General features: G+C 71.1%; 57 protein-coding genes and 1 pseudogene (2 of these 58 running past the window's edge). 27 read left to right on the top strand and 31 right to left on the bottom strand.

All coding sequences use genetic code 11. From position 1 onward, the window contains the following. Positions 1-51 carry the beginning of a TetR/AcrR family transcriptional regulator gene (locus DFJ67_RS25325; protein ID WP_116070298.1) on the bottom strand. The gene continues 507 nt to the left of window position 1, outside the view, so only the first 51 of its 558 coding nucleotides appear in the window; the start codon lies at positions 49-51; its stop codon lies off the left edge, out of view. An 84-nt stretch (positions 52-135) separates the two neighbouring features. Between DFJ67_RS25325 and DFJ67_RS25320 the strand changes: the two genes are divergently transcribed. Continuing rightward, positions 136-1362 carry an alpha/beta fold hydrolase gene (locus tag DFJ67_RS25320; protein WP_170215973.1) on the top strand — a complete coding sequence of 409 codons (1227 nt, stop codon included), beginning with the start codon at positions 136-138 and terminating at the stop codon, positions 1360-1362. Here the strand turns inward: DFJ67_RS25320 and DFJ67_RS25315 are convergent. Beyond that, complete coding sequence (locus tag DFJ67_RS25315; RefSeq protein WP_116070296.1) at positions 1359-1685, bottom strand: winged helix-turn-helix transcriptional regulator; 327 nt, start codon at positions 1683-1685, stop codon at positions 1359-1361. The genes DFJ67_RS25320 and DFJ67_RS25315 overlap by 4 nt on opposite strands. A gap of 107 nt (positions 1686-1792) precedes the next feature. Here DFJ67_RS25315 and DFJ67_RS25310 point away from each other — a divergent pair, with 107 nt between their 5' ends. Next, a complete protein-coding gene (locus DFJ67_RS25310) occupies positions 1793-2599 on the top strand; it encodes an MBL fold metallo-hydrolase (RefSeq protein ID WP_116070295.1) in 807 nt (268 codons plus the stop codon). 30 nt (positions 2600-2629) lie between these two features. Then, positions 2630-3244: a DUF1349 domain-containing protein gene (locus DFJ67_RS25305; RefSeq protein WP_116070294.1), complete on the top strand. Its 615-nt coding sequence runs from the start codon at positions 2630-2632 to the stop codon at positions 3242-3244. Between the two features lie 7 nt (positions 3245-3251). Here DFJ67_RS25305 and DFJ67_RS25300 read toward each other — a convergent pair whose 3' ends face one another. Continuing rightward, complete coding sequence (locus DFJ67_RS25300) at positions 3252-3539, bottom strand: hypothetical protein (RefSeq protein WP_116070293.1); 288 nt, start codon at positions 3537-3539, stop codon at positions 3252-3254. 99 nt (positions 3540-3638) lie between these two features. Here DFJ67_RS25300 and DFJ67_RS25295 point away from each other — a divergent pair, with 99 nt between their 5' ends. The 5 genes from DFJ67_RS25295 (at position 3639) to DFJ67_RS25270 (ending at position 6424) form a co-directional block, all read left to right on the top strand. Next, positions 3639-4019 (top strand): VOC family protein, encoded by a 381-nt coding sequence (locus DFJ67_RS25295; RefSeq protein ID WP_116070292.1) that lies wholly within the window; start codon positions 3639-3641, stop codon positions 4017-4019. Between the two features lie 92 nt (positions 4020-4111). Further along, positions 4112-4834: a hypothetical protein gene (locus tag DFJ67_RS42860; protein WP_170215972.1), complete on the top strand. Its 723-nt coding sequence runs from the start codon at positions 4112-4114 to the stop codon at positions 4832-4834. Between the two features lies 1 nt (position 4835). Beyond that, on the top strand, positions 4836-5159 hold the full coding sequence (locus tag DFJ67_RS25280; RefSeq protein ID WP_116070289.1) for a hypothetical protein: 324 nt from the start codon (positions 4836-4838) through the stop codon (positions 5157-5159). 15 nt (positions 5160-5174) lie between these two features. Next, positions 5175-5987, top strand: coding sequence for a hypothetical protein (locus DFJ67_RS25275; RefSeq protein ID WP_147315595.1), 813 nt, complete (start codon positions 5175-5177; stop codon positions 5985-5987). After that, on the top strand, positions 5984-6424 hold the full coding sequence (locus DFJ67_RS25270; protein ID WP_116070287.1) for a hypothetical protein: 441 nt from the start codon (positions 5984-5986) through the stop codon (positions 6422-6424). Before DFJ67_RS25275 ends, DFJ67_RS25270 begins: the two co-directional genes overlap by 4 nt. Positions 6425-6441: 17 nt before the next feature. Here the strand turns inward: DFJ67_RS25270 and DFJ67_RS25265 are convergent, their stop codons facing one another. Together DFJ67_RS25265 and DFJ67_RS25260 are read right to left on the bottom strand one after the other, a co-directional pair. Continuing rightward, the gene (locus tag DFJ67_RS25265; RefSeq protein ID WP_116070286.1) at positions 6442-6822 is read right to left on the bottom strand and encodes a nitroreductase family deazaflavin-dependent oxidoreductase; all 381 of its coding nucleotides are present in this window, start codon (positions 6820-6822) and stop codon (positions 6442-6444) included. Between the two features lie 63 nt (positions 6823-6885). Beyond that, entirely contained in the window at positions 6886-7386 is a 501-nt protein-coding gene (locus DFJ67_RS25260) for a hypothetical protein (protein ID WP_116070285.1), read from the bottom strand. 60 nt (positions 7387-7446) lie between these two features. Here DFJ67_RS25260 and DFJ67_RS25255 point away from each other — a divergent pair. The 3 genes and pseudogenes from DFJ67_RS25255 to DFJ67_RS25245 all read left to right on the top strand — a co-directional run bounded on the left by DFJ67_RS25255 (position 7447) and on the right by DFJ67_RS25245 (position 8921). Further along, positions 7447-7790 (top strand): annotated as a pseudogene (locus DFJ67_RS25255) (phosphoribosyltransferase family protein). Then, complete coding sequence (gene pyrF, locus DFJ67_RS25250; protein WP_116070284.1) at positions 7787-8479, top strand: orotidine-5'-phosphate decarboxylase; 693 nt, start codon at positions 7787-7789, stop codon at positions 8477-8479. Before DFJ67_RS25255 ends, pyrF begins: the two are co-directional and overlap by 4 nt. 10 nt (positions 8480-8489) lie before the next feature. Beyond that, positions 8490-8921, top strand: coding sequence for an integrase (locus DFJ67_RS25245; RefSeq protein WP_116070283.1), 432 nt, complete (start codon positions 8490-8492; stop codon positions 8919-8921). Here the strand turns inward: DFJ67_RS25245 and DFJ67_RS25240 are convergent. From DFJ67_RS25240 to DFJ67_RS25220, 5 genes are read right to left on the bottom strand one after another with little or no spacing between them, the layout of a single operon-like run. Continuing rightward, entirely contained in the window at positions 8891-9532 is a 642-nt protein-coding gene (locus DFJ67_RS25240; RefSeq protein WP_170215971.1) for a DUF998 domain-containing protein, read from the bottom strand. The two genes, DFJ67_RS25245 and DFJ67_RS25240, sit on opposite strands and share 31 nt — an antisense overlap. Further along, positions 9529-10020 (bottom strand): SRPBCC family protein, encoded by a 492-nt coding sequence (locus tag DFJ67_RS25235; RefSeq protein ID WP_116070281.1) that lies wholly within the window; start codon positions 10018-10020, stop codon positions 9529-9531. Before DFJ67_RS25235 ends, DFJ67_RS25240 begins: the two co-directional genes overlap by 4 nt. Beyond that, positions 10013-10327 carry an ArsR/SmtB family transcription factor gene (locus DFJ67_RS25230; protein WP_203784015.1) on the bottom strand — a complete coding sequence of 105 codons (315 nt, stop codon included), beginning with the start codon at positions 10325-10327 and terminating at the stop codon, positions 10013-10015. The genes DFJ67_RS25235 and DFJ67_RS25230 overlap by 8 nt, the downstream gene beginning before the upstream one ends. 25 nt (positions 10328-10352) lie before the next feature. After that, complete coding sequence (locus DFJ67_RS25225) at positions 10353-11309, bottom strand: DUF1648 domain-containing protein (protein WP_116070280.1); 957 nt, start codon at positions 11307-11309, stop codon at positions 10353-10355. 2 nt (positions 11310-11311) lie between these two features. Further along, positions 11312-11659 carry a GntR family transcriptional regulator gene (locus tag DFJ67_RS25220; protein ID WP_116076636.1) on the bottom strand — a complete coding sequence of 116 codons (348 nt, stop codon included), beginning with the start codon at positions 11657-11659 and terminating at the stop codon, positions 11312-11314. Between the two features lie 134 nt (positions 11660-11793). Here DFJ67_RS25220 and DFJ67_RS25215 point away from each other — a divergent pair, with 134 nt between their 5' ends. After that, positions 11794-12384: a hypothetical protein gene (locus DFJ67_RS25215; RefSeq protein WP_116070279.1), complete on the top strand. Its 591-nt coding sequence runs from the start codon at positions 11794-11796 to the stop codon at positions 12382-12384. Positions 12385-12440: 56 nt separating this feature from the next. On the opposite strand, the gene DFJ67_RS25210 is transcribed toward DFJ67_RS25215, so the two are convergent. The 4 genes from DFJ67_RS25210 to DFJ67_RS25195 form a co-directional block, all read right to left on the bottom strand. Continuing rightward, positions 12441-13265, bottom strand: coding sequence for a PRC and DUF2382 domain-containing protein (locus tag DFJ67_RS25210; protein WP_116070278.1), 825 nt, complete (start codon positions 13263-13265; stop codon positions 12441-12443). A gap of 114 nt (positions 13266-13379) precedes the next feature. Continuing rightward, a complete protein-coding gene (gene poxB, locus DFJ67_RS25205; RefSeq protein ID WP_116070277.1) occupies positions 13380-15116 on the bottom strand; it encodes a ubiquinone-dependent pyruvate dehydrogenase in 1737 nt (578 codons plus the stop codon). Between the two features lie 25 nt (positions 15117-15141). Further along, entirely contained in the window at positions 15142-16023 is an 882-nt protein-coding gene (locus tag DFJ67_RS25200) for an LLM class flavin-dependent oxidoreductase (RefSeq protein ID WP_116070276.1), read from the bottom strand. A gap of 35 nt (positions 16024-16058) precedes the next feature. Then, positions 16059-16952 carry an AraC family transcriptional regulator gene (locus DFJ67_RS25195; RefSeq protein ID WP_116070275.1) on the bottom strand — a complete coding sequence of 298 codons (894 nt, stop codon included), beginning with the start codon at positions 16950-16952 and terminating at the stop codon, positions 16059-16061. Positions 16953-17069: 117 nt separating this feature from the next. On the opposite strand from DFJ67_RS25195, the gene DFJ67_RS25190 reads away from it, so the two are divergent. Next, positions 17070-18152, top strand: a complete 1083-nt coding sequence (locus DFJ67_RS25190; RefSeq protein ID WP_116070274.1) for an aldo/keto reductase — start codon at positions 17070-17072, stop codon at positions 18150-18152. Between the two features lie 68 nt (positions 18153-18220). Here DFJ67_RS25190 and DFJ67_RS25185 read toward each other — a convergent pair whose 3' ends face one another. From DFJ67_RS25185 to DFJ67_RS25175, 3 genes are all read right to left on the bottom strand, one after another. Then, positions 18221-18910: an alpha/beta fold hydrolase gene (locus DFJ67_RS25185; RefSeq protein WP_116070273.1), complete on the bottom strand. Its 690-nt coding sequence runs from the start codon at positions 18908-18910 to the stop codon at positions 18221-18223. Between the two features lie 40 nt (positions 18911-18950). Then, entirely contained in the window at positions 18951-21701 is a 2751-nt protein-coding gene (locus DFJ67_RS25180; RefSeq protein ID WP_203784017.1) for a helix-turn-helix transcriptional regulator, read from the bottom strand. Between the two features lie 129 nt (positions 21702-21830). Beyond that, positions 21831-22235 (bottom strand): nuclear transport factor 2 family protein, encoded by a 405-nt coding sequence (locus DFJ67_RS25175; protein ID WP_116070272.1) that lies wholly within the window; start codon positions 22233-22235, stop codon positions 21831-21833. 102 nt (positions 22236-22337) lie between these two features. Between DFJ67_RS25175 and DFJ67_RS25170 the strand changes: the two genes are divergently transcribed. Further along, positions 22338-23207: a helix-turn-helix transcriptional regulator gene (locus DFJ67_RS25170; protein WP_116070271.1), complete on the top strand. Its 870-nt coding sequence runs from the start codon at positions 22338-22340 to the stop codon at positions 23205-23207. Here the strand turns inward: DFJ67_RS25170 and DFJ67_RS25165 are convergent. After that, on the bottom strand, positions 23115-23717 hold the full coding sequence (locus DFJ67_RS25165) for a TetR/AcrR family transcriptional regulator (protein ID WP_116070270.1): 603 nt from the start codon (positions 23715-23717) through the stop codon (positions 23115-23117). The genes DFJ67_RS25170 and DFJ67_RS25165 overlap by 93 nt on opposite strands. Before the next feature lie 112 nt (positions 23718-23829). Here DFJ67_RS25165 and DFJ67_RS25160 point away from each other — a divergent pair, with 112 nt between their 5' ends. After that, positions 23830-25236 carry an amidase gene (locus DFJ67_RS25160; protein ID WP_116070269.1) on the top strand — a complete coding sequence of 469 codons (1407 nt, stop codon included), beginning with the start codon at positions 23830-23832 and terminating at the stop codon, positions 25234-25236. A gap of 14 nt (positions 25237-25250) precedes the next feature. Beyond that, a complete protein-coding gene (locus DFJ67_RS25155) occupies positions 25251-25640 on the top strand; it encodes a nuclear transport factor 2 family protein (protein ID WP_116070268.1) in 390 nt (129 codons plus the stop codon). Here DFJ67_RS25155 and DFJ67_RS25150 read toward each other — a convergent pair. Continuing rightward, positions 25627-28359, bottom strand: a complete 2733-nt coding sequence (locus tag DFJ67_RS25150) for a helix-turn-helix transcriptional regulator (protein WP_170215970.1) — start codon at positions 28357-28359, stop codon at positions 25627-25629. The genes DFJ67_RS25155 and DFJ67_RS25150 overlap by 14 nt on opposite strands. A gap of 131 nt (positions 28360-28490) precedes the next feature. On the opposite strand from DFJ67_RS25150, the gene DFJ67_RS25145 reads away from it, so the two are divergent. The 3 genes from DFJ67_RS25145 (at position 28491) to DFJ67_RS25135 (ending at position 30737) form a co-directional block, all read left to right on the top strand. After that, the gene (locus DFJ67_RS25145) at positions 28491-29180 is read left to right on the top strand and encodes an alpha/beta hydrolase (RefSeq protein WP_116070266.1); all 690 of its coding nucleotides are present in this window, start codon (positions 28491-28493) and stop codon (positions 29178-29180) included. 97 nt (positions 29181-29277) lie between these two features. After that, entirely contained in the window at positions 29278-29769 is a 492-nt protein-coding gene (locus tag DFJ67_RS25140; RefSeq protein WP_170215969.1) for a sigma-70 family RNA polymerase sigma factor, read from the top strand. Beyond that, positions 29766-30737 carry an NAD-dependent epimerase/dehydratase family protein gene (locus tag DFJ67_RS25135; RefSeq protein ID WP_116070264.1) on the top strand — a complete coding sequence of 324 codons (972 nt, stop codon included), beginning with the start codon at positions 29766-29768 and terminating at the stop codon, positions 30735-30737. Before DFJ67_RS25140 ends, DFJ67_RS25135 begins: the two co-directional genes overlap by 4 nt. Before the next feature lie 4 nt (positions 30738-30741). On the opposite strand, the gene DFJ67_RS25130 is transcribed toward DFJ67_RS25135, so the two are convergent. Then, the gene (locus DFJ67_RS25130; RefSeq protein WP_203784024.1) at positions 30742-31623 is read right to left on the bottom strand and encodes a LysR family transcriptional regulator; all 882 of its coding nucleotides are present in this window, start codon (positions 31621-31623) and stop codon (positions 30742-30744) included. Positions 31624-31861: 238 nt separating this feature from the next. On the opposite strand from DFJ67_RS25130, the gene DFJ67_RS25125 reads away from it, so the two are divergent. Then, positions 31862-33085 (top strand): serine hydrolase domain-containing protein, encoded by a 1224-nt coding sequence (locus tag DFJ67_RS25125; protein ID WP_116070262.1) that lies wholly within the window; start codon positions 31862-31864, stop codon positions 33083-33085. 61 nt (positions 33086-33146) lie between these two features. Further along, positions 33147-33758, top strand: coding sequence for a hypothetical protein (locus DFJ67_RS25120; protein WP_116070261.1), 612 nt, complete (start codon positions 33147-33149; stop codon positions 33756-33758). On the opposite strand, the gene DFJ67_RS25115 is transcribed toward DFJ67_RS25120, so the two are convergent. Continuing rightward, a complete protein-coding gene (locus DFJ67_RS25115; protein WP_116070260.1) occupies positions 33747-35180 on the bottom strand; it encodes an MFS transporter in 1434 nt (477 codons plus the stop codon). The two genes, DFJ67_RS25120 and DFJ67_RS25115, sit on opposite strands and share 12 nt — an antisense overlap. A gap of 39 nt (positions 35181-35219) precedes the next feature. Here DFJ67_RS25115 and DFJ67_RS25110 point away from each other — a divergent pair, with 39 nt between their 5' ends. The 5 genes from DFJ67_RS25110 to DFJ67_RS25095 all read left to right on the top strand — a co-directional run bounded on the left by DFJ67_RS25110 (position 35220) and on the right by DFJ67_RS25095 (position 45854). Next, positions 35220-36269: a LacI family DNA-binding transcriptional regulator gene (locus DFJ67_RS25110; protein ID WP_116070259.1), complete on the top strand. Its 1050-nt coding sequence runs from the start codon at positions 35220-35222 to the stop codon at positions 36267-36269. Positions 36270-36368: 99 nt separating this feature from the next. Beyond that, positions 36369-40928 (top strand): amino acid adenylation domain-containing protein, encoded by a 4560-nt coding sequence (locus DFJ67_RS25105; protein ID WP_116070258.1) that lies wholly within the window; start codon positions 36369-36371, stop codon positions 40926-40928. Positions 40929-41018: 90 nt separating this feature from the next. Continuing rightward, positions 41019-42344, top strand: a complete 1326-nt coding sequence (locus tag DFJ67_RS25100) for a chloride channel protein (protein ID WP_203783193.1) — start codon at positions 41019-41021, stop codon at positions 42342-42344. Positions 42345-42451: 107 nt separating this feature from the next. Beyond that, positions 42452-43045 carry a hypothetical protein gene (locus DFJ67_RS42855; protein ID WP_170215968.1) on the top strand — a complete coding sequence of 198 codons (594 nt, stop codon included), beginning with the start codon at positions 42452-42454 and terminating at the stop codon, positions 43043-43045. A gap of 28 nt (positions 43046-43073) precedes the next feature. Continuing rightward, complete coding sequence (locus DFJ67_RS25095; RefSeq protein WP_170215967.1) at positions 43074-45854, top strand: AfsR/SARP family transcriptional regulator; 2781 nt, start codon at positions 43074-43076, stop codon at positions 45852-45854. Here the strand turns inward: DFJ67_RS25095 and lepB are convergent. From lepB to DFJ67_RS25070, 5 genes are read right to left on the bottom strand one after another with little or no spacing between them, the layout of a single operon-like run. After that, positions 45838-46257, bottom strand: a complete 420-nt coding sequence (gene lepB, locus DFJ67_RS25090) for a signal peptidase I (protein ID WP_116070256.1) — start codon at positions 46255-46257, stop codon at positions 45838-45840. The two genes, DFJ67_RS25095 and lepB, sit on opposite strands and share 17 nt — an antisense overlap. Then, positions 46254-48092 (bottom strand): ABC transporter ATP-binding protein, encoded by a 1839-nt coding sequence (locus tag DFJ67_RS25085; RefSeq protein WP_203783195.1) that lies wholly within the window; start codon positions 48090-48092, stop codon positions 46254-46256. The genes lepB and DFJ67_RS25085 overlap by 4 nt, the downstream gene beginning before the upstream one ends. Continuing rightward, positions 48089-48649 (bottom strand): hypothetical protein, encoded by a 561-nt coding sequence (locus tag DFJ67_RS25080; protein ID WP_147315594.1) that lies wholly within the window; start codon positions 48647-48649, stop codon positions 48089-48091. The genes DFJ67_RS25085 and DFJ67_RS25080 overlap by 4 nt, the downstream gene beginning before the upstream one ends. Further along, entirely contained in the window at positions 48646-49203 is a 558-nt protein-coding gene (locus DFJ67_RS25075; RefSeq protein ID WP_116070254.1) for a MauE/DoxX family redox-associated membrane protein, read from the bottom strand. Before DFJ67_RS25075 ends, DFJ67_RS25080 begins: the two co-directional genes overlap by 4 nt. Positions 49204-49259: 56 nt before the next feature. Further along, entirely contained in the window at positions 49260-49508 is a 249-nt protein-coding gene (locus DFJ67_RS25070) for a hypothetical protein (RefSeq protein ID WP_116070253.1), read from the bottom strand. A gap of 139 nt (positions 49509-49647) precedes the next feature. On the opposite strand from DFJ67_RS25070, the gene DFJ67_RS25065 reads away from it, so the two are divergent. After that, positions 49648-50313, top strand: a complete 666-nt coding sequence (locus DFJ67_RS25065; RefSeq protein WP_147315593.1) for a GntR family transcriptional regulator — start codon at positions 49648-49650, stop codon at positions 50311-50313. A gap of 62 nt (positions 50314-50375) precedes the next feature. On the opposite strand, the gene DFJ67_RS25060 is transcribed toward DFJ67_RS25065, so the two are convergent. The 5 genes in view from DFJ67_RS25060 to DFJ67_RS25040 are tightly spaced (each overlapping or abutting the next) and all read right to left on the bottom strand, a layout consistent with a single transcriptional unit that may run on beyond the window. Next, positions 50376-52136, bottom strand: coding sequence for a gamma-glutamyltransferase family protein (locus tag DFJ67_RS25060; RefSeq protein WP_116070251.1), 1761 nt, complete (start codon positions 52134-52136; stop codon positions 50376-50378). Further along, positions 52133-53113: an ABC transporter ATP-binding protein gene (locus DFJ67_RS25055; protein ID WP_116070250.1), complete on the bottom strand. Its 981-nt coding sequence runs from the start codon at positions 53111-53113 to the stop codon at positions 52133-52135. The genes DFJ67_RS25060 and DFJ67_RS25055 overlap by 4 nt, the downstream gene beginning before the upstream one ends. Continuing rightward, positions 53110-54117, bottom strand: a complete 1008-nt coding sequence (locus tag DFJ67_RS25050; protein ID WP_116070249.1) for an ABC transporter ATP-binding protein — start codon at positions 54115-54117, stop codon at positions 53110-53112. The genes DFJ67_RS25055 and DFJ67_RS25050 overlap by 4 nt, the downstream gene beginning before the upstream one ends. Further along, positions 54114-54995 carry an ABC transporter permease gene (locus DFJ67_RS25045; protein ID WP_116070248.1) on the bottom strand — a complete coding sequence of 294 codons (882 nt, stop codon included), beginning with the start codon at positions 54993-54995 and terminating at the stop codon, positions 54114-54116. Before DFJ67_RS25045 ends, DFJ67_RS25050 begins: the two co-directional genes overlap by 4 nt. After that, positions 54992-55168, bottom strand: the 3' portion of a protein-coding gene (locus DFJ67_RS25040; RefSeq protein WP_116070247.1) for an ABC transporter permease. The gene runs 780 nt beyond the window's last position; the window shows 177 of its 957 coding nt (coding positions 781-957); its start codon lies off the right edge, out of view — the gene reads right to left on this strand; its stop codon occupies positions 54992-54994. The genes DFJ67_RS25045 and DFJ67_RS25040 overlap by 4 nt, the downstream gene beginning before the upstream one ends.

Here is a 55168-nt window from a genome sequence, read left to right as displayed (position 1 = left end):
GTTGCGCACCTGGTCTTTGCGCGGCGCCGGGGCCTGTGAGGCGGCTCTCATGTCGAAATGGTAGCACGACTCCGACTTCGCGTTAACGTGAAACGAGAGTTCCACTCCCACATCGACCTCGGAGAAGGCGGCACCATGCCCACCGAAGACACCATGCGCTCCGCACTGCACACCTACCTCGACGCCCTCAACAACCTCGACGTCGGCGCGGCCCTCGCCCTCTTCGCGAAGGGCAGCACGCTGGAGGACCCCGTCGGCACCGGCGTGGCTGACGCCCACGAGCGGCTGCCCATCATGTTCAAGCAGATTCCCGCGGGGAGCACGTTCAGCCTGGACACCCCGATCCGCACCTCGCACGGCGCCGCGGCCGCCATGGCCTTCAGCCTGCGGACGGTCGTCGACGGCATCCCCGTCCAGGTGCGATCGCTGGATGTCATGGAGTTCGACGACGATGGCCTGATCACCCACATGAACGCCTACACCGGACCGTCCGATCAGGAGTTCTCCCTGCCGGGCACGTTCGACGGCTTCGAACACGGCTACGCGGTGGCCAACGGGGTGCGGCTGCACTACGAGATCGGCGGTTCGGGCGAGCCGCTGGTCCTGCTGGAAGGATTCCCCCGCACCACGCACGCCCTGCACGGGATCATGTCGGAGTTGGCGAAGCACTACCGCGTCATCGCCGTCGACTACCGCGGTCAGGGCGGCTCGGACAAGCCCGCCGACGGCTACGACAAGAAGACCATGGCCAAAGACGTCTACGAACTGGTCCGCGGCCTGGGCTACGACAAGGTCAACATCGCCGGCGGCGACATGGGCGCGATGGTCGCCTACACCTTCGCCGCGAACTACCCCGAGGCCACCGCGAAGCTGGCGGTGTGGGACGGCGGACCGTTCGGCCCGTCGCACGCCACCATGCAGGCGTTCCCGCCGCCCGGTGCGGGAAACACCTGGTGGTATCCGCTCAGCCAGATCGACGACCTGCCGGCGAAGCTGCTGGCCGGGCGGTTCCGGCCGCTGGTCGACTGGGCGGTCGACCACTTCGCCGTCCACCCCGAGAAAATCACCGAGCAGGACCGGGAGATCTATGCCACGGCGTACGGGTCGCCCGAGGCGGTGACGGCGGCGTTCGGCACCTACCGCGCCTACCACCAGGACGTGGCCGACAACGCGACCTACCCGCGGCTGGCCATGCCGGTGCTGGTGCTGGGCAACACCGTCACGCTCCCGTTCCTCAGGTCGGAGCTGGCGGCCACCTTCCCCGACACAACGCGCTACGTGACCATTGAGGACACCGGTCACTACATCGCGGAGGAACAACCGGAGGCCCTTGCCACCGAACTGGCCAGGTTCTTCGGCTAACCGTTCTCCGTTGCCCAGGAACAGATGGCGGCCAGTGGTTCCTGGAGGGTCTTGCCGAGCGCGGTCAGCGCGTACTCGACGTGTTGTGGCGGTTTCTCTTTCAGGACGCGCCGCTGCACCAACCCGTCGCGCTCCATCTCGCGCAACGTCTCGGTCAGCACCTTCTGGGTGATCCCGGCGACGCGCCGACGCAGCTCGGCGTGTCGTTGGGGTCCGGCGAGCAGCGCGTAGATGACCAGCACCCGCCATTTGGAGGCGAGCCGCTCGAGCGCCTGCCGGGTGGTGCAGCCCTCTTCGAGCACGTCGGGTATCACCAGCGCCATGAGTTCCCCCGCTTGTTGGAAGGGCACCACGAAGTGCCTTCTGTCCGGCGAGCGCGGCGCGACCTAGCGTCGAGTCAACATTAGACGCCGAAGGGAACACCGCAACCATGTACCGGATCCACACCTACAGTGCCGCAGAAAGCGGTCTGCTCGTCAACAGCTACCTGGTCGAGACGGCCGACGGTGTCGTGCTGGTCGACGCGAACCTGCTGCTGTCCGACATCCGCGCCCTGGCCGCCCGCATCGCGGCGCTGCACAAGCCCTTGCTGGGCGCGTTCGTCACGCACGCGCACCCCGACCATTTCAACGGCCTGCCGATGCTCACCGGCGACAAGGTGCCGGTGTATGCGGCGACTGACGTGGCCGACACGATCGCGCGGATCGCCGACTCGAAACGCGAGCAATGGCAACCGGTGTACGGAGACGAGTGGCCCGACCACCACCGGGTGCCGGACCAACGACTGTCCACAGGGGATGTCGTGGAACTGGGTGGGCTGCGCTTCACGCTGCACTCGGTCGGGGCGGCGGAGAGCCACGCCGACTCCTACCTCACCCTCGACAACCATGCCTTCATCGGCGACCTGGCCTTCCACGGCACCCATCCATACACGGCGGACGGTCACACCGGCGACTGGCTGACGGCGCTGGACACGCTGACCGGAGCACTCGACGGCGCCACCCTCTATCCGGGTCACGGCGCCCCGGGCGACGTCGGCATGCTCGCGGACCAACGGCGCTACCTCATGATGTATCGGGAAACGGTCGGCCGCATCGCCGCCGGCGCGCCGACGCTGACCGACGAGCAACGCGACCAGTTGACCGGGGTAATGACCCGGTTCCTCCCGGACGCGCCCCTGACCTGGATGATCGGCCTCGGCGCGGACGCGGTCGCCGCGGAACTGGTGCCGGCGTGAACCCCGACCTTCGTTGTACGGTCTTGTGCCATGGCTGATCAATTGAGGATCCCCGGTGTGCCGTTCCCGCTCGTGCCCTCGGCCGCGGAGCTCTGGCAGGTCGACGAGACGACCGGCGCGGTGACGGTGTCGGCGCAGCCGCGCACCGACATCTTCATCGACCCCGCTGGGTCGGCCGACCCCATGCTCAACGCGGCCACGCTGCTCGGCCCGGCGCCGGCGGGTGACTTCCAGTTCAGCGCCCGGGTCACGGTGAGCTTCGCGGCCACGTTCGACGCCGGCGTGCTGCTGGTCTGGCTCGACGAGCGGCGCTGGGCCAAGCTGTGCTTCGAATACTCGCCGGCGGCCGAGCCCATGATCGTGTCGGTCGTCTGCCGCGGTGTCGCCGACGACGCGAACGCCTTCGTGGTGGCCGGCCCGTCGGTGTGGCTGCGGGTGTCGCGGCTCGATCGGGTCTACGCCTACCACGCCTCGGTCGACGGCGAGACCTGGCAGTTGATCCGCGTGTTCAAGCTCGACGACGAGACCGCAGGCGACCGGATCGGCCTCGAGGGCCAGTCACCGACCGGCGAGGGATGCGGCGCGACCTTCGACGAGCTCCGCTTCGCACCCGAACGCCTCGGCGACCTCCGCGACGGCTCCTAGGGACGGATCAGAAGGGTGGCGCGTCTTCGCCCATCAGCGCCAGGATGACGCCGCCCTTGCCGGTCTTGAGGCTCTGCACCACGACCTTGCCGGTGCTGCCGTCGGGCAGTTCGAGCGTGAAGGTCTTCCCGACCGCGTTCTTGGGGCCGTTGCCGGCGTCGTTGGCGACCCGGAAGTCGCCGGCCCACGGTGGGGTTCCGCCCTTGCGCGACGGCTCGGCGAAGAGCGCGGCGGTGCCGGCGGTCCTGGTGCCGTCAGAGGAGAGAAGCGTCGAGGCACTGCGAAAGGTAGCCATATGCAGCGAGGGTATCGCGGACCCGCCGCATTCGGGCCGCTGAAGCCCGTCGCGGCGCGAAACGGCGCCGAACCGCAACCGGCGGGGCATGGTGGAGCCATGGAGGTACTCAGCAGCCGCATCCTGCTCCGCCCGACCGATCGCCAACGCAGCCAGCACTTCTACCGCGACATCCTCGGGCTCGCCGTCTACCGCGAGTTCGGTCCGCCGCAGGAGCCCGGGCTGGTCTTCTTCCTCGGCCAAGGGCTGCTCGAAGTGTCCGGCACCGGCGAACCGGCCGGCTCACTACAGATCTGGTTGCAGGTCCGTGACGTCCGGGCCGAGCACGAGCGGCTGGTGGCGGCGGGGGTCACCGTCATCCGCGAACCCCGGTCAGAGCCATGGGGGCTGATCGAGATGTGGATCGAAGACCCGGATGGCGTACGAATCGTGCTCGTCGAAATCCCCGCCGACCACCCGCTGAGGCGCGACCCCAGGTGAGCTGACCGGAGTTGGCGGGGGCAGCGAGGCCGCACTTACCAGGCTAGGTTGGGTGGGCTGGTGGCAGGCTGCGGCGAACAGGGGTCCCCTGGATGGAAGACGCGCTCGACGGGTTGGCGGAGCTCCAACGGCTTCGCCGTGAGGCTGACGACCTCAATCGTCGCCTCGCGGTTGGGCATCAGCGGGCCGCTGGATCGTCGGCCTGGGACCCGGCGCAGGCCGTCCGGGTGGTCCTCGACCAGTCCGGCCGGATCGAGGCGGTCGAGGTCGCCCCGGAGTGGGCGAGACGCGTTGGTGCGGACCGGTTGGGCACGGCCGTTGTCGCCGCGGCCGACGCGGCCACCCAGCGCTGGTCAGAGGCATGGGCAGGCGGCATCGACGAGGCCGACCAGACCGACACCGCGCCACGCGACGCGCCTGCGCCCCAGCAACCGGCCGGCCGCCTGTCGCCCGACTACGCGCGCGGCCTGTTCTATGTGCTCAAAGACTCCTTCGCCCAACTCGACCAGCTCGCCGCCGAAGCCGAACGCAATGCCCGCGAAGGCCGGACCACCGCCGACGAGCAGGGCCACGTGACCGTGACCGTCGAGGGGCAGCGCCTGAGCGCCGTCCGGCTCGACGAGGCATGGCTGACCTCGACCGGCGCCCAACAGCTGGGCGAGCAGATCACCGCCGCGGTCAAGACCGCGTTCCACGACGATCGTTCGCTGCGGGCATCGTGGCCGTTCAGCGAACTCGACCGGATGACCGCCGACCCGGCCGCCCTGTTCGCCAACCTCGGCCTAGCCGGCCGCGACCCGAGAGGAGAGCGCTGAGATGCCACCACCCGGTTCGGAGAAACTGAAGGTCTCGATCGACGCGCTGCGCCGCGACGCGGGTGTCTGGGACGCCTCCGCCGACATCCTCCGCGACGCCGCGGCGGTCGGTGCCCGGCTCGATCTCGCGGCGCTGCACTTCTCCTACATCGGCGACCAGGTCGGCCTCGTCGACCTCTACCAACAGCTTCAGGACCGGCTCGTCCGGCTCCTCGGCGAGGGCAGCACCGCGTTCGAGGCGCTCGCGTCCGGGCTGCGCACGGCCGCCGACGGCTACGAGCAAGACGAGCTCAACAACGTGCACAGCCTCAACAACATCTACTGAAATGGGGCCCGCCCGGTGACCACCCCCATGCCGCTCGGACCCTTGCCCTTGTCACAGGGCGAGTTCGACGAGCTGATCAGGACCATCGACGAGGGCATCCGCCGGGTCGAAGGACTCGCCAACGGCCTCATCGACCGCGTCAACGACGCGCTGCGGTTCCTCGGACCCTTCGCACAGGGCGCGCTCGACCTGCTCGGCAGGTTCCGCGACCTGATGATGAAATTCTTCTCCGAGGTCGGCAAGTTCTTCACCCGCTGGGGCGTGCCGTGGACCCTCTACGACCACGGGCAGACGTGGACCCGTGAGGTCGGCGGGCCCGTCCACGAGCAGACCAACAAGGTCGAGGCGGGGCAGATGCTCGTCGACGACTATTGGGTCGGCACCGCCGCGACGGCCTACACCGGAATCCTGCCGCTCCAGGCCAAGGCTCTTGCCGCCATCAAGGCGGCCACCGACGACCTCGACGACGCGCTGTGGAAGATCGGCGCCGGGATCATCGCCTTCTGGCTGGCTATCGCCGCGGCCCTCATCCCGTTGATCGTCGAGCTGATCGCCGAAGCGGCCGTCGCGCTGGGGATCGTCACCGCGCCCGCCGCGGCCGGTGCGGCCGCCGCGTCCACCGCCAAGGCGATCGCGCTGGTGACGGCCGCGGTGACCCTGTCCATCGCCTACCTGACCACGCTGTGGACCGAGATGCGCGACCTCGACCAGCGCCTGCACAACAGCGACGGCCTGCCCGGCGGCAAGTGGCCCACGCTGGTCTCCGACATCTCCAACGGCCGCGTCCACGACAGCGGGAAGACCCTCGACTGGAACATCAAGTCGTGAACGCGCCGGAGTTGCCCAACCCGGCCAGGGCCAGGCGCGGCGCCCGGCGCACGGTCGTCGCCGGTATCGCCGCGCTCATCCTGCTCACCGGCTTCACCGCCGGCGGCATCGCCATGCTCGCGGCCGGCGAACTGCCCGGCCTGCCATTCGCCGTGGGTGGCCTCGCCGCGCAACTCGCCGTCCTCGTGCTGGTGGTGACCGTCCTACGGGCCCGCTCCGGCGACACCAACTCCCGACCCCAGCTCGAGTCGGCCGGCGCGGCGTTCAACTTCCTGCGCAGAGCCCTGCTGGTTGTGCTCGTCGCGCTGGTCGCCTACGCCGTGGTCCGTGCGGTGCTGGGCGACTACTGGACCCTGATCACCACCGCGGTCATCGGCGTCGTCCTCCTGCTCCTCCACCGCGGCGCGCGCCGCCTGCAACGCGGCATCAACCGATAGCAGCAGGCTCACGACCGTCAGCGTGTCGCGACGAGCAACACGTAGCCGCGGACGCGCGCCGGCCGCAGCACCGCCCGCGCCCAGGCCGGCACCAGTGGCGCGCCGGTCGGCGCGTCGAGTTGGCGCACCTCGCCCACCGGATGGCGTTGACCGGCGCGGGTCAGCGCCACTCCCCCGGCTCCCCGGGCGTTCCGCAGCCACTGCACGTCGTCGCCGTAGATGAGCGCGACCACCCAGCCCTCGGGTGCCGGAAACGCCATCACCGGCGTCTCGTAGGACCGTCCGGAACGGCGGCCGACATGGTGGATGACGGCGAGCGGCCACACCCGGCGCGCCACCGGCACGATGAACGGGTTGACCGTGCGGCCAACCTTGCGGAACGAACGCGGCACCGGCATGAGAAAAACCTACGCGGACACCGTGAGCTGCGACACAACATCGCCACAAGGCGCAAAGACCGGTCACTCCGAACAGTGCAGGCGCGCTCCGACCTTCGGCTCGGTCACGACGCCGAAGTCGTCGTTGACGATCGTGCCGCCGGCCACGCACCTGTCGATCTTCACGTTCCGCACGTTCGGGTGCTTCAACCAGACGGAGAACACCTCGTCGTGCTCGGGCGTGCTGTCGGGCACGACATGCACGGTGATCGTCCGCGCCGCCAGGTCACCCTCCGCATACTGGATCGAGCCGAACCCGGCGACCACATCGGATGGCCCGTTGGTCTCGGTGCCGCCGATCTCGAACGGCACCACCATCGCCACACCGCAGCCGCTGCTGCGCACCTGGAACACCAACTGGTTGTCGGCCGGCACGTTCCCCTCGGCACCGCTGGCGTCGCTGATATACAGGTGCCGAGGCCCGGTGCAGGCATCGCCCTTGCCCGTCAGGTTCGGCGCGCCCTGCCCAAACCCCGCCACCAGACTCACCGCGATCGCGGCCACCATCGCCTTGCCCATCGCCATCCCCCTCCTCGGTCGTGACCCCCATGTCTAGGCGGCGCCGGTTGTGAAACTGTTGTGGCCGTGCCCACCACGCTCGCCCGCCGCGTCTACGAGATGTGCCACCTGACCGGATCGTTCCGCCTCCGCTCCGGGCAGGTGAGCGACGAATACTTCGACAAATACCTGTTCGAGGGCCAGCCCGACCTGTTGCGCGAGGTGGCCGAGGCGAGGGCCGGCGCGTCGTCGTGGTCGAAGACGTGGTGACCACCGGCGGAGCGTTGCTGGCGTCGTGCCGGCTGTTGCGGGCCAACGGCGCCCGGGTCGACTCGGTGGTCTGCGCCATCGATCGCGAGCAGGGCGGACGGGAAAACCTGGCGGCCGAGGCGCTCGAGCTTTATGCCGCTCTCACCCGGCGTGACCTGTGAACCCGGCCCGCCGCGTCATCGTGGCCCTCGATTTCGATTCCGTCGACGACGCCGAGGCGATCGTCGACCGGCTCGGTGACGCTGGCCAGTCATACAAGGTGGGCCTGGAACTGCTGACCACCGCCGGTCCGGCGTTGGCGGCCAGGCTGGCCGGTGAGGGCAAGGACGTCTTCATGGATCTCAAGCTGTTCGAGATCCCGACCTCGGTCGCCGGTCCGGTCCGTGCCGCGGGCCGGCTGGGCGCGACCATGGTGACCGTGCACGCCATGGGAGGCCCGACAATCATGGAAGCGGCCGTCCGCGCAGCCGCCGACTTCCCGCAATTACGCGTCATCGCCCTGACGGTCGTCACCAGCGTCACCGGAGCCGACCTCGCCGCCGTCGGGGTGACCGCCACGGTCGAGGAGCAGGTGACCCGGCTGGCCCGGCTGGCCCAGCGCGCCGGCTGCCACGGAGTGGTCGCCTCACCCCAGGACGCGGCGGCCCTGCGCGCCGAACTCGGCCCGGACCCGCTGATCGTCACGCCCGGAGTGACCTTGGCGGGCGAGACGACCACGGAGCACGCTCGCCCGGCTCACCCGTCGGCCGCGATCCGCGCGGGCGCGACGCACGTCGTCATCGGCCGGTCCCTGACCCGGGCACCAGACCCGGCCGCCGTCCTCGCCCAGCTCCAACACGAGTTGGGTTAGCCTGGCGCACGTGCGGATCCGGCTGCGGCACCTGCGAATCGGCGCGCAGACTTTCACGTGGCGCGCGGTGATCGGTCACCTGCCGGGCAACGGCGACTGCCACCGATGGATCCGCGTGCGGGTCTGGGGCGCGGGCAAGACCAGCCAGGCACTCCAGGCCGATCTGCTGTCGGTCACCGGCCCCTCGCCGTGGAGCGCCTGCGCGACCGACGGCGGCTATCCCACACCGTCCGACGTCCGCGCGATCGTCGACTATGCCCTGACGGTCGGGTGGCGGCCGGCGGCGCGGGGCGGCACGTTCGTGCTGTCCGAACGCGAGCATGCGGCGCGCTTCTCGCTGCCCGGCTTCATCCTCACGGACCGCAAACACTCACCGGAAGCCGCCGACCCGACCGCCCGAGTCAAGAGTGCCTACGAGGCGCGGGCCCGCAGCCTGAGGTAGAACGACGTGGCCCAGGCCGCACCCACCGCCTGCCCGATCAGCAGCGCACGTAGGTCGCCGGTCGCAGCGGAGACGGCGTTGGTGGCAACGATGACGACCGGCGCCGCCACTGTCCACATGAGCCAGACGTGGTCATGGTCGGCGGCGAACCGCCGGGCGAATGCCACATAGGCGATCAGGCCCGCGATGCCGGCGACCGCGGGCGCCAGCGAATGGACCGTGCCGTGCCAGGTGACCGCGTCGGGCACGCCCGCCGGATAGCCGTTGATGGGGTCGGCGGGGAAGATGCCGGCCAGAATCAGCGCCACACCGCCCACCCCGATCAGGCGCGGGCCCCAGGTGCTCGCCCGGCCAGGAGTGAGCGCCCGCCGCAGACCGACGGCGCCGGCCAGGGTCAGCACGCCGTACCCGATGAAGTTCGTGATCTGCACCCAGCCCAGCTCACCGAGCGCCAGCGAGCTCAGGGGATGCCGGCCAGGATCGAAACCACCCCGGGTGTACGCCTGCGCCAGCACCCCGGCCACGAACAGCGGGCCGCCGACCGCGCCGGCGGCGAGCAGCGAGCGGGTCGTCGCCGGTCGGGTCGCCGGCAACGACACCGCCGCGGTCACGAGTCCATCTCCTTGCCCGTCTCCAGCAGCGTTTTGAGGCCGCTGAGGGTCCACGGCCAACCGCCGCCGGCGCCCATCGCCTCGTAGTCGCCGCGCATCAGAGCCGCCAGGCCCGGGGCGCCAGAAAGGTCGTGGGTGACGGTCAGGGTGCAGACGCCGTTGTCGCGTTCGTCGATCTCGTAGGTCAGCCTGCTGAAACCCTCGGCCGCGAGCCCCGGGTCCATCAGCATGCGGAAGGTCTGCACGAGCCGGCGGGGCGGGTCGGCCTCGACGACCTCGCCGTCGACGGCCACTTCCGGCACGCCGCGCGCGATCATGCCCTCGTTGGCCCGGCCCTTGAACGCGCCGCCGGGGCGCAGGTCGTAGTCGCTCAGGCCGCGATGGCCGTAGCGCGCCGTCCATTCCGGCTTCGTGATGGCGTCCCAGATCGCGTTGGCGGTCGCCTTGATGTAGACGCGATGGACCTGCACGATGTCGCTGTCACTCATCAGGTTTCTCCAGCTCAGTCTTCAACTCCGCCAGCGCCGACGCCTGGCGTTCGGTGTATTTGTCGATCCAGCGGTCGTGGATCAGCCGGATCGGGACGGGGTTGAGGAAGTGCAGCTTCTCCCGGCCCGACCGGCGGGTGACCACCAGGCCCGCGTCTTCGAGCACGCGGAGGTGCTTCATCACGCCGAAGCGCGACATCTCCAGCCCGGACTCCAGCTCGGTGAGCGTGCGGCCGTCACGCGCGAAGAGCAGGTCGAGCAGGAACCGCCGGGTCGGGTCGGCGAGCGCCTTGAACACCTCGTCCACCGCCAGAAGATATGTGACCCATTGGTCACATGTCAACGGGCTCGCGGTCGCGGAGGGCGTTGAGGAGCGCGGCGGGCACCTCCGGGTCGGCGACCGTGACCGCGAACCGGTGCCCGTTGGTGAGGTCGAGGACCAGGCCGGGGCCGGAACGGGTGACGAACGCGGACCTGTCGGGAACGACGATCCGGTATCCCCAGCCGCCCCAGCGGAGCGGATCGATGTGCTCGACGGAAGCGCGGGCGATGCGGTGCAGCGGGATGCGCTTGAACGGCAGGCGCAGCAGGCCCGCGGTCAGCCGCAGGCCACGGCGGTCGGCCGAGACCCGCACCTCGGCCAGGGTGAGCAGGACCGCGGCCGGAATCACCAGGATCGCCCAGGTCCACGGTCGCGGTGCGATGGTCGCCGTGGCGAGGGCGCCGACCAGCAGGGCCGCAGCGGCGGCGCCGATCAGCAGCGGCGAACGCAGCACGGTCGTCCACGCTGCCTGCTGGGTCGGGCCGAGCGGCATCGCGTCGGGCGTGACGCTCTCGAACGGCTCGCGGGTCGCCGGTTGCGGGCCGGCCAGCGCGTACACCGGGATTCCGTAGGCGAGACCGAGGAAGAACCAGACCAGACCCCAGCCCAGGCGCGCGTCGGCGGCCGATCCCGCGCCGGCCGTCGCGGCCGCGATCACGAGCCACAGGCCGGCCGCGGCGCCGCCGACGCCACCGGCGGCGCCGAGCAGCAGTCGGGACCCGAGGCCGAACCGCTTCGCGGTGGCCGCCGCCGCGATGGCCACAGCGCCGGCGAGCAGCGTGGCGGCCAGCGTCACCGTCCACGTTGTGTTCGTGCCGGTGAAGCCGTTGGGGCGGCCGGACGTGCCCCAGTGCGTCGCCACGGTCGCCGGCAGGTCGTGCCAGCGGCCGGGTGGCGATGCGAGCAGCACACCGGCGGGCACCCAGCTGGCGATCGCCGCGAGGGCGGCGCGAAGACGTGGCGTCATGACTACAACTCCTTGATGAGCGCGGTGATGTCGTCGTCGCCCAGGCCGAGCCGGCGGGCCTCGGTGACGAATGCGCGGGCCAGCTCGGTCAGCCTGATCCGCTCGGCGCTGACGTGCCGGCGGACGACGGCGCCGCGGCCCCGGCGCAGGTCGATGAGGCCCTCGTCGCGAAGCTGGGCGTAAGCGCGCAGGACCGTGTGCATGTTGACCTCGAGCGCCGTCGCCAGGTCACGGGCCGGCGGCAACCGCTCGCCGGGCTCGATCTCGCCGCGGGCCAGGCCGCCGCGCACCTGGCCGGCGATCTGGTCGGCCAATGCCAGCGGCGACGCGTGGTCGACCGTGAACAGCATGTTCGCATAGTAATAGAACAACCAGGTCGCCGACAAGCCGGACCGCCTGCGTCGGGGCGCCACGGGGAGGAGGCTGGAAGTGAACCGTGGCGCCGCCGCGACGGTGCCACCCCCGACCTCGCACGGAGGGAAACATGTACGCGCGTTCTTCGACCATGCTTGCCCGGACGTCTTCGCTCGACCGCGGCATCGCGTTCCTCGGCAACGAGGTGATGCCCCAGATGCTCGCCATCGAGGGCTGCGTCGGCATCTCGCTGTTGGTGGATCGGCAGACCGGTCGCTGCGTCGCCACGTCCTCGTGGCAGAGCGAGGAGGCGATGCGCGCGAGCGAAAGCCCCGCGTCGCCGATCCGCAAGCGCCTGATGAGTGCTTTCGGCGCGACCGGCGTCACCAACGACGAATGGGAAGTCGTGGTCATGCACCGCGAGCACCGCTCCGCTGACGGTGCTTACGCCCGCGTCACCTACCTGCGGGCCGACCCGGCCCGTGCGGACCAGTCGATCGAGACCTTCAAGTCGCTCCTGCCGGCGATCGAAAGCTCCCCCGGGTTCTGCAGCGCCAGTCTGCTACTCAACCGGGAGACCGGCCGGGCCGCCTCGAACGTGGTCTTCGACAGCATGAGTGCCCTCGACCAGACCGGGGCGCAGGCCGAAGGACCGGAGATCATCGAGGTGGCCGACTTCGAGCTCGCGCTGGCACACCTGCGGGTGCCCGAACTCGTGTGAGCCACGCGGTTGGGGTCCCGCCAGAGACGCGGGACCCCAGCCGATGTCGTCGTCGATCAGTCGAGTTCCCGCTTGTCCTCGTTGGGCAGAGCGGCTTCGATGTGCTCTTTGCGCACCTCGCCGCGAACGGTCTGTTGCTCGGTCACGGTCTCCTTGACCATCCGAACCCGTTCGACCGGGATGGTCTCCTTGTTGATGACCGCCCGCTCGGCGAACAGCTCGACGTCGAGTTCAGACTCGGTGAGCCCTTGCGTCGCCGCCGACCAGTTTTCCCCGGTGATCGGTTCCCGCACGAGGCGGACCTCTTCGTGGGACACCGGCACGGTCATCTGCTGTTCCTCGGTCACCACATACTTGCGTAGGTGTGCGACGCCGATGCGTTCCCGCTCGGTGCCGACCGTGAGCCGCTCCTCCGAGCGGGTCATGATGTCGTCGGCCGTGGCCCGGTTGTCGGCCACCGACCGGTCGTCGACCACGTCGTCGGCGGTGTATCCGCCGGCGGCGCCGGAGGACCGTGCGGAGGCCTGGCCACTCGCAGCCTGGCCGCTCGCGGCCTGTCCACTGTGGAAGTCCTGGCCGTAGTAGTCGTAGAGCTGGGCGAACTCGTTCGCCGCGAGCGGTTCGGTGGTCGACCCGTCGATGCGTGGCGCGTCCCTCACCTGCGACTTGTTGAACGGCACCATCAACCGGCCCCGCCGCAAGTTAGCGTCCGCGAGCGGAACCATCGACTCCTTCGCCCCGAACAAGCCCGTTTTCACGCTGGCCCAAGCGGGCGCGCCGCTCGGGTCGCCCCAGATATGTCCGACAGTGCCGATCTTGTCGCCAGAGCTGCCGTACACGTCGCGGCCGGTCAGCTTGGCGGCGTCTTGACTGGTGATCATGTCGTACTCCTCTCTCACCGCCGTTACCCGCCAACTGCGTGAAACCACCTATTGTCGAGAGTGTGCTGAAATTTCCTAAGAGTCGGGCTTGCGCCGATGATCAAAGGTAGGGTGTCATTCGCGGTCGAGCTGTCGCAGGTTGGTTTGTGCGAGTTCAACGATCTCGTCGGCGTTGCCGGACAGGATCGTGCGGGTGGCATACAAGGTGAAGCCCTTGATCTGCCCATACGTCACCTTCGGCGGCAGTGACAGCTCCTGGCGGGCGGTGCGCACGTCGACCACCGCGGGCCCGTCGTGGGCGAGGGCGTCGCGCAGCCCGGCTTCGAGCTCGTCGGCGGTGTTGACCCGCACGCCGAACAGCCCCGCCCCGGTGGCGATCGCGGCGAAGTCGGAGTCGGACAGCTCGGTGGCGTAGGTGATGATGCCCCCGGCCTTCATTTCGAGCTCGACGAACGACAGCGCGGTGTTGTTGAACACCACGATCTTCACTGGCAGCCGTTGCTGGCGCAGCGTGAGCAGCTCGCCGAGGAGCATCGCCAGCCCACCGTCGCCGGACATCGCGATCACCTGCCGCTTGCGGTCGGCGGCCTGGGCACCGATCGCCTGTGGCAGCGCGTTGGCCATGCTGCCGTGGGTGAACGAGCCGATCAGCCGGCGGCGGCCGTTCATGTGCACGTAGCGGGCGGCCCAGATCGACGGCGTCCCGACGTCCACAGTGAACACCGCGTCGTCGGTGGCGAGCCGGTTGAGCATCGCCGCGACGTGCTGCGGGTGCAGCGGGCCGCTGCCGCGGCCCGGGTCCGCGAGTCGGTCCAGCCGGGCCCGGGCCCGGTGGTAGTGGGCGGTCATCCGGTCGAGGTGGGTCGTGTCGGTCTTCGGCGTGATCAGCGGCAGCAGCGCGTCGACGGTGTCCTTGACGGTGCCGACCAGCGGGACCCGGACGGGCACCCGGCGGCCGATCCGCTCGCCGCGCACGTCGACCTGGACCACGGGCACGTTGTCGGGATAGAACGGGCGGTAGGGAAAGTCGGTGCCGAGCATCAGCAGGGCATCGCAGTGCTCCATCGCCCGATAGCCGGAGCTGAACCCGATAAGACCGGTCATGCCGACGTCGTACGGGTTGTCGTGCTCGACATACTCCTTGCCGCGCAACGCGTGCACGGTCGGGGCCTTGAGCGCGCCGGCGATGGCGACCAACTGCTCGTGCGCCCCGGCGCAGCCCGCACCGGCCAGGATGGTCACCTGCCGAGCCTGGTTGAGGACCTCCGCCGCGGCGGCGAGCGACGCGTCGTCGGGCCGGATCACCGCTTGCGCCCGCCGCACGGCGGCCGGCCACGGACCTGTGCCGGCGTCGGCGAGGAACAGCTCGCCGGGAATGACCAGCACGGCGACACCGCGGCGCTGCAGCGCGGCCCGCATCGCCATCTCCAGCAGTCGCGGCACCTGTTCCGGGATGCTGGCCAGCTCGCAGTAGACGCTGCATTCGGCGAAGAGCTGCTGCGGATGGGTCTCCTGGAAGTAGCCGCTGCCGATCTCCGGGGCCGGGATGTGGGCCGCGATCGCCAGCACCGGGACGCCGCTGCGGTTGGCGTCGTACAAACCATTGATCAGGTGCAGGTTTCCCGGACCGCAGCTACCCGCGCACACGGCGAGCTGGTCGGTGACCGCGGCTTCACCGGACGCGGCGAACGCCGCCGCTTCCTCATGGCGCACGTGTTCCCACGCCAGTCCCCCGTCACGGCGCAGCGCATCGGTGAAGCCGTTGAGCGAGTCACCGGGAATGCCGTACACCCGCCGGACGCCCGAGTCCTTGAGCGTCGCGACCATCGCCTGAGCCACCGTGCGTGCCATCTGCGCTCCCCCGTTTCTGTTTGCCTTACCCGGCGCGTTCGGCGGCGACCTGCGCGCGCACCGCGGGCACGACCTCTTCCGCGAAGCGGGGCACCTGGTCGGCGCCCTCGCCCCAGAACAGGAACGTGTCGAACCCGTAGCCGACGGCCAGGTCGGTCAGCTCGTCGATCCACTGGTCGACCGGCCCCCGCAACACGCCTTCGCGTGCACCGCCGGTGATCTGGCCGTTGACGTTGAGCACCCGGCGGATCTCGCCCGGGCCGCGGCCCGCGGCGGCCGCGGCGTCATCGAGCCGCGCCGCGGCGGCCGCGAGTGGGGCGATCTCGCCGCGGAACGACGGCACCCAACCGTCGGCGAGCCGGCCGGCCAACGCGAGCGCGCGCGGTCCGTACACGCCGAGCCAGATCCCGATGTCGTGTGCCGGCACGGGTCCGGAGTGGACACCGGCGAGCCGGTAGTGCCGGCCGTCGAAGCGCAGGTTGCGCTCACCGCTCCAGACCAGCCGGATGACGGCGATCGCCTCCTCGAGCGCGGCGAGCGCCTCGCCGGGCGCGCGGCGCGGCCCGCCGTATCCCTCGATCGCGTCCCAGAACCCGCCGGCACCGAGACCGAGCTCGAAGCGGCCACCGCTGAGCACGTCGATGCTGGCCGCGGCCTTGGCCAGCATCGCCGGCGGCCGCAACGGCAGATTGGCCACGTCGGGGAAGACGCCCACCCGCGTGGTGACCGCGGCGATCGCGCTCAGCAGGGCGAACGTGTCGACGAACCGTCGCTGGTAGGGATGATCCTGGATGCCGATCCAGTCCAGGCCGCGCTCTTCGATCTCGCGCGCCGCGGCGAGCAGCGGCTCGCCCGCCGTGGGGACCAGGAAGGATCCGAACGTCAGACCGCGGCCATGGTCGGGCATTCCCCAACCGTAACCGCCGCGGTGCCGGCCCGTGGTCAGACCATCGCAGGATCGAGCGGCGGCAGGGCCTGCAAGCGGGCGGCATCACGGCCCGGCGGTGCGCCGAACAGCCGGCGGTATTCGCGGTTGAACTGGGTGGGGCTGTCGTAGCCGACGGCGCGGCCGACCGCGGCGATGTCGTGCGAGTCGGCGATCAGGCGGGTGCGGGCCTCCTGGAGACGGATCTGCTTCTGGAACTGTAGGGGGCTCATCGCGGTCACCGCGCGGAAATGGCGGTGGAACGAGGTGACGCTCATCCCGGCGGTCTTCGCCAGCTCCACTATGGGCAGTGGGTCGGCGTAGTCGGTGCGGATGCGCCGGATGGCCCGGGAGACCTGCGAAAGACGGCTGTCGGCGAGGCCGATCTGGCGGATGGTGCCGCCCTGCGCGCCGTTTATCAAGCGCCACAGGATCTCGCGCTCGATGGGTGCGGCCAGCACGGGGATGTCTTCGGGCCGGTCGAGCAGGCGGAGCAGCCGCAGGATCGGGTCGAGCAGGTCGCCGGTGGCGTCGCTGACCGCGATGCCGGCGGGGTCGGTGCGGGCGGCGGTCGGTGCCTCCAGCAGCAAAGACGCGATCCGGGCCGGGTCGAGGGTCAGGCCCATGCCGAGGAAGGGCTGGTCGGGGGCGGCCCGCACGACGTGACCGGTGACCGGGAGGTCGAGCGAGATGACCACGTATTGCCCGGGGCCGTAGTCGAAGGTCTGGTCGGCCAGGATCGTGCGCTTGAGCCCCTGGGCCACGAGGGCGAACGACGGCTGCGCCACCGCGGTCAACGGCTCGGTGGGTGCGAAGGACTCCATCACCAGCACACCGGGCAGCCGGGTCTGCCGGTAGCGGCCGACGGCTTGCCGGGAGATCAGGGTGCGGAGTTCGTCGAGCTGTTCCATACCTACCCGATAATTCCAACGGTGGAAGGATTAGGCAAGACGATGGAAGCCTTCGCCTACCGCCGCCCTTGGCCCCGAAGTCTACTAGGAGGCACACGAACGGAAGGGCCACAAAGCATGTCTCTCGATTCATATGTCACCCTCGGCCGGTCGGGACTGCGCGTCAGCCCGTTGACGCTGGGTGCCATGACCTTTGGTGAAGACCACGGCTGGGGCACGTCGGTCGAAGAGTCCGAGGCGATCATCGCCGAGTATCTGGACCGTGGCGGCAACTCCATCGACACCGCCAACATCTACACCAACGGCCACTCGGAGAAGATCATCGGCGACTGGTTCGCCGCCCGGCCCGGCCTGCGCGACCGGGTCGTCATCGGCACCAAGTTCTTCGCCAACCTCTTCGAGGGCGACCCCAACGGCGGCGGCGCCGGGCGCAAGTCGATCGTGGCCGCGCTGGAAAACTCGCTGCGCCGGCTGCGGACCGACTACGTCGACATCTACTGGCTGCACAACTGGGACCGCACCGCGCCGATCGAAGAAACCATGCGTACCCTCGACGACCTGGTCACGGCCGGCAAGATCCGCTACCTCGGCCTCTCCGACCTGCCCGCGTGGAAGGCCGTCGAAGCACAGCTCACGGCGCGGGCACACGGCTGGGCGCCGGCGATCGGCCTTCAGGCCGAATATTCGCTGCTGGAGCGCACCAGCGAGGGCGAGCTGATCCCGATGGCCCAGGAGCACGGTCTCGGCGTGCTGCCGTGGAGCCCGCTGAAGAGCGGCTTCCTGTCGGGGAAGTATTCGCGCCACCGCGCCGGCGCGGTCGACACCCTGCGCAGCGGGCTGGTCGGCGGGCCGAGCGAGAAGGACTACGACGTCATCGACGTGCTCGAGAAGGTCGCACAGGAGATCGGCGTCACCCCGGCGGCGGCCGCGCTCGCGTGGGTCCGCCAGCGGCCGGGCGTGACCTCGACCCTGGTCGGGGCGCGGCGGTTGGACCAGTTCCGGGCCAACCTGGCCTCGCTCGACGTGCACCTGAGCGACGCGCAGGTGGCCGTGCTCAACGAGGCGTCGGAGCCGTCGCTCAACTTCCCCGCCGAGAACAACCGGCTGCTCGCGCCGTCACTCGGCTTCGGCGGCGCCTCCGTCGACGGCGTGCGCAGCCCCGTGTCGCCGCTGCTGACGGCCAGCTCGGTGCGCTACTGACCGACCGGATGCTCGGTGGGCGGCCCTGCGCCGGCCGCCCACCGAGCAGGCAAAACCGTTGCTCCGGTTCAGCCGTTGGCGGCCCGCTTGATGAGGTCGGCCACCGCCTGGGGCTGGGAGAGGTAGATCGCGTGGCTGCCGTCGACCTCGACGACGGTCGAGCCGGCGCGCTCGGACATGGCCCGCTGCGCCGGCGGCGGGATCATGCGGTCTTCGGTCGTCACGAGATACCAGCTCGGCTTGTGGCGCCAGGCCGGTTCGCTGACCGCGCCGCCGAGCGCGTCCAGACCCCACGGCACCTGTGAGTCGGCGGCGAACTGGGCGTCCGCCGCCGGAATGTCACCGGCGAACGACGCGTGGAACTTGTCGCGGTCGAGGAACAGGAAACCGTTGTCCGGCGGCAGGATCGGCGGCACCGGGGCGCCCGGCGGCGGGTCGGCGATCAGCGTGTTCACGGACTCGCCCTTGTCGGGAGCGAACGCGCAGACGTACACCAATGCGGAGACCTTGTCGTGGGTCCCGGCTTCGCTGATCACCGCGCCGCCGTAGGAGTGTCCTACCAGGACTGTCGGGCCGTCCTGCCGGTCCAGGATCTGCCGCGTCGCCGCGGCGTCGCCGTCGAGTGACAGGGTGGGGTTCTGCACCACGCTGACCCGGAATCCGTCCTGGGTCAGCAGGTCGTAGACGGGCCGCCAACCGGATCCGTCGACGAACCCGCCGTGCACGAGCACGACGTTCGTTGCTGCTGGAGAAGTCATGCCGGTGACGCTATGGCGCCGGCCGTGGTGCCCGCTTGCGTCAAATGACTGGTCCGTCGTCGGTCTGTGCCAACGCGTCCCGGAGCGCGGCTCGCGAGGTGATGCCGAGCTTCGGAAAGAGCTGATAAAGATGGGTTCCGACGGTACGCGGGGACAGGAACAGCCGTTCGCCGATCTGCTTGTTGGACAGGCCGCCGGCCGCGAGCTCGGCGATCTCGCGCTGCTGTGGCGTGAGCGCGGCGAGTCGCGCCGGCACACGGTCGCCCGCGGCGTGACCGGTGGCCCGCAACTCCTTCGCGGCCCGGTCCATCCAGGGGCGCGCGTCGAGCCGGCGGAACGTATCCAGCGCGCGGCTGAGTTGGTCCCTGGCCTCTGCGGTGGCCCGGGCCCGACGCAGCCGCTCCCCGTAGGCCAGAGCGATCCGGGCCTGGTCGAACGGCCACCGTTCGCCGCCGGAGACGGCGAGCGCGCGGTCGAACAACTCGGCGGCTTCCCGGTCGGGTGCGGCCATCGCCGCCGCGGCCTCGATGGTCATGGCCAGCCGCGGCGAGATGTCGGCGGCCCCGCTCGCGCGCGCCGCGGCGACGTGGGCGGCCGCTTCGGTCGCGCGGCCGGTTCGGACCGCCGCCTCGACGACATCCATGATGACCCACAACGCATGGGGTACGTCGGCCGCCAGCTCGCCAACCGGGGTGATCGCCGTGGCGTGGCGCAGCGCGGCCTCGAACTCACCGCGGCCGAGCGCATCCATCATCCGCACCTGCGTGGCGATCCGCAGGACCAGCCCGGCGCTGCGCGGCGTCGCCCACATCGTCATGCGGTCGGTGAGGGCCCGCGCCGTGTCGCGGTCGCCGCGGAGGGCGGCGACCATCGCCCGCACATACAGCCCGAGGCACTCCAGCAACTGGTAGTTGAGCGACCGGCTGAGCTCGATGTGTTCCTCGGCCAGGACCTGCGCCGCGTCCCACTCGCCGGTCATCAGCTGGTCGAGGCCGAGCAGCGAGCGGGCGTGCAGCGTCACAGTGGCGCCGCCCTGTTCGTCGTGCAGGACGTGCGACAGCGCGGTGCGACACGCGGAGAGCCGGTCGACGAACATGGCGGCGAGCCCGACCCGGATGCTCCAGATCTGATCGGTCCCGTGGTCGAGCGCGGCGATGGCGGCGTCGATGCGGCCCAGCAAGGCCGGTGCGGTGCGAGCCGGGTCGGCGAAGGTGCCGGTGACCAGGGCGAGCAGCTCCGGGATCGGCTCGGTCAGCTGCGCGTAGCAGCGGTGGTAGGGCACCCAGAGGTCGGCGCGACCACCGAAATAGCACACCCACGCCAGCGTGTAGAAGGCCTCGACCAAGGTGGCGTCGCCGCTGTCGTAGGGCGCCGGCTGCATCTCGATGGCACCGACCAACAACCGGTGGGCGGTGTCGACGTCACCCTCACCGCTGAGCAGCAGGTGGTGCGCGGCCGCGACCGCTGACCCCAGCGACCTGGCCCGACCGTCTTCACCCCGGCGGGCGTCGGCCAGCAGCCGGGGAACATCGCGCAGGTCGCCGGTGACCACCGCGCCCAGGTAGGCCGCTTCGGCCAGCCGACGGCTCCGATCCGCTCCGGCGGGGCTCAGGTCCGCGGCCCGTAACAGGGCGCTGACCGAGCCGGCCGCGTCACCGCGGCTGCGGAAGGCATGCGCCGCGTCTTCGAGGAGCGCCGCCACGTGCTCGTCGGGCCCGACGGTGGCGTGGGCGAGGTGCCACGCCCGCCGTTCGGGGCTGTCCGTCAGGTGTTCGGCCAGCGCGGCGTGGGCGCGTACCCGATCCTGCGCCGTCGACAGGTCCATCACCGCCGAGCGGGTCAACGGATGGCGGAAGGTCACCCGGCCCGCGCGTTCATCGACCTGAATCAGCCCGGCCCGCTCGGCCGGCGCCAGGTCGGCCAGGCCGGCGCCATCGGCCGCGACGACCCGCAGGACGCCGGTGCCGTCGAGCACCGCGGCGAGCAGCAGTTGCCGGGTGCGGGCCGGCAGCCCTTCGACCCGACTCTCGAAGACCGTCTGCAGCCGCCGGGTCAGCGGCAACACGTCGGGCAGGTGGTCGGCACCGGACCGCTCCCGCGTCGTCAGGGCGACCGGGAGCTCGAGCAGCGCCAGCGGATTGCCCTGGGCCTCGTCGACCAGACGCCGGCGTACGGCCGGTGCCAGCGCCGGAAACTCCCGGCCGACCAGGGTGGTCGCGGCATCGGCGTCGAGCGGCCGCACCTCGTGCTCGGGCAGCCCGGCCCGGTCGAAGAAGCCCTCCGCGCCCGACCGGTAGGCGGCCACGAAGCCGATCGGCAGGTGCTGGAGCCGCCGGGCGACGATGGCCAGCACCAGGGCGCTGGCCCGGTCGAGCCACGGCAGGTCATCGACGACGACCAGGACCGGGCCGGCTTCGGCCGCCTGCGCGAGCAGGGCCAGCGCCGCGTCGGCGATCACCAGCAGGCTGGGCGGCGACCCGCGGCGGAGACCCAGCGCCAGGTCGAGGACCCGTTGCTGCGCCAGGCCCAACGACTCGATCGTGCCGAGCAGCGGATGCAGCACCTGGTGGACGGCGGCGAAGCTCTGGGTGGACTCGAACTGCGCACCGTCGGCCCGCAGGATCCTGGTCCGGGCGGCCTGCGCGTGCGCGGTGGCGGCAGCCAGCAGCGCCGACTTGCCGACGCCGGGCTCGCCCGACAGCAGCAGCGCGCCGCCACCGTGCCGCGCACGATCGACGAACGCGGACAACCGGGCAAGGTCGTCAACACGCCCGATCAGATCCGACGTCAAACCCACCACCGCCTACGCGGAACCGAACCGACCGAGCGCCCGCACCGACCCATGCTAGAGCCGCCGCGCGTGACGAACCCTGTGGGATTCCTGTGCCCGCGTCGGCTCCACCATGGACGGACCTGCGGTTCAGGCTGCTTTGGGCTGGTCGATCAGCGTCCCGGCGTCGTGGTAGAACAGCCGATTCTCGACGATCTTGCCGTTCTGGACGGTGAACTGTTCGATGAAGTGGGTCAGCTCTCCGGTCGCGATGTCCGTGATGCCGACGCACGCGGCGACGCGGTCGCCGTCGGCGATCGTGTAGTGCACCGTGATCGAGGAGATGTCGAGATAGTTCGGCAAGACCTGGGCCAGGCCGAGGAATTCGTCCTTGCCGTGGTAGGCCTTCCCGAAGGGCAGGAACAGGGGCTCGATGACGGTGACGTCGTCGGACAGATAGGAGAAGACTCCCTCGACGTCGCCTTTGTTCGCCGCTGCGAACATCGCCTCGACGACTGCCCGGTTCTGCTCGGTCAATGATGTAGCTGAGGTCATGGACCCAGTCAACGTCGGTTGATCACGTCCGGGGAGATCCTGCGAAGAGGGGTACTCACAGAGACCCTTTCCGCGGCGGGACCCGGGCCTACCCTCGGTCTCATGCAGGAGAAGGAGGCCGCGCGGGCAGCGGTCCGCGAGTTCCTCACCACCCGTCGCGCCCGGGTCACCCCGGCCGACGCCGGCCTTCCGCACCAGGGCGCCCGCCGTCGGGTGACCGGGCTGCGCAGGGAGGAGGTCGCGTTGCTCGCCGGGGTCAGCCCGGAGTACTACGTGCGGCTCGAGCGTGGCCAGGCGACCGGGCCCTCGGCAGGGGTCGTCGACGCCGTCGCCGGCGTGCTGCGGCTGGACGATGACGAACGCGCCCATCTCGGCCGGCTGCTCGCCGCGCTGAGCCCCGCCACCCGCAAGCGGCGTCGTAGCGTGGAGAAGGACCAGGTCACGCCCGGAGTCCGCGTGCTGCTGGATTCGCTGGACCACCTGCCCGCGGTGGTCTTCAACGGCAGGTTCGACATCCTCGCGACCAACGCGCTCGGGCGCGCGCTCCTGGCGCCGGTGTTCGACCTGCCGGGACGGCCGAACAGTGCCCGTTTCCTCTTCCTCGACGAGGCGAGGGCGCGCGACCTGTTTCCCCAGTGGGATCGGATCACGGCGGACACCGTGGCAATGCTGCGGATCGAGGCCGGCCGGCACCCCGACGACCCTGACTTGACCGAGCTGATCGGGCAACTCGCGACGCGCAGCACCGAATTCCGGGCGCGGTGGGCGACCAACGACGTGCGAGCACCCAGAGCCGGCACGAAGACCTTCCGGCATCCGCTCATCGGCCGGGTGACGTTGCCCTACGAGACCCTGCGCATCGACGCCGTGTCCAGCCAGCTAATCAGCGTCTACACTCCCCGACCCGGCAGTCCCGAGGCCGACGCGCTCCGGCTTCTGGCCAGTTGGAACGCCAACAACCTCGTCCAATGAGGACAACGAGGCCAGCGCTTCGGTCAGGATGCGGTCGCTGAGTGGGGTGCCGGCCGTTGCCCGCGCGAGGATCAGGGCGCCCACTGCCGTGCTTGCCGCGGCCGTGCCGCCCAGCTTGTCGGCGAAGTATTCGACTCCCGCGGCGTAGGTCGCGGCCAGGTCGGCGTCGGCGCCGGGCATGTCGCGCACGAAGCCGGCCACCGGGCAGCCGTCGCCTGGCGCGTCGCGGTGTGCGGGCGAGAGGTAGTAATCCAGGAATCTCGCGCGGCCGGTCTCGCCGATCGGGGCCAGGCGCGAGCTGATCTCGGTCAGTCCCTGCGTCAGCGCCTCGACGACCAGGGCGTCTTTCGACGCGAACTGCTTGTAGAAGCCGCCGTGCGTCAGGCCGGCCCCGGCCATCACGTCGGCCAGGCTCACCTCGGCCACGCCGCGCTCGCGGAACAGCCGCGCGGCTATCTCGACCACTCGCTGGCGGTTCTCGCGGGCCTGTGCTTGCGATACCCGGCTCATGGCTTCCAGCTTAGATGTTTTTTCTCATGTAAGAGCCTGCGAACATCCAAATATCTCGTTAATCTGCGAAATATACGGATCTTGACCTTGCCTCGGGAGGGGACGTCACACCATGAGCACTGACCTCACCTACGTCGACGCGACCGAACTCGCCGATCTCATCCGCACCAGGAAGGTGTCCTCGGTCGAGGCGTTGCAGGCGCACCTGGACCGCATCGAGGCCATCGATTCCAAGACCAACGCCATCGTCACGCTCGCCGGCGGCGCGCTGGACGCCGCACGGGCAGCCGACGCCGCGCTCGCGGCGGGCGAAGAGGTAGGGCCGCTGCACGGCGTGCCCATGACGGTCAAGGACTCGTTCGACACCGCGGGAGTGGCCACCCAGCGCGGTTCGCCGATCTTCAAGGGGCGCGTTCCGGACACGGACGCCACCGCCGTGGCCCGCATGAAGGGTGCCGGCGCGATCGTCATGGCGAAGACCAATCTGCCGGAGTTCTCCTACTGGATCGAGACCGACAACCTCCTCACCGGCCGGACGAACAACCCCTGGGACCTCGAACGCTCGCCCGGCGGTTCCAGCGGCGGCGAGTCCGCGGCGATCGCGGCCGGGATGTCCCCGATCGGACTCGGCAGCGACCTGTCCATCTCGCTGCGTGGGCCCGCGGCGGACACCGGCATCGTGGCATTCAAGGCGACGCACGGGCGCGTGCCGATGACGGGGATCTGGCCACGGGAGCCGCGCCGCGACTGGCACGCCGGTTCGCTGGCCCGTTCCATTCGCGACCTCAAACTGGCTTACTCGGTGCTGGCCGGTCCGGACGGCTTCGACGGCTACTCCGACTTCCCGCGCGAGTTCGACGCCGGCCTCGGCGAGGCACCCGACCGCCCCGTCCGCGTCGGCTGGCTCGTCGACTCGGGCCTTGGCCCGGTCGATCCCGAGGTCACCGCAACGGTGCGCGCGGCCGCCGACGCGCTCGCAGCGGCGGGGGCGGAGGTCGACGCGGTCAGCATTCCGGCTCTCGAGCGGGACAACCCGCTCGACCTGTGGATGCGGGAGCACAACATGGAGATGAAGCCTCCGGTCCGGGAGGTCACCGCGGGTCACGAAGACGAGATGTTCCGCTACTCCAAGACCTTGCTCGGCCTACCCGACACCGCCGCGGCGGACTTCGTCGACGCCGACGAGGGCCGCGAGCGGCTCCGGGACGGCTTCACCGAATACTTTTCGCGGTACGACCTGCTGCTGCTCCCGGTGACGACGTTCCCCGCGCACGCGCACGGGATCACGGACGTGACCGTGGACGGCCAGACGGTGAACGCGTTCCACGTGAGCTCGACGACCGTCCCGTTCAACCTGACCGGGCTTCCGGCCCTGTCGATGCGGTTCGGCACGAGCAGCGACGGCATGCCGATCGCCGTGCAGCTCGTGGCCAACTGGCACGCGGAGTCGACGATCCTGCACATGGCCTCGCTGCTCGAATCGGTGAGCCCGGTCCGCGACCTGCACCCCGCCCTCTGAGAGGGAGGACGCTCATGTCCTACAGCAAGGCGGAGTTGAGGGACGCCGTCGCGCAGTTGTTCCAGGAACACGACCGGAGCCACATCCTGCCGATGCTCAGTGACGATGTCGTGCTCACGTTGCCCGCCACCCTGCCCTACGGCGGCGTGTTCACCGGGCGCGCGGCCTTCGACGAGTTCTTCGCGAAGAGCCCGGCCAGCGGCGACGTCTGGAGCTCGTTCGACATCGTCGTCGACGACGTCCTCGCCGCCGACGATCACGTCATCGCCCGGCTCACCAACACGGCCGTGCCCAAGGCGACGGGCAAGCCGGTGGTCTTCCAGAATCTCTGGTTTTTCCGAGTCGAGGACGGCCGCATCGTCAATGTCCAGCTCTACGCCGACACGGCGGTCACGACGAGGTGACCGGCTCGGTGGCGACGTGCGCGGCCACCTCGCGCCGGGAGTGGCAGCTCAGTTTGCCGAGGATGTGTGACACGTGGGTCTGCACGGTGTTCCGCGACAGATACAACGCGACCGCGATATCCGGATTGGAGTGGCCCTGCGCCACGAGCCGGGCGACGGTGCGTTCCGTCGGGGTCAGGGACTCCCAGCCGGTCGCGGAACGCCGTCGCGACCCACGCGCGCCGCGCCGGATGCCGGCCTTGCGCAGCCGGGCGTCGGCCCGGCGGATGTCCCAGGTCGCGCCCAGGTCGGAGTAGGTCGCGACGGCCTCCGCGAGGGCCACCCGCGACCGGGCCGGGTCGGCGGTCGCGAGCATCGCCGCGGCGTTCTCCCGCGCGGTCGCCGCGAAGAGCGGGAGCTGTCGACCGAACGCGTCGGCCGCGGCCAGGACGAGGTCGGCGTCGTCGTCGGCCAGTCCGCGGCATAGCTGCGCGGCGGCGGCGATCGCCGGCAGGTGCTGGGCGGCGGCCGCCGCCGAGCAGGCCCGGGCGGCCGCGACCACCACGGGCCGCGCACCGAGCCCGGCCGCGATGCGCACGGCATGGGTGAGCCACAGGCATTTGTCGAGCGTCAGGTCGGGAAATTCCAGTGTGGACCCTGGGTCGAGCAGCTCCAGGAAAGCGGCCAGGGCCCGCTGCGGTTGCCCGTCGCGGTCCATCGTCAGGGCCCGGGCGGTCAGCAGGTTGTCGGCCATCCGGAGGGAATGGTTCGGAATGTCGCCGACCCCGTCGTCCGGCTCGTCGCGATGGACGGCGATCAGCGCGCGGATCCCGTACAACATGACCCGGGTTGGATTCTGGGTTGGCACATCGGTGCCCGACTCCAGCTCGGTGAGCGCGTCGTCCCAGGCGCCCTCGTGAAAGCGCATCTCGGCCGCGAGCACCCGCAGCGACGCCATCCGGTGCGGTGCGCCGGCACGCTCGGCGAGCGCGAAGGCCTCGCCGACCAGCCGCCGGGACTCGTCGTAGCGGCCCAGGTTCCAGGTGCCCGAGGCGCGGTTGAGCAGCAGTAGGAGCCGCAGTTCGGTCGTCTCCGGGTCGTCGCCGACAACCAGCGACGCGGTTTCGGCGGCGCTCACGGCGGCCGCGTGATCCTCACCGTGCACCGCCGCGGCCATCGCCCAGGTGAACATGGCCCAGCCGATCGCGGTGCGGTCGCCGGCGCCTTCGCCGGCCGCGCGGGCGTCGGTCGCGGCGTCGACCGCTTCGGTGGGCCGCCCGAGTCCCATCAGCACGTTGGCCCGCAGCGCGGCCAGCCGGGCCCGCCAGCGTTCGTCGAGGCTTGCGTGGCGCAGCACGTCGTCGAGCACCTCGAGGGCCCGCTCCAACCGGCCCAGCAGCCGCTGGGTGTAGGCCAGCCGCCAGGTGAGCGGACCCACTTCCGCGCTGCGCCGCGCCTCCACCAGACGTGGCCAGACCAGCGGCTCGATCTCCGCGTAGCGACCCAGCCGGAACAGGCCCTCCGCGAGATGGTGGTCCAGTCGCGACCCGGCCGCGCCGGCCCGGATCCGCTCCAGCAGCGTCACCGCGCCCCCGGGGCTGCGGGCCAGCAGCCCGGGTGACGCGCGGTCCAGCCAGTCGGCCACCCACCTGGCGTCTGCGTCGGGGGCGGCCAGCAGGTGTGCGGCCACGTCTTCGTCGGGTTCGCCGGCCAGGGCGAGCATCCGGGCGGCGCGTTCGTGCAGCGCGGCGGTCACCGCCTCGGGCATCGACTCGTAGCTGACCCGGTGGATCAGCGCGTGGCGGAACGCGAGCGCGCTGCCGGCCTCGGTCAGCACGCCCGCGGCGAGGCCCTCTTCGACCACCTCGGCCAGGGTGGCCATCGGACGGTCGGACAGCAGGGCGAGGTGGGTCAGCCGGAACTCGGGCCCCAGCACGGCCGCGAGCCGCAACGTCTGGAGTGCGGTCGTGGTGAGGAACCCGAGCCGCGCGCCGATCGCGGTGACCAACGTCGGCGGCGTCGGCGTCGCCGGGGCCGCCGCGGTCGCCACGCCGTCGGCGACCGTGATGCCGCAGTCGAGGAGCAGAGCCTCCACGAGTACGCGGAGGTAGAGCGGGTTGCCGCCGGCCTGGCGGACCAGGTCCTCGACCGACCGGCTGGGACGGGCGGCGAGCAGCCGCTCGACGACCGCCACTGCGGCTGCGTGGTCGAGTGGCTCCAGCGTCAGCATCGTGGTTCCGGAGCCGCTCAACGCCCGGCTCAGGCGCAGCACGTCGGCTCTGATCGGGACCGACCGCGCGGCTCCGATCAGCAACAACGGCAGCTGCCGGGTCGCTTCGGCCAGCCGGGCCCACACCGCGAGGCTGGCGTCGTCGGCCCACTGGAGGTCGTCGACGCAGACGACGACCGGCCCCGAGGCGCACCACCGGTCGATCTCGAGGAGCACGCGTTCGGCGTCGGCGGCGACCGGGTCGACGATCGGCCCGGATCCGGGCGGGTGGCCCGCGACGGTGTCGAGCAGCACGCGCAGCGGGAACACCGCACTGTGCTCGCTGGCCCGGCCGGCCATCACGTGGCACCCGGCGGCGAACTCGGGGACCAGGGCGAGCAGGCTCGTCTTGCCGACGCCCGGCTCGCCGTCGATCCAGAGCGATCCGCCGCGCCCGTCGGCGACCGACTCCACCGCCGCGCGCAACAGGGCCACCTCGCGGTCCCGGCCGACCAGTTCGTTCCTCGACACCCGACGCCACACCTCCGCGCCCAGTCCACCACCGCGCGAGCCCGGGCCACCACCCCGGAAATCACCGCGAACCCGGGCGCCCCGATTTCGTAGTGGTGAGCGACATCGACAGCTCGGAAGGAGCACCACTCATGAGTGGGTCAATCACCAACGTCGTCCTCGTACACGGCGGATTTGTCGACGGGTCGGGCTGGGCTCGGCTCTACCACCTGCTGACCGCCGACGGCTTCCGGGTCTCGGTCGTGCAGCACCCCACGATCTCGCTGGCCGGTGACGTCGCGGCGACCCGGGAGGTGCTCGACGCACAGGACGGCCCGACGATCCTGGTGGGCCACTCCTACGGTGGCGTCGTCGTCAGCGAGTCCGGCACCCACGACAAGGTCGCCGCGTTGGTCTACGTCGCGGCGTTCGCCCCTGACAAGGGCGAGTCGGTCAACACCCTGATCGCCGACCCGCCGCCCGGCGCCCCGGTGCCGCCGATCCTGCCGCCGGTCAACGGCTTCCTGTTCCTCGACCGCGACAAGTTCCACGCGTCGTTCGCCGGTGACCTGCCGGCCGACGAGGCCGCGTTCATGGCCGACTCCCAGCTCCCCTGGGGCGTCGACGCGCTGGGCGGCGCCGTCACCGAGCCCGCGTGGCGCAGCAAGCCCAGCTACTACCTGGTCGCGACCGACGACCGCATGATCCCGCCGCCGGCGCAGCGCGCGATGGCACAACGGGCCGGCGCGCAGGTCGTCGAGGTGCCGGGCAGCCACTCGGTTTACGTCTCCCGCCCGGAGGCCGTGGCCGAGCTGATCAAGAAGGCCGCGCAGGCGGGCTGAGACCGCGGCAGGGCGGGCTGGCATGTCGCGAGCCCGCCCTCTGATCTCACTGAGGTTCAGTGATGTTCACGCCGGGCGGCGGCACGACGCTGAGCCCATGGCACCCGCCGATTTCGCCGCGATGTATCAGCGCAACCGCGGCCCGCTGCTCGCCTATCTCAACCGGATGACGCTCGGCGACCATGCGCTCGCCGAAGACCTCGTGCAGGAGGTCTTCCTGCGCGCCTGGCGGCAAGCGGACAGCGATCCGGCCATCCTGCGGCCGTGGCTGTTCACGGTCGCCCGCAACCTCGTCATCGATCGGCTCCGGGCCCGCCGCGCCCGCCCGGTCGAAGCCGCCGGCGCCGACCCCGACAAGCTCTCCGACGAGACCGACCTCGCCGACCGGGTCGTCGCGGTTCGCAGCGTCCGGGACTCCATCTCCACGCTGGCGCCCGACCAGCGCCGGCTGCTGTTCGCGCTCTACTACCAGGGCGACACACCCAGCGAACTGGCCGCCACGCTCAACGTGCCGGCGGGAACGGTCAAGTCACGATCGTTCGCCGCCCGGACGGCGCTGCGGCGGGCGTTGGGTAGCCTGGCGCCGTGAAAGTTGTTGTCATCGGTGGTAGCGGGCACATCGGCACGTTCCTGATCCCGCGGCTGGTCCGCGCCGGTCACGACGTGGTCAACATCAGCCGAGGGCAACGAGCCGGCTACGTCGACGACCCGGCCTGGCACGACGTGCGCCCGGTGACCGCCGACCGCGAGGCCGAAGACCGCGCGGGCACCTTCGCCGACCGGGTCGCCGGGCTCGAGCCGGACGCCGTCGTCGACCTGATCTGCTTCGACCTCGACTCCGCGACGGCGCTCGTCGAGCGGCTCCGCGGCGCGACCGGGCACCTGCTGCACTGCGGCACGATCTGGCGCAGCGGCCCGAGCCTGAAGGTGCCGGTCACCGAAGACACCGGAACACCGCCAGTCGGTGGGTACGGCATCGCGAAGGCCGCCATCGCCGAGATGCTCGAGCAGGAGACCAGGTCCGGTGGGCTGGTCACCACCTCGCTACACCCCGGCCACATCGTCGGCCCCGGCTGGCACCCAATCGGCCCGCTCGGCAACCTCGACCCCACGGTCTGGCGCCGGCTCTCGGCCGGCGAGCCGATCGACGTGCCCGGGATCGGCGCGGAGTTCATGCACCACGTGCACGCCGACGACGTGGCACAGGCCTTCGAAGCCGCGCTGGCCCGCCGCGACGCCGCAGCCGGCGAAGACTTCAGCGTCGTCGCGCCGTCGGCGCTCAACGTGCGCGGCTACGCCCAGATCGCCGCGTCCTGGTTCGGCCAGAGCGCCGACCTGCGCCCGGTGACCTGGGAGCAGTTCCGGCACGACACGGAGGCCGAAGCCGCCCAGATGAGCTGGGAACATCTCATGCGCGACCACTACTTCAGCATCGAGAAGGCGCGGGCGGTGCTGGGATACGCACCGCGCTACGAGCCGGAAGAGGCCGTGCTCGAGTCGGTGCGCTGGCTCATCGACCAGGACCAACTCGACGTCGCCAACCCACTGAAGGTGTGAGCCGCTACCGCAGGTCGACGAGCACGTCGACGAACGTCATCGCGAGTTGCGCCTGCCCGGTCGCCGGCCACAGCACGCCGTAGTCGACCGTCGGACCATCGGCGAACGGGACGAAGGCGATGCCGGGCCGGGCGTGGTAGCTGGCGGCGCGGGCCGCCACGATCGAGGCACCGAGACCGGCGGCGACCAGCGCCAAAACCTCGGGCCAGAAGGTGTACGACGGCCCATGCGGGATCGGCCGACCCATCGGCGTGCGGACGGGCATGTGCAGATCCCGCAGCGACGCCGGCAGACCCCCGTCCGACCTGATGAGGGGCACCTCAGCCAGGTCTTCCATTGACACGCTCTCCTGGTGGGCCAGCGGATGGTCGGCCGGGACCATCAACGCCCGACGCTCGCGGAGCAGGACCGGGCCCTCGGTGACACCGTGGGTCCGCACCGGAAACTCACTGATCTGGAGGTCCAGTTCGCCCCGGAGCAGCGGCCCGAACGGTTCGTTGAACTGGATCTCCTGGGTTCGCACGACGCAGCCCGGATATCTGGTCCGAAGCACCTTCGCCGCCTGGAGTGCCAGGTCGGCGCACCACGGCGTGCTGTAGCCGACGCGCAGTGTGCCGCTGATGCCACGCGCTCCGGCAACGGCGCGGTCGACGGCGCGCTGGATCTGCGTGTGCGCCGGCAAGAGGTCGTCCCGGAGCCGCTCGCCCAACGGAGTGAGCCGGACGGTGCGAGACGTGCGCTCGAACAGCGGCCCGCCGATGCGGCGTTCGGCCTTCTTGATGACATGGCTGACCCGGGACGGGGTCACCCGCAGGCGCTCCGCCGTACGACCGAAGTGCAGTTCCTCGGCCAACGCCAGGAAGATCTCGATGTCCCGAAGCTCCACGAACCCCCCTTGGATCATGAACCTACTGATCATCGCTGCGTTGACCAAACCCGCAACGATGACCCGTCGGGCAACGCTGCCTTGCTGACATCGCCGTTGTTCGGCGGTCGCCGCGCGCCCAGCCTGTTACCAGCGCGCCCGGCGGCCGGTGCGGGTGTCAGCGCCGTGTCTGCCCCGTGTCAGCGGGGTCGGCGACGGTGGGTCCATGAGCGGTTCGGCGACTGTAGGGAGATTCACGATGGCAACTGGCAGCTTCACCAAGGCGGGCCTCGGCAAACTGAGTGACGTGCTGGCACGGCATGTCGACTCCGGCCGGATTCCTGGGCTCGTCGCCATGGTCAGCCGCGGCGGTGAGACACACGTCGAGGCGCTGGGGACCTTCCGCCACGACGGTGGCCCGTCGATGCGCCGCGACACGATCTTCCGGATGGCATCGACGTCGAAGCCGGTCACGATCGCGGCCGCGATGGTGCTGCTCGACGAGTGCCGGCTGCGACTCGACGACCCGGTCGAGCCGTGGCTGCCGGAGCTCGCCGACCGGCGGGTGCTGGCGCGGATCGACGCCCCGCTCGACGACACGGTGCCGGCGCGGCGACCGATCACCGTGCGGGATGTCCTGACGTCCACGTTCGGGCTCGGCATGGACATGACCGCGCTGGGCACCCCGATCATGGGCGCGGTCTTCGAGCAAGGGCTCACCCCCAACCTGCCCGAGCCGATGCCCGAGCCGGACGAGTGGATGCGCCGCCTCGGCACGCTTCCGCTGATGCACCAGCCCGGCGAGCGTTGGCAATACCAGCTCAGCAGCGACCTGCTCGGTGTGCTCGTCGCCAGGGTCACCGGCCAGCCGTTCGAGACGTTCCTGCGGGAGCGGATCTTCGAGCCGCTGGGGATGAAGGACACCGGTTTCCACGTACCCGAAGACAAGATCGACCGGTTGCCGACCCTCTACGCCCCCGACCCGCAGACCGGCGAGTTCCACGTGTGGGACGAGGCCGAAGGCGGCCGGTGGAGCCAGCCGCCGGCCTTCCAGGGCGGCGGAGGCGGGCTGGTCTCGACCGTCGACGACTACCACGCCTACTTCCGGATGCTGCTCAATCACGGCGTGCACGAAGGCGAGCGGATCCTGTCCCGGCCCGCCGTCGAGCTGATGACCACCAACCGCCTCGACCCCGAGCAGCAGGCCGCCCGGCACGCCATGGCCGTCAACAACGTCCACATCTCGTTCGGCCAGGGGCAGCACGGCGGCTGGGGTCTGGGCATGGCGGTGCGCACCTACCGCGGCGACTACGCGCCCATCGGCCAGTTCGGCTGGGACGGCGGAAGCGGCACCGCGACCTACGCCGACCCGGAAAACCAGCTCACTGGCATCCTGCTGACGCAGGTCGGCGCGTCCACCCCGGATCAGGCACACGTGATCCACGACTTCTGGACCACGACCTACCAGGCCCTCGACGACTAGCCTTGTTCGGGCCGCCTCTACCCGGGGCGGCCCGAAGCAGTTGAGTTAGGCGGCCATCCACATGCCACCCGAGCGCCGCAAGCGACCACGTGACGACCTGCTGTCCGGGTTCAGCCACACCGAGCACACCCAGGAGTTGCGAGCGTTCTTCGCGACCACGATCACGGCATCGCTGGTGGCCTGGGATCTGATGTTCACCCTCGGCGCCTACCACACGGTCTTCTATTCGCGGCTCTTCCAGATCCTGGTGTTGTCCAGCACGCTGCTGCTCGGCACGATCGTGCTGCGCCGCTACATCAGCGTGCGGCCCTGGACCCGCGCGGTGCTGTCCGTGCCGCTGGTCTGGCTGGCGATGCGGCTGATCGCGCCCTTCGGCCGGACCTCACGCGCGGCGCACATCCTGGACCTGACGCTCATTACCGTCATGCTCGTGTCCGTGCCGTTCACCCTCTGGGCCGCGGCCCGGATCGTGGCCCCCGAATACTTCGAACTGCCCGACCGGCGATTCCGGGTCGCGGTCGCGACCATCGTGGTGATCGTCGGGGTGACCGCCCTGCTGGTCGGTCAGTTCAACTTCAGATTTACCACCTGCCACGAGTACGACATCGCCGGTGACAACCCGCCGGCCAACTGCTTCAACGCACCACCCCGCCCGGCGCTGTTACCGCCGTAGGGCAGCGTCGGCCCACCTCGTCGAGGCCGGGTCGCGGTGGCCGGTCGGGGCGAAGCCGGTGAGCCGCAGCAGCGGCCGGGTGAGGACGAGCAGGCCCGCCGCGAGCGCCGCCACGGCGAGCATCGCGCCGCGCAGCCCGACGGCGTCCGCCCACAGGCCGACATACACGGGCCCGAGCAGGAAGCCAAGGTAGGAGACCGTCGTGACGATCGAGGTCGCGCGGCCCCGGCGGGACTCGTCGACGTTTCGCGAGACGACGCCGACGAGAGTCGGGAACAGCACGGCGGTGCCGGCCGCGGCGACCCCGAGACCGAGGCCGGCGACGAGCAGCGTGGGCGCGGCGGCGATCAGCGCCGTGCCGGCGGCGGCGGCGAACGCGCCGGTGACCAGCACCGTGCGGGCGTGCGCGGCCGGGAGGCCGCCGGTAGCGAACCGGGTCACCGCCACGACCGCGGCGAAGACCGCCGGCGCGACGGCGCTGCGCCCCACCCCCGCGTGCAGTTCATCGTGTGCGAAAACCGCGCTCCAACTCTGGTGCGCGTTCTCGCTGGCGAACGCGAGCGCGCCGAGCACACCGACCAGCAGCAACGGCGCGATCCGCGACGGAGACGTGGTGGCGGCCCGCACCCGACGGTCCGGGACGGCGGCCCGTGCACGCCGGTCCGGGACGGCGGCCCGTGCACGCCGGTCCGGGACGGCGGCCCGCGCAGGCCGGTCCGGGACGGCGGCCCGCACACGCCGGTCCGGGACAGCGGCCCGCACACGCCGGTCCGGGACAGCGGCCCGCACACGCCGGTCCGGGACAGCGGCCCGCACACGCCGGTCCGGGACAGCGGCCCGCACACGCCGGTCCGGGACAGCGGCCCGCGCAGGCCGGTCCGGGACGGCGGTCGCCGGCAGCGTATTGAGCATGGCGACGCCCGCGATCACCGAGAGGACGGCGACCGCCAGGAACGGAACGGCGAGCGGCAGGGACGCGCCCGACGCGACGCCGGTGGCGAGGCTGGCCAGGACCACCAGGCTGGAGAAGACGCCGTGCGCCCGGGTGATGACCGGCCGGCCGGCGAGCTGCTCGGCTCGCCCGGCGACCGCATTGATGGCCACGTCGGCCGCTCCGCTGGTGGCGCCGACGAGGGCCAGGCCGACGCACAGGCTGGCCAGGTCGACCGCGGCGACCGCCAGCACCGCGCCCACCCCGCCGAGGGCGGCGATGACCAGTGCCGCGACCCGCGGCCCCCACCGATCGAGTGCCCGGCCCACCAGCAGCATCGCGGGCAGCGCGCCGGCGCCGACGAACAGCAGCGCGAACCCGAGCTCGCCGTCGCCGATGCCGGCCTGCTGCTGCACCCGGGGCACCGAGGCGCCCCACACCCCCCAGAAGGCGCCGAAGGCGGCGAACGCCACGTACGCGGAAGCACGCATCCGTGTAACGATACACAGACATTCGATAGGCTGCACACTGTGGAATCGTCTGCCGGCGCGAAGCGGGTGACCCTGGCCCAGGTGGCCGACCTGGCGGGCGTGTCCGTGATGACCGCCTCCTACACCTACAACCGGCCCGACCGGGTGTCGGACCAGGCCCGGGCCAAGGTGCTCAAGGCGGCGGCGCGACTGGGCTACGCCGGCCCGGACCCGAGCGCCCGCTCCCTGCGCCGCGGCAGCACCCGCACGCTCGGCGTGGTGCTGGGCGAGCACCTGAGTTACGCGTTCGACGACCCGCAGGCGGTGTCCTTCCTGGCCGGGATCGCCGACGTGTGCGCCGCGCGGGGCTACGGGATGACGATCCTGCCGATCACCGGCGCCGCCGACGACCGGGCCCGGATCGAGGACGCCGCCGTCGACGGCTACGTCGTCTGGACCACCTCCGACGACGACCCGATCCTCACGGCCGTGCGGTCGATGAAGCGCCCCGCAACGGTCCACGGTGGACCGGCGACGCCAGGCCTGGCCCTGGTGACCATCGACAACAAGGCGGCGGCGTACGCGGTAGGCACGGCCGCGTTCGCCGGCGCGAAACGGCCCGCGGTCGTCAGCTTCCCGCTCTCCCGCGAGCGGATCAGCACCATCGGCCCCGGCCCGGACCCCGCCGACGTGCTGTTTCCGGTGACCCGGCACCGGCTCGAGGGCTACCGGCAGGCGGCCGAGGCCGCGGGCATCCCGTGGCGGGACGTGACGGTCGCCGTGTGCGCGACCAACGACGCGGCCGAGGCCGAACACCTCGCGACGAGCCTGCTGACCTCCGCCGCGCCGCCCGACGCGATCGCCGCCATGAGCGACCGGCAGGCGGCCGGCGTGGTCGCCGCCTGCCACGCGGCCGATCGCGCGATCCCGGGCGACGTCGCGGTCACCGGATGGGACGACGCGGCCGTCGCCGCACAGCTCGGGCTGACCACCGTCGCGCAGTCACTGCGGGACCAGGGCGCGGCCTGCGCCCACGCCGCGCTGGGCGAGAAGCCGGCCTCCTACGCCAACCGCTGGTCGGTCGTCCGCCGGGCGAGCACCCGCCACTGAGCAGGGGCGACACGCGGCTAAAGGTTGTGCGAACTTGCTCCACCCGTACCCCATGATCATTATGTTTTCGCAGGTCAAACGGGGGAAGGCGCAAGATCAATGAGCAATGTGGAGCCGCGGACCGCGGTCTTCGTCGGGGAGAACGCGCTCACCGTCGGGTGTGCTGAGCGCTGGCTGGCGGCCGGTCACGAGATAGCCGGAGTCGCCAGCGATGTCGAATCGGTGCGGGAGTGGGCCCGGCTGCGCGGCATCCGCCAGGCCGGGCGGGTCGACCTGCTCGACGCGCCGTTCGACTACCTGTTCAGCGTGGTGAACCTGCGCCTGCTGCCGGCCGCGGTGCTGCGCCGGGCGCGGCGGCTCGCGGTCAACTTCCACGACGGGCTGCTGCCCGTCGACGCGGGCCTGCACGCCAGCGCGTGGGCGATCCTGCGGGGCGCGACGACGCACGGGGTCACCTGGCACGTGATGACCGAGCGGGCCGATGCCGGCGACGTCCTTGTGCAGCGGCGGGTCGAGGTGGGCCCGGACGACACGAGCTGGGACCTCAACACCCGCTGCTTCGCAGCCGGGCTCGACGCCTTCGGCGAGCTCGTCGACCGCTTGGACGCCGGCACGCTCCGTCCCGCGGCGCAGGACCTGCACCGGCGCACCTACCACGGAGCCGCCGACCGGCCCACCGCCGCGCTGACGATCGACTGGACCGAGCCGGCCGGCCGGATCGCCGCACTGGTGCGCGCCACCGCGTTCGGCCCGCACGCCAACGAGTTCGGCACGGCGAAGATCGCCTACGAAGGTGGGCGGCTGCTCTCGGTGGGCGGCGCGCGCGTCAGCGAAGCGCGGTCCACCGCGCCGCCCGGCACGGTGGTGGGGTGCGGTGAGCGATCGCTGACGGTCGCGACGGCGACCCACGACCTCGTTCTCGACGCGGTCGCCACCATCGCCGGGCTTCCGGTCAACCTGAGCGAGTCGGTGGGCCGGGTGTTGCCCGCACTCGACGGCCAGGGGGCCGCGGCGCTTACGGCGGCGCAGCGCGCCACCATCCGGCACGAACGCGCGTGGGTGACGCGGCTGGCAACGACCCGGCCGATGGACGTGCCCTACCGGCAGACGGCGACGCCACCGACCGCCTGGCACCGATTCGACGTGCCCGCCACCGGCGGCGCACCCACGACCGCCGCGCCCCCGACCGCCTGGCACCGGTTCGACGAGCCCGACCCCGGCGGCGCACCCGCGACCGCCGCGCACCCGACCGCCTGGCACCAATTCGACGTGCCCGACCCCAGCGGCGCACCCACGACCACCGCGCTACCGACCGTCCGGCACCGGTTCGACGTGCCCGGTACACCGGCGACGGCCGCGGCAGTGTGCGCTTTCCTTGCCCGGATCGGTCGGGGCGAGCCCGGCGACATCGGCCTGCGGGTGCCGACCGGCGACGCCGACGGCCTCCTGGCGCCTCTGGTGCCGTTCGCGGTGCCGGCCCTGACGCCGGACTTCACCGGCTACGCGGGCGAGGTCGCGGCACGGCTCGACGCGGCGCGCGCGTCGGGGACCTACCTGCGCGACGTGTTCGTGCGACATCCCCGCCTGCACGACGCCCGCCAGCTCGACGACGGGTTCCCGATCGAGCTCGACCTGACCGGGCAGCCGGCGGCCGCCGGTCCGGCGGTGGTCCTGCGGATCACGGTCGACCCCGACGGATCGTGCCGCTGGTGGGTGGCCGACAGCGTCGCTGCCGCGACCGAGGCCCGCGCGCTGGTCGACGCGTTCGCCATGTTCCGGTCTGGGCTCGCCGGTGGCGGGGCGCCGGACACCACGCCCCTGCTGACCGCTGCCCCCACCGTCGCGCCGGTCGACTATCCGCGTGACCGCTGTATCCACCAGCTCATCGCCGACCAGGTCGACCGCACACCCGACGTGCCGGCCGTCACCTCGGCCGGACAGCAGTTGACCTACCGGCAACTACACGCGCGGACCCACGAACTCGCCGCCCACATCGCGGCGCACGGCGTCGGCCCGGGTGACCTCGTCGGTGTCTCGGTCGGACGCACGCCGGACCTGGTGGCCACGCTGCTGGCGGTGCTGCGAACCGGCGCGGCCTACGTGCCGCTCGACCCGGTCTACCCGCCCGAGCGCATCGCGACGATGCTCGACGACGCGCGGGTGCGGCTGCTCGTCGCGGACAGCGCGCCCGATCCCCGCGTGGCCGCCGCCGCACCGGCGATCCTGCACCTGGGCCAGCTCGGCCCGGCCCCCGCCAAGGATCACCCGGATGCCGCCGACCCGGACGACCGGGCCTATGTCATCTACACCTCCGGGTCCACCGGCCGGCCCAAGGGTGTGCAGATCGGCCACCGCGCGCTGACCAACTTCCTCTCCTCGATGGTCCGCGAACCCGGGCTGACCGCCGGCGATCGGATGCTCGCCGTCACGACGGTCTGTTTCGACATCGCCGTCCTGGAGCTGTTCGGGCCGTTGCTGGTCGGCGGCGCTGTGCACCTCGCCGACGCCGACACGGCACGGGACGGGCACGCCTTGTGCGAGCTGATCGGGCGGGAGCGGCCGACCGTGCTCCAGGCCACGCCGGTCACCTGGAAGATGCTCATCGCGGCGGGCTGGGGCGGCTCGCCCGGCCTGCGCGCGTGGTGCGGCGGTGAAGCGTTGACCCGCGACCTCGCCGACGGGCTCCGCATCCGCGCCGAGGCCGTCTGGAACCTCTACGGCCCGACCGAGACGACGGTCTGGTCGACGGTGAGCCGCGTCGTCGCCGGAGCGCCCATCACCCTCGGCCAACCGGTGGCCAACACCCGCCTCTACGTGCTCGACGACCAGTTGCGGCCGCTGCCTGTCGGGGTGCCCGGTGAGCTGTGCATCGGCGGCGACGGGGTCGCCGACGGCTACCTCGACCGGCCCACGCTGACCGCCGACCGGTTCCGGCAGGATCCGTTCGCCGACCAGGGGCGGCTCTACCGCACCGGAGACCTGGTGCGCCGCACCGCCGGCGGCGCGCTCGAGTTCCTCGGCCGCACCGACCACCAGGTGAAGATCCGTGGGTTCCGGATCGAGCTCGGCGAGATCGAGGCCGTTCTCGCCGCGGCGGCCGAGGTCGGCAGCGCGGTCGTGGTGGCCCGGCGGGACGACACCGAGGCCACGCTTGCCGCCTATGTCACGGCGGCTCCCGGCCGAACCGTCGACATCGGAGTGTTGCGGGCGGCGGCCGGGCGGCGGCTGCCCGACTACATGGTGCCGGCCAGTGTGACGGTGCTGGACGCGTTGCCGCTCACCGCCAACGGCAAGGTCGACCGTGGAGCCCTGCCCGCGCCCGCCCTGACCGCCGAGCCGACGTCCCGCCGGCCGGAAACGGTCCGGGAGCGGCAGCTCTGCGCGCTCTTCGGGGCCAGCCTCGGCCGCGACATCGGTTCCGACGACGACTACTTCGCCGCCGGAGGCGACAGCCTGCGCGCGGTCGGCCTGATCAGCGCCGCGCGCGACGCCGGGTTGGTGTTGACCGTCGCCGACCTGTTCGCCGCACCGACCGCGGCCCGTCTCGCCGCGCGACTCGACGGATTCGCCGCGCCGCAGGAGCCGGTCGACCTGGTGGCCGAGGTCAGCCTGGCGCCCGAGGTGGTGCCGCGCCGCCGGTCGCCCCGGCACGTTCTGTTGACGGGTGCGACCGGTTTCCTCGGCGCCTTCCTGCTCCACGAGCTGGCCGCGGACCCCGCGGTGCGGGTCACCTGCGTCGTGCGCTCGACCGACGGACTCGACCGGATCAGGAAGAACCTGCGGGGGTACGGCCTGGCCGAGCCGACCGGCAACGTCGACGTGCGCATCGCCGACCTGGCCGTGGACAGCGCGCCGACCGGGTTGCCCGAGCGGATCGACACGATCGTGCACGCGGCGGCCGACGTGCATTTCCTCCGGCCCTACCACCAGCTCGCCGCGACCAACGTCGGCGGAACACGACGGATCCTCGAGGTGGCGGCCGACACGGGCGCCGTCGTCCACCATCTCTCGTCGATGGGCGTGTTCGGCTACGCCCCCCGCGGCGCCGGCCGGGCGACGGCCGACGCACCGCTGCCACCGCCGGACCGGCTGGTCACCGGCTACCAGCGGTCGAAATGGGTCGCCGAGGGCGTGTGCGAAGTGGCCCGGTCCCGCGGCATTCCGGTGACCATCCACCGGCTCGCCCGGGTCAGCGGCGCCGCGACCACCGGCGCGTGCCAGCGTGACGACTTCCTCTGGCGGATCCTCAAGGGGTGCGTCCAAATCGGCGGTGTGCCGGCCGACACCGACCTGGCGTTCGACCTCGTCCCGGTCGACCATGCGGCCCGGGCGATCGCCGACCTGGTGCGGTTGGGCACGGGCGGCACGCACCACCAGGCCAACCCGGTGCCGGTGACGTTCACGGCGCTCGTCGACCAGGTGCGGCGGGCCGGCTATCCGCTCACCGACCTCGACCGTCGCAAGTGGACCGACCTGGTCGGTGCCGACCCGGCCAACGCAGCACACGCGCTGGTCGACAGCTTCGCCGCGACGGCCTGGGGACCCGACCACGAGGTGTTCCTCGAGCCCGGTCCGAGCGGCGCCACGTGTCCGGCGCCGCACGCCGGGCTCCTCGAGACCTACGTCGACTATTTCCGGCGGACCGGCTTCCTCCCGTAGCCGCCTGGTCCGTCAGCCGTTCGTGGGCCGGCTTCGCCGAATTTCGCGATGTCGGCCCGCGGGCGGCGGAACCTCCGGAAGATCAACGTCGTGGCCAGCTCACCGACGACCTCGCCCAGCCCGATGGAGATGCTGCGCAGCCGCGGCTACGTGGCGCTGCTGATCCTGGGCGCGGCGGTCGGCGTACCCGTGGCGATCGTCGCGTATTTCTACCTGGAGTTGGTCAACAAGGCCCAGCCCTTCTTCCTCACCGACCTGCCCCACCACCTCGGGTTCGCCGGCACGCCGGTGTGGTGGCCGATCCCGATGGTCGCGGTCGGCGGCGTGCTGGTCGGGCTGAGCCTGCGATATCTGCCGGGCAACGGGGGGCACAACCCGGCCGAGGGCTTCGCCTCGGGTCCGACCGTCAGCGCTCGCGACCTGCCCGGCGTCGCCTTCGCGTCGCTGGCGACGCTGGCGTTCGGTGCGGTGCTCGGTCCGGAGGGCCCGCTGGTGCTCATCGGCTCGGGCCTGGCGGTGCTGATCGCGCGGCTGATCAAGCGCGACACCCCCGAGAAGGCGCTGGTCCTGGTCGGCGCGGCCGGCAGCTTCGCGGCCATCTCGACGCTGCTGATCTCGCCGCTCGCGGGCGCGTTCCTGCTCCTGGAGGCGGTCGGCGTCGGCGGGAGCATGGCCAGCGTGGTGCTGGCGCCCGGGCTGCTCGCGGCCGGCATCGGCGCGCTCATCTTCGTGGGCCTCGACCACATCACCGGATTCGGCACGTTCTCGCTGGCGGTGCCGCACATCCCGGCCCTCGGAACGCCGACCGTGGGCGAGTTCGGCTGGGCCCTGGCCATCGGGCTGGCCGCCGGGGTCGTCGGCACCGCGATCCGCCGGCTCGCCTTCCAGATCCAGGCGACGGTGCCGCCCCGCCCGCTGCTGGTCACTCCCATCGCGGGCCTGGTCGTCGGCGGGCTCGCGGCCATCTTCGTCGCGGCCACCGACAAGGGTGCCGAGGAGGTGCTGTTCTCGGGGCAGACCGCCCTCCCGGCCCTCATCCAGGGTGCCGGCGCCTGGTCGGTCGGCGAACTGGTGCTGCTCGTCGTGTGCAAGAGCCTGGCGTACAGCGTCTCGTTGAGCAGTTTCCGCGGTGGCCCGACGTTCCCCGGCATGTTCATCGGTGCGGCCGGCGGGATCGCCCTGTCCCACCTGGCCGGCCTGCCGCTGACCGCCGGCGTCGGGATGGGCGTCGGCGCGATGACCGTGGTCATGCTCGGCGGCCTTCCCCTGACCGCCGTTCTGCTGACGCTGCTGTTCCTCCAGAGCGAGGCGACCAACCTCATCTCGGTGGTGATCGTCGCCGTCGTGGTCGCCTGGGTCACCGCGGCCAGACTCTCCCCGTGGCTGCGACCACGACCGCGGGATCCCGGCGACTGAGCTGTGCGCCGACGGTCAACAACCGTGCGCGCAAAGCCAACCAGGTCTGGCTCCCCGCCCCGCACCATGGGAATGCCCGGCGCGGGCACGGAAACGGGGAGAACACGATGGAGCCGAACGATCGCACGACCACGCCGACGACGACCAGCCGGCGCGAGCTGCTCCGCAGGGCCGCCGTCATCGGAGTCGGCGGTGCCGCCCTCCTGGGCGCCAGCACACTGACGGCCACGCCCGCGTTCGCGGGGGGCTACCAGAGCGGCTGGCGCGTCTGCCACGAGTGCAAGACCATGGTCTGGGGCAACGGGATGGTCGGCAAGTGTGGGGATTCACGGGTGGCCAAACACAACACCGCCGGCAGTTGGGATTACAAGTTCCTCTTCAACACCAACGCGGGTACGGACTTCCAATCCAACTGGAAATACTGCCGTCTTTGCAGCAGCATGTATTTCGGCTATGGATTGGACGGCCACTGCCCCGGCGGCAGGCAGACGCACGACGGCACCGGCAGCTTCGACTATTCCATCTACTTCGGATCCCTGCCGCAGAGCCAATCGGGCTGGGCCTACTGCCGCAACTGTCACGGCCTGTTCTTCGGCCCGTGGCAGGCCTCCAGCGCGTGCCCCGCCTTCTGGGGCGAGATGCGGCCACACGATGGCAACAACAGCTACAACTACCAGTTGTGGGTCCAATCGTATTCATGACGCTCCCCCACCATCGGACGGAGCCAACGTGCCTGCCGTGTGTGTCCTCGGCCCGGTCGAGATAGTCAGCTCGGGTGCCCCGGTCAGCCTTGGTCGCCTCGAAAAGAGCCTGGTGGCCAATCTGGCCGCCCATGCCAATCGCGTCGTCTCGGTCGACCGCCTGATCGAGGGGCTGTGGGACGAACACCCACCCACGTCGGCCCGCAACCGGATTCAGGCGTTGGTCTCGTCGCTTCGCCGGGCTCTCGACGACCGTGCCGTGGTGGTCACCCACTCGACCGGCTATCTCCTGCGGATCGACGACGCCGGCTACGACGCGGCTCAGTTCGAGACCCAGGTGCGGCTCGGCCGGGCGGCGGCCGAACGCGGAGCCCACGCTGACGCGTCGGCGCTTTTCGAGGCGGCGCTGGCACTGTGGCGTGGGCCCGCCTTCGACGGTGTCGACTCGGCCCTGGTGCGCGGCGAGGCGACGCGCCTCACCGAACTGCGGCGGACGGCGCTCGCCGAGTGGGCGAGCGCCAGGTTGGCCTGCGGCGACCAACAGGCCGTGGTGACCGAGCTGGCGGGCCTGGTCGCCGCGGACCCGCTGCACGAGAGGCTCCGGGGCCTGCTGATGGTGGCCCTGCACCGCGCCGGCAGGAAAGCCGACGCGCTACACGTGTATGCCGAGGGCGCCGCCGTTCTGGCCGACCAGTTCGGCCTGGACCCCGGCACCGAGCTCCAGCGCCTTCGGCAGCTCGTGCTCGTCGACGACCCGGAGGTGCTGGGGCCGGCTCCTGCCACGCCATCCGCGGGTCCGACCCCGGCCCAGCTTCCCGCCGCGGTCGGCGGATTCGTCGGGCGCGGCGGGGAGCTCGAGCGCCTCGACGCCGTGTTGTTCAACCACCACCGATCGGCCGCCGTCACCGTCGCGGTCATTTCCGGCACCCCGGGCGTCGGCAAGACCGCCCTTGCGGTGCACTGGGCGCACAGCGTCGCCGGCCACTTCCCCGACGGGCAGCTCTACGTCAATCTTCGCGGGTTCGATTCGAGCGGCTCGGCCGTGCATCCGACCGAGGCGCTGCGGGGTTTCCTCGACGCGTTCGAGGTGGCGCCCCATCGCATTCCCGTCGACCTGGCCGCCCAGGTGGGGTTCTACCGCAGCCTGCTGGCCGGTCGCCGGGTGCTGGTGGTGCTCGACAATGCCCGCGACATCGAGCAGGTCCGTCCACTGTTGCCGGGCTCGCCCGGTTGCCTCGTGCTGGTGTCCAGCCGGACCCAGCTGACCGGCCTGATCGCGGTCGAAGGCGCCCACCCGGTGCCGTTGGACCTGTTCAGCCACGGCGATGCGCGGCAGCTGTTGGCACAGCGCATCGGCAGCGACCGGGTGGCCGCCGAACCGGCGGCCATCGACACCCTCATCACCCATTGCGCGCGCTTACCGCTCGCCCTCGCCATCGTGGCGGCCCGAGCGGCGATGCACCCGTCCGCCGCGCTCGACAGGCTCGCGGACCACATGCGCCAGGCCGGGAGCGACCTCGACCAGCTCGACGGCGGCGACGCCAGCACCGACGTGCGGGCGGTCTTCTCCTGGTCGTTGGGCGCGGTCAGCGACCAGGCCGCGGGCCTGTTCACCCTCCTCGGCCTGCACCCGGGCCCGGACATCGCCGAAAACGCCGCCGCCAGCCTCGCCGGCGTGCCGGCGGCGCGGGTCAGGGCGATGCTCCACGAGCTCGCGCGGGCCCACCTGGTCGTCGAGGTCGGTCCTGGCCGGTATGGCCACCACGACCTGCTCCGGGCCTATGCACGGGAGCTGTCGGACACCCGCCTGCGGGTCGCCGAACGGGAGCTCGCGTCGCGCCGGATGCTCGACCACTATCTGCACACCGCACACACCGCCGCGCTCCTGTTGGCGCCGCACCGCGACCCCCTCACCCTGCCCGAGCCGGCCACCCACGTCACCCAGGACCAGGTGACCGGCCGGGAACAGGCGATGCGGTGGTTCGACAACGAGCACCGGGTGCTGCTCGCGCTGATCGATCTGGCCGCCGAGCAGGGCGGCATCGAGGAATACGCCTGGCGGCTGGCGTGGTCGTTGGGCGACTTCTTCGATTGGCAGGGCCACTGGCAGGACTGGGCGCGCACGCAGCGGGCCGCGCAGCGGTCGGCGACCCGGATCGGCGACCTGGCCGGCCTCGCGCAGAGCCATCGCGGGCTGGGCCGCTCCTACATCCGCCTCGGCGACCTGGGCGAGGCCGAAGCGGCGCTGGCCGCGTCGCTGCGGTGCTTCGACGAGTTGGGTGACCCGTCCGGCCAGGCGCACGTCCACCTGGACCTGTCCTGGCTGCATGACACCCAGCAGGCTTATGCCGAGGCGGCGCAGCACGCGGAGCAGGCGCTCGCGTTATACCGGGCCATCGGAAACACGCACAAGGAGGCGCACTCGCTCGCGTCGGTCGGCTGGTCCTGGGCGCGCCAGGGTGACCACGAACGCTCCCGCCGATACCTGGTCGACGCGCTCGCCCTGCACCAGCGAAACGGCGACCAGCATGGCGAGGCCTCGGCGTCGGAGAGCCTCGGCTACGCCCACCACCATCTCGGCCAGCACGACGAGGCGGTGCGGCACTACGCCCACGCCCTCGATCTCTGTCAGTCCCTCGGCGACCGCTACGGACAGACGGTGATCCTCGATCGCCTGGGCGACGTCCACCACGAGGCGGGAAATCTCGACGCCGCACGCGATGCCTGGAAGAGGGCCGCGGACCTCCTCGACGAGTTGGGCAACGACGAATCGGTACGCGTACGCGAGAAGCTCAGTTCCATGGTGTGACCGGTCGCACCACCACCCCGAGCACGGTGTCGATCGGCACGTATCCGAAGTGCCGGGAGTCGTGGCTTTCGGGGTTGTCACCCCGGACCAGGAGACACCCGTCCGCCACAGTGGACTCCGCGACGATCCGGCGTTCGTCGGCCGGCACCCGGTCGCCCGGCCCAGCGGCGACCCGCTTGACCATCCACGCCGGGCCGTCGTCCTTGTGTTGGTCCGGCATCCGGAAGACGACCACGTCGCCGAGGCGCGGGCGGCGATGGACCCTCACCAGCAGGACGTCGCGGTCCTGATAGGTCGGGCTCATGCTGCTTCCCCGCACGACGATCAGCTGGAAGCGCCGCCGAACGACACCTACACCCACCCCCGCGGCGAGCAGGAGTGCGGCGGCCGCGAGATAGGTCATCCGGCGACCCGCTCGTCCTGATAGCCCGACGCCTGGAGCCGAAACAGCCCGGCATACTCACCGTCGGCCGCCATCAGCACGTCGTGACTCCCCCGCTCCGCGATCCGGCCGCCCACCAGCACCGCGATCAGGTCGGCGTCACGGAGTGCCGCCAGCCGATGCGACACCAGCAGGCTGGTCCGGCCGCGCCGGTGTTGGTGCAGCGTGTGGTGAATGCTGTGTTCGGCGACGACGTCGAGGCCGGAGTTGGGCTCGTCGAGGATCAGCAGATCGGCGTCTTCTCTCATCAGCGATCTGGCGAGCGCGACGCGTTGCCATTGCCCTCCGGAGAGGAGCACCCCCCGTTCCTGCGTCTCCTCGTCGAGGAATGCCCGGCTCAGCATGGCGTCGTACTGGCGCGGAAGCCCCGAGATCATCTCGTGGATCTGGGCCATCTCGGCGACCTGCCGGATCCGGGCGCGGTCGTCGACCCGGCCGATGTCGCCGATCCCGATGTTCTCCCTCGCCGTGAGGTCGAAGTTCATGTAGTCCTGGAACGTGGCCTGGATCCGGCTCCGAAGCTGCTCGATGTCGAACTCTCTGATGTCGATGCCGTCCCACAGGATCTGCCCGCGGTCGGGATCGTAGAAGCGGCAGAGCAGCTTCGTCATGGTGCTCTTCCCGGCACCGTTGGCACCCACCAGTCCGACCGAGGTGCCGTGCGGGACGACCAGGCTGACGCCGCTCAGAATCCAGGCACCGGTGCCATACCGGAACCAGACATCGCGGAACTCGATGCCGATGCGCAGCGGCGGCACGGTGCGCCGGCCGCTCGGCAGGTCCGCCGGGGTCTCGAGCACGGTGACGAACGACCTGAACAGCGACAGTGCCGAGGTGAGCTGGCCCGTCTTGAAGACCATGCCGAACAGCGCACCCTGAACGCCCGCGACGGCGGCACCGAACAGCCCGACGTCGCCGATGGTCAACCGCCCGGACAGCACCCCGCGCGCCACGACCAGGCCACCGAGGCCGACAACCGCCGCACCGACAGTGGTGAGAAGCGTCTGCGCGACCGCGGTCCGCCCCGCCACCCGCAACTCCAGGCCCGCGGCGCTGCGCTGTAGGCGGATCATGCGGTCGTGAAAGACCCGGCCAAGGCCGAAGAGGCGGATCTCTTTAGCCGCTCGCGGGTCCGTGAGCATGGTGGCGAAGAACGCGCGGCGTCGGTGGCGGCCGGTAGCCTGCTCCGCCGCCCGCACCTCGAGCCGGGCGATGTGCAGATGCACCAGGGTCGCCGGCACCGCGACGACGATGAGCAGCAGTGCCATCGGCGGCCAGATCACGATCAGCACTCCGGCGAACGAGGCCAGCGTAACCACAGATCGCACCGTCTCGCGGGCGAAGCCGGCCACCTCGTCGGGAGCACCCTGAGCGCCCTGCTCGGCCAGCCGCAGCTGGTCCAGAAAGGACGGATCCTCGAAGTGCCGGAGTCCGGAAATCGCGTTCACCCGCCGATAAAGCTGGTCGGTGACCCGAATGCTGGTGGCGTGCCGCTGCCTGAGCTCGACCAGCCCGGACACGTGCCCGATCGCCGCGGTCATCGCCGCGATCACGCCGGCCAGCACCACCAGGGTCGTGACCCGACTCATAGTCGCCGCACTACCCAACGCCAACTCGTCCAGGAGCAGCTTGCCCAGCCAGGCCGCAGCGCCGGGCAATGCCGCCGCGGCACAGGTCAGCACCAGCAGAATCAGGGTCTCGGCCCGGGCCGCCCGCCAGCCCAGCCCGAGGGCCTTGACCGCCAGCCTCAGCTGGGAATGCCGGCGCCCGGCGACGTGGTTGTCGCCCCCGCTCACGTCAATGACTCGGTCAGGACCGGCTCGCGCCGCTCCGCGCCCACCGAGTCGAACGACCTTCCGGCGGCGGTGACGACGCCGTCGTCCACCCGCACCAGCGTGGGGTAGCCGACGATTCCGCCGAACGCACCGCTAACGACCTCGTCGAGCTCTCCGGAGATCAGGACCACCCGGGCCGTGTCCCGCAGATTGTCGACCAGATACTGGACCTCGTCCGTCGCCGGGGTTTCTCCGCGCACGAAGAACAACGCCGAGGTGCCCGCGGAGATTCGTCCCTCCCGAGCCGCGTCGACGAGGCTTCGGCAGGGACCACAGCCGGGCATCACGAAGCCGACAACCGTTGACCGCCCGGCCAGATCCGCCGTCGACACGGCCGCGCCGTCGATGTCACGAGCGACGAAGTCGCCCACCTGGGCCCCGGTCGCGGGTAGGTCGAGCTCCGCACCGTCGTGGGAGCCGGCATCGCGGAGTTTGCGAATGATGGCGAAGCAGAGCACCAGGTTGAGGATGGTGATGGCGGCCAGCACAACCACACACGCCAGCAACGTGTTAATCACGACCTGCCTCCGATCTGTTGGTGAGCCCGCGGAGCGCGGGCCGCGAGAAAGACGAGATCCTCCATCCGCACCACAGCTACCGCCCCGATCACCGCGGTGGCTGTCGCAACGACGGCACCGGTGGGCGAGACTCCGCCGGGGGCGGCCGTCATCCATCCCGCGATCCCGGCTCCGGCCGCACCGATGAGGAGGAAATTGCGGACCAGGTGCGGTGCACCCTGCGGCATGGTCCCGCTGGTGCCAAAGCACTGACAGGTCGTTCGCTTGCCGCGCACGAGGGATGCCGCGGTGACGGCGGTGAACGCGGAGGTCAGGAGCAACGCCAGGGCGAACCCGAGCCACCACCAGCGTGGCAGGAGAAGCAGCAGCGCGATCGCGGCTTCGCTCAGGACGACACCGTAGGCGATCGACCGGCGCAGGCGCGGCGGGATCCATTCGTACTCACCCAATGACCGCGCGAATCGGTCGAGGGAGCCCGGCCTGCCCTTTCCCACGGCCGCCGCGAGGAAGACCAGCAGCAACAGGACTCGACACATCAACAGCAGATACGCCACGGCCACCCTTTCGGTGCGGCGGGTAGGCGCCGTTGGCGCCCACCCGCCAGGACAGATCAGCAGTAGGAGCGATAGATGTTCTCGTAGCCGCACAGGGTGTTGGTCCAGTAGCACCCGCCGGTGCACGAGATCTTCTGGATGTACTTCGGGCGCCGGAGCGTCTGGTTGCCGATGCAGTAGGCCCTGGCCTCGTCACCGAAGCAGCCGCAGGACTGCCCCATCTCGGGCACACAGGCACCCGCGTCGCTGCGTTGGATGAGTAGACCGAGCATCCGGTCACCCAGCCGGTTCATGACTCGCGTCATCAGACCTCCCTGGTGGTAGGAAACGTGCTGGTCATCACCATGAGGGAGGGCGCTGCGAAGCCGCTGCGATCGCGCTGCGGTACGGGTGATTGTTCTTCGTATACAATCATCGTCAGACTTCATTGTGAGAGGCGGCTGGGTGGACACGGACCTGCCGGGCAAGATCGGCGCTCAGCACCTGCCGCTCCGTGACCAGGTGCTCGATGCTCTCCGGAAGGGGATCATCAGCGGCGACTATCCGCCCGGTGAGCGGCTGACCGAAGACCGGTTGGCGGAAGACTTCGGGGTTTCCCGCAACCCCGTCCGCGAGGCCCTGCGCGTGGCCGAGGCGGAGGGGTTCGTGGTCATCCTGCCTCGCCGCGGCGCCGTCGTCGCGTCTCCGAGCAGTGCGACGATCGATGACATCTTCGCCGTACGCGAGCGCCTCGAACCGTTGGCCGCCCGCCTCGCTGCCCAGCGGGCGACGCCCGGCGACGTGACGACGCTACGGGCCCTGCTGGGCCAGGCCCTCCTGGCGACCGAGCAGCAGGACCTGCGCCGCGTCGCCGAGTTGAACAGCGCCCTGCATCTTCAGATCCTCGAGATCAGCGGGAATCCCTGGTTGGCGTCCATCGCCAAGGCGCTCTACCTGCACGTGCAGTGGGTCTTCCAGATGACAGCCAAGGAGCGGGCACCGCACTCGGCCCACGAGCACATCAAGCTGGTCGACGCCATCGAGTCCGGGGATGGCGAGTTGGCCGAGTCGGTCGCGCTCGCCCACCTCGGCGCGGCCTCCATGGCCGCGCACGAGACGACGGAGAGCTAGCGCCCGCCCGCGTAGCCCCGCAGCCCCGGGGCTACGGCCCACGCCGGACGAGACGACGGGAGCTATCGGCCGACCGCGTAGCCCTGCATGCCGCGCGGGTTCGCCCCCGCGGCCAGGAGCCCCGTCGCGGGGTCGCGGGACACCGCGCACATCCGGCCGAGGCTCCACGACCCGGACAGCCGGACCCGATGCCCGAGCGCGCCGAGCGCGCTCAAAACCGAGGCGTCCACGCGGTCCTCCAGCACCAGGACCCCGGGCTCGGTCTCCCGCGGGTAGAACGACGACGGGAAGCTGGTCGTGTGCCAGGTCGGCGCGTCGATGGCTTCCTGCAACGACTGGCCGCCGGCCAGATGCCGGAGCAGGAACAGCAACTGCCACTGGTCCTGCTGGTCGCCGCCGGGCGTGCCGCAGGCCAGCACGGGCTGCCCGTCGCGGTGCACCATGGTCGGGCTGAGCGTCGTGCGCGGCCGCCGGCCCGGTGCGAGCGACGACGGCAGCCCCTCCTCCAGCCAAAACATCTGGAGCCGGCTGCCGAGCGGGAAGCCCAACTCGGGGATGGTGGGCGAACTCTGCAACCAGCCGCCGCTGGGCGTAGCGGAGATCATGTTGCCCCAGCGGTCGGCGACGTCGACGTGGCAGGTGTCGCCGCGGGTCACGCCGTTGGGCTTGACCGTCGGCTCGCCGGTGGTCGGGTCGGCGGCGAACACGCCCGAAATCTGCTGGGGAAGGCGCGGTTCAGCACCGTTGGGTCGGCCGGGCCGCAGGTCCACAGTGGCCGAATCGCCGATCAGGGCCGCCCGCGACGACGCGTAATCCCGGGACAGCAACGCTTTCATGGGTACGTCGCCCGCGTCGCCATACCAGGCCTCGCGATCGGCGAACGCCAACTTGAGCGCCTCGGCCTGGGCGTGGATGCCGCGCGTCGTCGACGGGTCATACACAGTGGAATCGTCGAGGGCGTCGAGGATCGACAGCGTCTGCAACAGCACCGGTCCCTGACCCCACGGGCCGGTTTTCGCCAGCGTGTAGCCGTTCCACTCGTGCGTGACCGGCTCTTCCCAGGTAGCGGAAAAGCCGGCCAGGTCGTCACCGGTCACCACGCCGGCGTGCGCCTCGCCACTGGAGTCCCGGAACGGCCGCCGGGAGAAGCGGTCGATCGCTTCGGCGACGAACCCTTCCCGCCACGCGTGCCGAGCCGCCTCGATCCCACCCTCACGGTCCAGGCCGTCCGCTTCCGAGGCGCTCACCAGCCGGGCCAACGTGTCCCCGTAAGCCGGGTTGGTGAACAGGCCACCACGCTGGCGCAGCCAGAGCTCCGCCGATGTCGGCCAGTGCTGCTCGAACAGCGAGCGCACCGCCTCGACGGTCTCCCACGCGCGCGCGACCAGTGGGTGCCCGGTGGTCGCGTACTCGATGGCGGGTGTCAGCACTTCCCGCAGCGACCGGGTGCCGTGGTCGCGCAACAGCAGCAGCCACGCGTCGACAGCGCCGGGCACGGTGGCGGCCAGCGGGCCGGAGCCGGGGATGAGCTCCATGCCGAGCGACCGGAAGTGACCGATGGTGGCGCCGGCGGGTGCGGTGCCCTGGCCGCACAACACGCGCGGGCGGGGGTCGGCCGCGGTAGCCACGATGGCGGGCACCTCGCCGCCCGGCCCGTTGAGGTGTGGCTCCACGACGTGCAAAACGAAGCCCGCGGTCACCGCCCCGTCGAAGGCGTTGCCGCCCCGCTCGAGAACTCCCATCGCCGCCTGGCTGGCGAGCCAATGTGTAGATGACACCATGCCGAATGTTCCTTGCAGGGTCGGCCTGGTGGTGAACGTCATTTCGTAACCCTCTCGCGAACATCCGGGCGCGTCCCGTCGGCTCCCACGAGGTGACACGCCGCCTCTCCGTCACCGATCTTCACCTGCGGCGGCACCTCGGCCGCACACTTGTCGAACGCCAGCGGGCAGCGGGTGCGGAACCGGCAGCCGGACGGCGGGTCGAGCGCCGACGGCAGGTCGTCGCCGAGCAGGATCGGCTCGCGGGCCCGTTGGCGCACCGGGTCGGCGACCGGCGCGGCCGCGAGCAACGCCTGGGTGTAGGGGTGGGCGGGACGCGCGAAGATCTGCTCACGCGAGCCCGTCTCCACGAGTTGGCCCAGATACATCACGGCGATCTCGTCGGCGAGGTATTCGACCGCGGACAGGTTGTGGGTGATGAAGAGGCAGGCGAACCCGATGTCCCGCTGGAGATCGGCGAGAAGGTTGAGCACCGACGCCTGCACCGACACGTCGAGCGCGCTGGTCGGCTCGTCGGCGATGAGCAGCGACGGCGATGAGATCAGCGCCCTGGCGATGCTCACCCGTTGCCGCTGCCCGCCGGAGAGTTCGTGGGGATAGCGCCGGGCCACCTCCTGGCGCAGGCCCACCTGGCCGAGCGCCCGGTCGACCCGCTGCTGCCGGTCCCGCCGGGAGATCCGCTCCCCCGACAGGCGCAACGGCTCGCCCACGACATCGCCGACGAGCATGCGCGGGTCGAGCGAGCCGGCCGGGTCCTGGAAGACGATCGACGACCGGCTCCGGTGTGGTCGCAACTGGCGGCGGGTGAGCCGGGTGACGTCGACGCCGCCGATGGTGACGGTTCCGCTGGTCGGTTTCAGCAGCCGCACGACGCACCGGCCCACCGTCGACTTGCCGGAGCCGCTCTCGCCGACCAGGGCCGTGACGCCGCCGCGCGGGATCCGAAGCGACACCCCGTCGACGGCCCGCACCGGCCCGAAGTGCATCGTCAGGTCTTCGATCTCCAGGGCGTACGTCATCGAATCGTCTCCTGCCGTGCGGCCCGTGCCGAGGGGACCGGATGCCAGCACGCGGCGCGGTGATCGGAGCCGCCAAGGCGCTCCAGCGGCGGCGCGGAAGCGCGACAGGTGTCGTCGGCGGCCGGGCACCGATCGGCGAACGTGCAGGCGTCGGGCTGGGTGGCCAGGACGGGCACGAGCCCGGGGATCTCCTGCAACCGCTCGGTGCCGGCGTGCCGCCCCGGAATCGGGGACGCGTTGAGCAGCCCGTCGGTGTAGTGGTGGTGCGGGTGGGCGAACAGCTCGGTGACCGGGGCCTGCTCTACGACGCGGCCGGCATACATGACGACCACGCGGTCGGCGATGTCGGCGATCACGCCCAGGTCGTGGGTGATGATCAGGATGCTCGTGCCCAGCCGGTCGCGCAGGTCGCGCAACACCTTGAGGATGCCGGCCTGCACGGTGACGTCGAGGGCGGTCGTCGGTTCGTCGGCGACCAGGACCGTCGGGTTGCAGGCCACCGCCATCGCGATCATCACGCGTTGCCGCATGCCGCCGGATAGCTGGTGTGGATAGTTGTCGACCCGCTTCGCGGCGGACGGGATGCCGACCAGCGACAGCAGTTCGACCGCCCGCTCCCGCACCCGCTTGCGGGAGAGCCGCTCGTGCACCTCGAGCACCTCGCCGATCTGGCGGCCGACGGTGAGCACCGGGTTCAGCGAGGTCATCGGCTCCTGGAAGATGTAGGCGATCTCCTTGCCGCGTACCCGTCGAAGCTCTGTCTCCCGTGCCCCGATCAGCTCTGTGCCGCGCAGCCGGACCGAGCCGGTGACGCGGGCGCTGCCCGGCAGCAGGCCGGCCAGGCTCATCGCCGTGACGCTCTTGCCGCAGCCGGATTCGCCGACGACGCCGACGATCTCGCCGGCGGCCATTTCGAGGCTGACGTGGTCGACCGCGGAGACGTTCCCGCTCTCCGTCACGAACGAGACCGAGAGGTCGTCGACCGCAAGGATCGGGGCCGTCATCGGTCGCCTTTCGGGTCGAGGGCGTCGCGGAGTGCGTCGCCGAACACGTTGAACGTCAACGCCAGCACCATGATCGCGACGCCCGGGAAGGTCGCCGCCCACGGTGCCTTGGCCGCGAACTGCTGGGCGGTCGCCAGCATCGTGCCCAAGCTGGGCGAGGGCGGCTGGATGCCCAGGCCGAGGAAGGAAAGCACCGCCTCGCCCAGGATCGCGACCGGCAGCGTCACCGTGGCCTGCACCAGGATCACCGAGGTGGCGTTGGGCAGGATATGTCGGGTGAGGACCCACAGGTCGCTGGCGCCGTCGACCACCGCCGCGGCGACGAAGTCGAGCGACTTGAGGCGCAGGGTGTCGGAGCGGATGACCCGGATCACCCCGGGGATCTGCGCGATGCCGATCGCCACGGCCGCATTGCTGAGGCTCGCGCCGCGGATGGCGGCCAGCCCCACCGCGAGGATGAGGAACGGAAACGCCAGCAGCAGGTCGGTGAACCGGCTGATCACGGCGTCGACGGCCCGGAAATAGCCCGCGGCCAGCCCGAGCGGCACGCCGACGACCAAGGCGGTGACGACCGCGAGCAGCCCGACCTCGAGCGAGGCCCGGATGCCGAAGATGATGCGCGACAACACGTCGCGGCCCAGGTCGTCGGTGCCGAGCAGGTGCCCGGCCGTGCCCGGCGACGCGAAGAGATGGCCGAAGTCGGTGTCCTCCACCGCGTGCGGCGCGATCCATGGTGCGAGCACGGCGACCAGCACCGCGGCCGCGAGCACCACGAAGCTGATGATGGCCAGCGGGTTGCGCCGCAGCCGCCGGAACACGCGCGTGCGCCGGGTGAGGCCGGCCGGGCTCTCGACGATCGGAACGGTCACGATGGTCATGCCGCCTCACCCGCCACCCGGATGCGCGGGTCGATGACCGAATAGAGCAGGTCGACCAGGAAATTGATCACGATGTACGCCGTAGCGGTCAGCAGGACGACCGCCTGGATCACCGGGTAGTCCCGCTGGAACACCGCGTCGATGGTCATCTTGCCGAAGCCGGGCAGACCGAA

Source organism: Asanoa ferruginea (genome assembly GCF_003387075.1).
Lineage (GTDB): Bacteria > Actinomycetota > Actinomycetes > Mycobacteriales > Micromonosporaceae > Asanoa > Asanoa ferruginea.
This window is presented reverse-complemented; position numbering and strand designations above follow the sequence as displayed.

Excerpts from the sequence above, each read along its gene's own strand:
- DFJ67_RS25320 (WP_170215973.1), top strand. The coding sequence starts at position 136 with ATGCCCACCGAAGACACCATGCGCTCCGCACTGCACACCTACCTCGAC.
- DFJ67_RS25315 (WP_116070296.1), bottom strand. The coding sequence starts at position 1,685 with ATGGCGCTGGTGATACCCGACGTGCTCGAAGAGGGCTGCACCACCCGG.
- DFJ67_RS25310 (WP_116070295.1), top strand. The coding sequence starts at position 1,793 with ATGTACCGGATCCACACCTACAGTGCCGCAGAAAGCGGTCTGCTCGTC.
- DFJ67_RS25305 (WP_116070294.1), top strand. The coding sequence starts at position 2,630 with ATGGCTGATCAATTGAGGATCCCCGGTGTGCCGTTCCCGCTCGTGCCC.
- DFJ67_RS25300 (WP_116070293.1), bottom strand. The coding sequence starts at position 3,539 with ATGGCTACCTTTCGCAGTGCCTCGACGCTTCTCTCCTCTGACGGCACC.
- DFJ67_RS25295 (WP_116070292.1), top strand. The coding sequence starts at position 3,639 with ATGGAGGTACTCAGCAGCCGCATCCTGCTCCGCCCGACCGATCGCCAA.
- DFJ67_RS42860 (WP_170215972.1), top strand. The coding sequence starts at position 4,112 with ATGGAAGACGCGCTCGACGGGTTGGCGGAGCTCCAACGGCTTCGCCGT.
- DFJ67_RS25280 (WP_116070289.1), top strand. The coding sequence starts at position 4,836 with ATGCCACCACCCGGTTCGGAGAAACTGAAGGTCTCGATCGACGCGCTG.
- DFJ67_RS25265 (WP_116070286.1), bottom strand. The coding sequence starts at position 6,822 with ATGCCGGTGCCGCGTTCGTTCCGCAAGGTTGGCCGCACGGTCAACCCG.
- DFJ67_RS25260 (WP_116070285.1), bottom strand. The coding sequence starts at position 7,386 with ATGGCGATGGGCAAGGCGATGGTGGCCGCGATCGCGGTGAGTCTGGTG.
- DFJ67_RS25235 (WP_116070281.1), bottom strand. The coding sequence starts at position 10,020 with ATGAGTGACAGCGACATCGTGCAGGTCCATCGCGTCTACATCAAGGCG.
- DFJ67_RS25225 (WP_116070280.1), bottom strand. The coding sequence starts at position 11,309 with ATGACGCCACGTCTTCGCGCCGCCCTCGCGGCGATCGCCAGCTGGGTG.
- DFJ67_RS25220 (WP_116076636.1), bottom strand. The coding sequence starts at position 11,659 with ATGCTGTTCACGGTCGACCACGCGTCGCCGCTGGCATTGGCCGACCAG.
- DFJ67_RS25215 (WP_116070279.1), top strand. The coding sequence starts at position 11,794 with ATGTACGCGCGTTCTTCGACCATGCTTGCCCGGACGTCTTCGCTCGAC.
- DFJ67_RS25210 (WP_116070278.1), bottom strand. The coding sequence starts at position 13,265 with ATGATCACCAGTCAAGACGCCGCCAAGCTGACCGGCCGCGACGTGTAC.
- poxB (WP_116070277.1), bottom strand. The coding sequence starts at position 15,116 with ATGGCACGCACGGTGGCTCAGGCGATGGTCGCGACGCTCAAGGACTCG.
- DFJ67_RS25200 (WP_116070276.1), bottom strand. The coding sequence starts at position 16,023 with ATGCCCGACCATGGCCGCGGTCTGACGTTCGGATCCTTCCTGGTCCCC.
- DFJ67_RS25195 (WP_116070275.1), bottom strand. The coding sequence starts at position 16,952 with ATGGAACAGCTCGACGAACTCCGCACCCTGATCTCCCGGCAAGCCGTC.
- DFJ67_RS25190 (WP_116070274.1), top strand. The coding sequence starts at position 17,070 with ATGTCTCTCGATTCATATGTCACCCTCGGCCGGTCGGGACTGCGCGTC.
- DFJ67_RS25185 (WP_116070273.1), bottom strand. The coding sequence starts at position 18,910 with ATGACTTCTCCAGCAGCAACGAACGTCGTGCTCGTGCACGGCGGGTTC.
- DFJ67_RS25175 (WP_116070272.1), bottom strand. The coding sequence starts at position 22,235 with ATGACCTCAGCTACATCATTGACCGAGCAGAACCGGGCAGTCGTCGAG.
- DFJ67_RS25170 (WP_116070271.1), top strand. The coding sequence starts at position 22,338 with ATGCAGGAGAAGGAGGCCGCGCGGGCAGCGGTCCGCGAGTTCCTCACC.
- DFJ67_RS25165 (WP_116070270.1), bottom strand. The coding sequence starts at position 23,717 with ATGAGCCGGGTATCGCAAGCACAGGCCCGCGAGAACCGCCAGCGAGTG.
- DFJ67_RS25160 (WP_116070269.1), top strand. The coding sequence starts at position 23,830 with ATGAGCACTGACCTCACCTACGTCGACGCGACCGAACTCGCCGATCTC.
- DFJ67_RS25155 (WP_116070268.1), top strand. The coding sequence starts at position 25,251 with ATGTCCTACAGCAAGGCGGAGTTGAGGGACGCCGTCGCGCAGTTGTTC.
- DFJ67_RS25145 (WP_116070266.1), top strand. The coding sequence starts at position 28,491 with ATGAGTGGGTCAATCACCAACGTCGTCCTCGTACACGGCGGATTTGTC.
- DFJ67_RS25140 (WP_170215969.1), top strand. The coding sequence starts at position 29,278 with ATGGCACCCGCCGATTTCGCCGCGATGTATCAGCGCAACCGCGGCCCG.
- DFJ67_RS25125 (WP_116070262.1), top strand. The coding sequence starts at position 31,862 with ATGGCAACTGGCAGCTTCACCAAGGCGGGCCTCGGCAAACTGAGTGAC.
- DFJ67_RS25120 (WP_116070261.1), top strand. The coding sequence starts at position 33,147 with ATGCCACCCGAGCGCCGCAAGCGACCACGTGACGACCTGCTGTCCGGG.
- DFJ67_RS25115 (WP_116070260.1), bottom strand. The coding sequence starts at position 35,180 with ATGCGTGCTTCCGCGTACGTGGCGTTCGCCGCCTTCGGCGCCTTCTGG.
- DFJ67_RS25105 (WP_116070258.1), top strand. The coding sequence starts at position 36,369 with ATGAGCAATGTGGAGCCGCGGACCGCGGTCTTCGTCGGGGAGAACGCG.
- DFJ67_RS42855 (WP_170215968.1), top strand. The coding sequence starts at position 42,452 with ATGGAGCCGAACGATCGCACGACCACGCCGACGACGACCAGCCGGCGC.
- lepB (WP_116070256.1), bottom strand. The coding sequence starts at position 46,257 with ATGACCTATCTCGCGGCCGCCGCACTCCTGCTCGCCGCGGGGGTGGGT.
- DFJ67_RS25070 (WP_116070253.1), bottom strand. The coding sequence starts at position 49,508 with ATGACGCGAGTCATGAACCGGCTGGGTGACCGGATGCTCGGTCTACTC.
- DFJ67_RS25060 (WP_116070251.1), bottom strand. The coding sequence starts at position 52,136 with ATGACGTTCACCACCAGGCCGACCCTGCAAGGAACATTCGGCATGGTG.
- DFJ67_RS25055 (WP_116070250.1), bottom strand. The coding sequence starts at position 53,113 with ATGACGTACGCCCTGGAGATCGAAGACCTGACGATGCACTTCGGGCCG.
- DFJ67_RS25050 (WP_116070249.1), bottom strand. The coding sequence starts at position 54,117 with ATGACGGCCCCGATCCTTGCGGTCGACGACCTCTCGGTCTCGTTCGTG.
- DFJ67_RS25045 (WP_116070248.1), bottom strand. The coding sequence starts at position 54,995 with ATGACCATCGTGACCGTTCCGATCGTCGAGAGCCCGGCCGGCCTCACC.